Here is a 56,147-nt window from a genome sequence, read left to right as displayed (position 1 = left end):
CAGTTCCTGCCGTCCAGTCATTTCGGTAACGGCATCCTGACCTGGCATCTGCCCATGCTGTTCCGCACTCCGCCCGGCTATAACCTGTTGGTCCGCGGGCCCGCGAACTATCCGAAGGACGCCGTGTCCCCGTTGGAGGGCGTCGTCGAAACCGACTGGGCGAGTGCGAGTTTCAGCATGAGCTGGAAATTCACCCGCAAGCTGATGCCGGTGCGGTTCGAGGTCGACGAGCCGATCGGCATGATTGTTCCGCAGCGCCGCGCCGAGCTGGAGGAATTCGCCCCGGAGCTTCGGCGCATCGAGTCCGACGAGGAGCTGCGGCGCAAGCACGAGCTCTTCCTTCGCTCCCGCGACGACTTGGGGCGAACCCAGGCGGAGGCGGACGTCGCCGCGGGCGAGCGACTGAATTGGGAAGGCGACTACACGAAGGGCCGGCACCGCGACGGCGAGGCCGGCGCACCGGATCACCAGACCCGGCGTCATTTGCGTCCCTTCGTTCAGCCGTAATGTTCAGCCGTAAGGTGAGGGACATGCCGCTTTCAGGTGAATACGCACCCAGCCCATGGGATTGGTCCCGCGAACAAGCCGACAAGTACGCCGAATCCGGCGGACAGGACGCGGCGGACATGAAGGGCAAGCCCATCATTCTGCTGACCACTGTGGGAGCCAAGACCGGCAAGCTCCGCAAGACCCCGTTGATGCGGGTCGAGCACAACGGCGAGTACGCCGTCGTCGCGTCGCTCGGCGGGGCCCCGAAGAACCCGGTCTGGTACCACAACATCGTCAAGAACCCGCGCGTCGAGCTGCAGGACGGCGCCGTCACCCGCGACTACGACGCCCGCGAGGTGTTCGGCGAGGAAAAAGCCACCTGGTGGGAGCGTGCCGTCGAGGCCTGGCCCGACTATGCCGAGTACCAGAAAAAGACGGAACGCCAGATTCCGGTGTTCGTGCTGACGCCGGTGAACTGAGCCGCTTTCGCAGGTTGAGGGCGCGACATGGCACGATTGACCGGTGTCCGCTGAACTGAGTCAGAGCCCGAGCGAGTCGCCGCTGTCCGCGGCCGACATCGACGCCGCGGCCAAGCGGATCTCGCCGGTGGTCACGCCCACCCCGTTGCAGCGCAGTGATCGGCTGTCGGCGATCACCGGCGCGCAGGTCTACCTGAAGCGCGAAGACCTGCAAACCGTGCGCTCCTACAAGCTGCGCGGCGCCTACAACCTGCTGGTGCAGCTGTCCGCCGAGGAGACGGCGGCCGGCGTGGTGTGCTCGTCGGCGGGTAACCACGCGCAGGGCTTCGCATACGCGTGCCGGGCGCTAGGTGTGCGCGGCCGCGTCTACGTCCCGGCGAAGACGCCCCGGCAAAAGCTGGACCGGATCCGCTACCACGGCGGGGAGTTCATCGAGCTGATCATCGGGGGCCGGACCTACGACCTGGCCGCCGAGGCGGCACTGGCCGACGTGGAGAGCACCGGCGCCACGCTGGTGCCGCCGTACGACGATCTGCGCACTATCGCCGGCCAGGGCACCATCGCCGTCGAGCTGCTTTCGCAACTCGACACATTTGGTGTTGGGGAGCCCGACCTGGTGGTGGTCCCGGTCGGCGGCGGCGGTTGCATCGCGGGCATCACCACATACCTGGCCGAGCGGACGGCGAACACCGCGGTGTTGGGCATCGAGCCCGCCGGCGCCGCCGCGATGATGGCCGCGCTGGCCGCCGGCGAGCCGGTGACGCTGGACCACGTCGACCAGTTCGTCGACGGCGCCGCGGTCAAGCGGGCGGGAACGCTCACCTACGCCGCGCTGGCCGCCGCCGGCGACATGGTGTCGATCACGACGGTCGACGAGGGTGCGGTGTGCACCGCGATGCTCGACCTCTATCAGAACGAGGGCATCATCGCCGAGCCGGCCGGCGCGCTGTCGGTGGCGGGCCTGCTGGAAGCCGACGTCGAGCCGGGCTCCACGGTGGTGTGCCTGATCTCGGGCGGCAACAACGACGTCTCGCGCTACGGCGAGGTGCTCGAGCGCTCGCTGGTGCACCTCGGCCTCAAGCACTACTTCCTGGTCGACTTCCCGCAGGAGCCCGGGGCGCTGCGCCGGTTCCTCGACGAGGTGCTCGGGCCCAACGACGACATCACCTTGTTCGAGTACGTCAAGCGCAACAACCGCGAGACCGGTGAGGCGCTGGTCGGCATCCAGCTGGGCTCGTCCGCGGACCTCGACGGCCTGCTGGCCCGGATTCGGGCGACCGACATCCACGTCGAAACCCTCCAGCCCGATTCGCCCGCATACCGATACCTGCTGTAGACCGGCGGCTAGCGCGAGTAGGCCGCCAGGTACGGCGGCACCGGGGTAGCGGGATCAAGGTCGTCGTCCGGAACCGGCTTTCCGGCCGACAGGCTCAGCGGCAGCACTCCGGCCCAGTGCGGCAGCGGCAAATCCTCCGGCTCGTCGGCGGGCCCGCCGCTGCGCACCTTTGCGGACACCTCGACGAGGTCGAGCGCGAGCACCGACGTCGCCGCGAGCTCGCGCCCGGTCGGCGGCCTGCAGTCGGCGGCGCGCCCAGGCGCGATGTGATCGAGCAGCGCTTCCAGCGCCCGCCGCTTCTCGGCCGGATCGTCGACCACCCGCGCGTCGCCCATCACGACGACCGAGCGATACATCAGCGAATGGTGTAGCGCCGAGCGGGCCAGCACCAGCCCGTCGACGAGCGTGGCGGTGACGCAGACGGGCAGACCCGAGGGCCCCGCCTTGGCGGCCAGCATGGGGCCGCTGCCGGTCGAACCGTGCAGGTACAGGGTTTCGCCGTGGCGGGCATGCGTCGTGGGCAAGACCACCGGCCGCCCGGCGCTGAGGTAGCCGAGGTGACAGATCAGGGACTCGTCCAGGATCCGGTGCACGGTGTCGCGGTCGTAGCGGGCCCGTTCCCGGTAGCGGTTGGGTGTGGTGCGTGGGGTGGGGCGGTAGTCCAACGGATTGCCTCGCTGTTGTCATTCGATACTTGTCATTCGATATTGTAATAGTACATAATATCGACTGTGCCAGTGCAATACAGCATAGCGGGGACGGGCGCGGAATCCATAGCCGCCGACGTGGAAGAGGCGATCTCGACGGGCAGGCTGGCGCCCGGCGACGCGCTGCCGCCGATCCGGGACCTGGCCGCCCGGCTCGGTGTGAACCCGAATACCGCCGCCGCTGCCTACCGCCTACTGCGCGATCGCGGCGCCGTCGAGACCGCGGGCCGGCGCGGCACGCGGGTGCGCCACCGCCCCGCGACCACCCCACGCTCCCTGCTCGGGCTCGACGTTCCCGCCGGGGTCCGCGATCTGTCGACCGGCAACCCGAACCCCGCCCTGCTGCCCATCGCGGCGGCGCCCGCTCCCGTTGTCCGGCCGGTGCTCTATGGCGAGCCGGCGATGTCGCCCGATCTGGTCGAGCACGCCCGCGCGGCGTTGGGCGCCGACGGCGTTCCGGCCGTACATCTCGCCGTGACCAGCGGTGCGCTGGACGGCATCGAGCGCGCGCTGACCGCGCACCTGCGCCCGGGCGACCGGGTGGGCGTCGAGGATCCCGGCTGGGCCAACCTGTTGGATCTGCTTGCGGCGCTGGGGCTTTCGGCTGAGCCGGTTCGGGTCGACGACGACGGGCCGCTGGTCGCCGACGTCGCCCGGGCACTGGATCGCGGAGTGCGCGCGCTGGTGCTCACCAATCGTGCGCAGAACCCGACAGGCGCGGCGCTATCGGCGGATCGCGCGGACGCGCTGCGCGGCGTGCTGGCCGACCGATCTGACACCCTGCTGGTGGAGGACGATCACTGCGCCGGCATCTCCGGCGCCCCGCTGCACGCCCTGGCCGGGTCGACCAGCCAGTGGGCCTTCGTGCGCTCGGCCTCCAAGGCGTACGGCCCTGACCTGCGGGTAGCCGTCCTGGCCGGCGACCACCGCACCGTCGAGCGGGTACACGGCCGGCTGCGGCTCGGGCCCGGCTGGGTAAGCCACATTCTGCAAGGGATGGCGGTCGGCCTGTGGTCGGACGAGGCCGCGACCCGGCTCATCGGCGAGGCCGAACGGCGATACGCGTCCACGCGCACGAAGTTGCGCGCCGCGCTCGCCGATCGCGGGGTCCCCGCTTGCGGCCGGTCCGGGCTGAACGTGTGGATCCCCGTCCCGGATGAGACCGTCGCGATCACCCGGCTGCTGGGCGCGGGCTGGGCGGCGGCGCCGGGCACGCGGTTTCGAATTCGCACCGGGCCCGGCATGCGCATCACGATCGCGGACCTCGCCGCCGAGGAGATCGATCCGCTTGCCGATGCCGTCGCCGCGGCGGTGCGTGGAACCGGCCGGTCCAGCGTGTAATCCCTTGTGCCACTTTCGCTTCAGTGGTCACAAAGCGAGGAATCTTGTCGGTGGGGCTTCGTAGTGTTTGGGGCATGGGTTCGAGTAGTCGCGAGGAGATCGTCGAGGTCTTCGACGCGCTCAAGACCGACCTCGAGCGTCTGGGCAAGTTGTCTTTTGACGTGTTGACCACCCCGGAACGACTGCGGGCCCTGGAAAGCCTCGAATCGGCCGCACGCCGGCTGCGTGCCCCGCAGCACATTTTGATCAATCAGCTTGGCGCCCAAGCCGGTCCGGAAGAATTGGGTGGCCCGCTGCGCTCGGCGCTGGCCGACCGGCTGCGCATCACGAAGGCCGACGCGGCGCGGCGCATCGCCGAAGCCGCAGACCTCGGGCCGCGGCGGGCGCTGACCGGGGAGCCGTTGGCGCCGCACTTGAGCGCGACCGCGACCGCTCAGCGCCAGGGGCGCATCGGTGACGGGCATGTGAAGGTGATCCGCGACTTCTTCGCCCATCTGCCCGCCGAGGTGGATCTCTGCACCCGCGAGGCCGCTGAGGCCGATTTGGCCGAGCAGGCCAGCCACTATCGCCCCGATGAGTTAGCGAAATACGCACAGCGGATCATGGATTGGCTGCACCCCGACGGCGAATTCAGCGACGCCGAACGCGCCCGCAAGCGCGGCATCACCCTGGGCAGGCAGGAATTCGACGGCATGTCACGCCTGAGCGGCCTGATCACCCCGGAGTTGCGGGCGGCGATCGAGGCCATGTTGGCCAAGCTGGCCGCCCCCGGCGCCTGCAACCCCGAGGACGAAATCCCGGTGGTCGACCAGGAACCCGATGAGGATGCGGTGCGCCGCGATACCCGATCCCAAGCCCAGCGCAACCATGACGCAGTGCTGGCCGGCCTGCGCGCCCTGTTCGCCTCGGGCGAGTTGGGTCAGCACAACGGGCTGCCGGTGTCGATCGTGGTGACGACCACGCTGCAGGAACTGGAGGCCGCCGCGGGCAAGGCGCTCACCGGTGGGGGAACGTTGGTGCCGATGTCGGACGTGATCCGCATGGCCAGCCACGCCCATCACTATCTGGCGATTTTCGACCGGGCCAAGCCGCTGGCGTTGCATCACACCAAACGGTTGGCCTCCCCGGCGCAGCGAATCATGCTCTACGCCAGGGATCGTGGGTGCACGAGGCCGGGCTGCGACGCACCGGCCTACCACAGCCAGGTGCATCACGTCCGCGGCTGGGCCAGAACGCGCCGCACCGACATCGATGACCTCACCTTGGCCTGCGGCCCCGATAACCGGCTCGTCGAAAAGGGCTGGACCACCCGCACCAACGCACGAGGCCACACCGAGTGGATACCGCCGCCGCACTTAGATCGCGGCCAGCCCAGAACCAACGCGTTTCATCACCCCGAACGATTCCTGCGGGGCCGAGACGACGACGAACCCGTTTGACGGCTACCCGGCGACCCGCAGAATGGCAAACGAATGCGCCGGCAGCTCTGTGGTTTCCCCACCGACCGTCGGCTCACCCCACGCCAGCACGACGTCACCGGTGAGCGGTACTGTCACCGGCTCGGCGCCCAGGTTGCATGCGATGCGTAACCGGCCGCGGCGCAACACAATCCAGGCCTGCTCCTCGTCGTAGTCGACGGCGAGGTGATCCAGCCAGGGATCGGCCAGGTCGGGCTCGGTGCGGCGCAGGGCGATCAGGTCGCGATAGAGGCGCAGCAAGCGGGCATGCTCGCCGGAGCCGGCCTCGTCCCAATTCACCTTCGAGCGCAGAAACGTCTGCGGGTCCTGGGGGTCGGGTATCTCCCCTTTCGTCGAGGCGTCCCAGCCGTGCTCCGCGAACTCGGCTTTACGGCCCTCCGCGGTGGCCCGGGCCAGCTCCGGTTCGGGGTGTGAACTGAAAAACTGGAACGGCGTCGACGCGCCCCATTCCTCGCCCATGAAAAGCATTGCGGTGTAGGGAGACCCGAGCACCAGGGCCGCCTTGATGGCCAGCTGGCCGCCGGTGAGTCGCTGTGACGGGCGATCGCCGAGCGCGCGGTTGCCCACCTGATCGTGGGTGCAGGTATAGGCGAGCAGCCTGGTCGCGGGGATGCCGGACGCCTCAGAGGTGTCCAGCGGCCGCCCGTGGCGGCGCCGGCGGAACGACGAGTAGGTGCCGGCGTGGAAGTACCCGTGGCGCAGGGTTTTCGCCAGCGTGGCCAGCGAGCCGAAGTCGGCGTAGTAGCCCTGCCGCTCACCGGATACCGCGGTGTGGATCGCATGGTGGATATCGTCATCCCATTGCGCGGTGATGCCGTATCCGTTGCGGTCGCGGGGCGTGATCAGGCGCGGGTCGTTGAGATCGCTTTCGGCGACGAGCGACAGGGGGCGGCCCAGCTGCCTTGCCAGCCAGTCGGTTTCGGTGGCGAGTTCCTCGAGGATATGGACGGCCGTGGTGTCCACCAGCGCGTGCACCGCGTCGAGCCGCAGGCCGTCGGCATGGAAGTCGCGCATCCAGCGCAGCGCGCATCCGATGATGTAGCGGCGCACCTCGTCGGAGTCGGCGTCGGCGATGTTGATGCCTTCTCCCCACGGGTTGCTCGCGGACGAGAGGTAGGGGCCGAAGCGGGGCAGGTAGTTGCCCGACGGGCCGAAGTGGTTGAACACCGCGTCGATCAACACCCCCAGACCGCGGGCATGGCAGGCGTCGACGAAGCGCACCAGGCCGTCGGGCCCGCCGTAGGGTTCGTGCACGCTGTACCACAACACGCCGTCGTAGCCCCAGCCGTGCGTGCCGGCAAAGGAATTAACGGGCATCAGCTCGACGAAGTCGACACCGAGATCGGCGAGGTAGTCCAGCCTTTCGACGGCGGAGTCGAAGGTGCCGTCGCGGGTGAAGGTGCCGAGGTGCAGCTCGTAGATCACCGCGCCTTCAACGGAACGGCCGGGCCAGGCGTCGTCGGTCCAGGCCGCGGCCGAAGCGTCCCACAGCTGAGAGCGTGCGTGCACCCCGTCCGGTTGGCGAGGGGATCGCGGGTCGGGCAGGACGGTTGGGTCGTCGTCGAGCACGAATCCGTACCTGGCGTCCGGCGCGGTATCGACCGACGTGTGCCACCAGCCGTCACCCGAGCGCGTCATCGCATGCGCCTCGCCGTCTGGGCCGTTTAGGTCGAGGCGCACCTCCTTCGGTGTGGGCGCCCAGACGCGGAATTCAGTCATGATGGCGCTCCAGCAGGACGACGGGCAGGTCCGCGAACAATTCGGCGGCCGACGTCGGGCCGTCTGTAACGGCGCCGGTAAGCCTGTCGGTCCATGTCCCATCGGGCAGCGGCAGCACGGTGTTGCCCCAACCTTTTTCGGCCAGCCGCACGGTCCAGCGGGTCACTGCGACCAGAATGTCCTCGCCCCGGCGGAAGGCCAGCACGTGCTCGTTGGCATCCCCGTCGGCCAGGACTGGAATGTATCGGCCGCCGACAAAGCTGTCGGGACGGGAACGCCGCAGCCGAAGCGCCGTGGTGACGACGCGCATCTTCGGGTGCCGCAACTCTCTCAGCGCGTCCCTGCGGGCTGCGTAGTCGACCGCGCGGCGGTTGTCCGGATCCACCAGGCTGTCGTCCCACAGCTCGGTGCCCTGGTAGATGTCGGGGACGCCGGACGCCGTCAGGGCGAGCAGCTTCTGACCCAGTGCGTCACTCGCGGCGTGCGGATTGAGTTGGGCGACAAGCTCGGTCAGCGCGGGCGCCACGGGCCCGTCGAGCACGGTGTCCAGCCAGCGGTGCACCGCCTCCTCGAAGGCGGGGTCCGGCTCGTTCCACGAGGTGTGCAGGCCGGCCTCCCGGATCGCCTTCTCGGCGTACCCGTGCAGCCGACCGCGCAGCTCGTCGGTGACCTCGCCGCTCACCGGCCAGACGCCGAAGATGTTCTGCCACAGGAATCGTCCGGTCGTGGGATCCGGGGAGGGGGCCTCGATTTCCCAGCGGGCAAGGAACTCGGTCCACAGCGACGGCACCTGCGAGAGCACGCCGATGCGGGCCCGCACGTCCTCGCCGCGCTTGGTGTCGTGAGTGGTCAGCGTGGTCATCGCGCACGGCCACATCCTGGCGCGGGTGGCGGCGCGGTGGTGGAATTCGGCGGTGCTCACGCCGAACCGGCGCGGCTCGCCGCCCACCTCGTTCAGCGACACCAGCCGGGCGTCGCGGTAGAACAGGCAGTCCTCGCTGGCCTTGGCGGTCACCGCGCCGCACAGCTGCTGCAGGCGGGTGGCGGGTTCGCCGCCAGCGGCCAGCGCGGCGGCGATCACCTGCAGCGCTGGCCCCAATTGCGGTGCCGCCGCCTGGGTTTCGGCCAGCGCGGTGGGCAGGACCGCGGCCAGGCCGGGGTAATCGCAGCGGTACACCCCGATGTGGCTGAGCAGGCTAGCCACCGCCTCGGGCAGCAGCGGATGATCGGTTCCGGCCGCGGCCGCGATGGACCGCCGCAGCCTATCCAGTTCGCTGGCCAGGGTGTCGGTGGCCGCATGGATCTTGAGGTCGCGCAACAGTTCCGGCATCGCGCGATAGTCGGTGCCGGCCGATTCGACCAGCGCGGTCAGAGCAGGCACTCCGGCCGGGTCGATGAAGACCCCGCCCACCTCACGCAGGGCGTCGTAGCCGGTGGTGCCGGCCACCGGCAGCGTGGGCTCCAGCGCCTCGTCGACGGCGAGAATCTTTTCGATCACGATCCAGGCGTCCGGCCCGACGAGGTCGCGCAGCCACGCCAAATATCCACACGGATCGGACAATCCGTCGGGATGGTCGATGCGCACGCCGTCGACCAGACCCTCGCCGAACCAGCGGGCGACTTCGGCGTGGCTGGCGTCGAATACCGCGCGGTCTTCCTGCCGCAGCCCGGCCAGCGACGTGATCGAAAAGAAGCGGCGATACCCGCAGACCCCGTTTCGCCAGCCCACCAACCGGTAGTTCTGACGATCGTGCACCTCCGGTCCGGTGCCCTCCCCGGTGCCGGGAGCGATGGGCAAGGCTAGCTCGCCAAGCCGCAGCAGCTCCCCGTCGACGGTCAGGTCGCCGGCGTCCTCGTCGGAACCCAACAGCGGCAAGACGATTCGCCCGTCACCTACGTCCCAGTCGATGTCGAAGAATGCCGCGTACGGCGAGGACCGGCCGTGCCGCAGCACGTCCCACCACCACGGGTTCTGCTCGGGTCTGTCGATACCGACGTGGTTGGGCACGATGTCGACGACCAGGCCCATGCCGCGCGTGCGGGCCGCCGCCGACAGCCGCGCCAGGCCCTCGGGGCCGCCCAGTTCCGGCGACACGGTCGTCGGGTCGGTGACGTCGTATCCATGGCTGGACCCGCGGGCCGCGGTCAAGATGGGCGATAGGTACAGATGCGAGACGCCGAGGTCGTCGAGGTAATCCAGCAGGTTCTCGGCGTCGGCGAAGGTGAACCCGAATCCGCTGGACTCACCACGCAGCTGTAACCGGTAGGTCGCCCGGACCGGAAAAGCCATGCGTCAGGCGGTCTTACGCAGGATCAGCAACGAGCGGGCCGGCACTTCGAACTTCTCTTCGGCCGCCACAACCGAATCGGCGTCGCCGGCGGGGTGGTTGGTGTCCAGTTCGACGGTCCACTCGCGCGCATAGTCGTCGTGCGGGGCGACGAACTCCACGTAGTCGTCGTGGGCGTTGAAGCACAACAGAAACGAATCATCGACCACGTGCTCGCCGCGGGCATCGGGCGCGGCGATGGCGTCGCCGTTGAGAAACACCGCCACACAGCGATGGTGGAAGCTCTTGTCCCAATCCTCGTGGGTCATCTCCCGCCCGCCCGGTGTCAGCCAGGCGATATCGCGAACCTCGTCGCCGGTTCGGATCAGCTCGCCCTCGAAGAACCGGCGCCGGCGGAACACCGGATGGTCCTTGCGCAGCCCGGTGGCCTTGCGCGCGAACGCCAGCAGGTCGGCGTTCTTGTCGACCAAAGACCAATCCATCCAAGACAATTCGGAGTCCTGGCAGTAGACGTTGTTGTTGCCGTTCTGCGACCGCCCGATCTCATCGCCGTGGGCTATCATCGGCGTGCCCTGGCTGACCATCAGGGTGGCCCAGAAATTGCGCATCTGGCGGCAACGCAGCTCGACGATCTCCGGGTCGTCGGTGGGGCCCTCGACGCCGCAGTTCCACGATCGGTTGTGGCTTTCCCCGTCGCGATTGTCTTCGCCGTTGGCCTCGTTGTGCTTCTCGTTGTAGGACACCAGGTCGTTGAGCGTGAATCCGTCGTGGGCGGTGACGAAATTGATGCTCGCGCTGGGGCGCCGGCCGGTGACTTCGTAGAGGTCCGACGACCCGGTCAGCCGCGAGGCGAACTCGCCGAGGGTCGCGGGCTCGCCCCGCCAGTAGTCACGCACAGTATCCCGGTACTTCCCGTTCCACTCGGTCCACAAACCCGGGAAGTTGCCGACCTGATAGCCGCCCTCGCCGACGTCCCACGGCTCGGCGATCAGCTTGACCTGGCTGACGATCGGATCCTGTTGCACCAGATCGAAAAACGCGCTCAGCCGGTCCACATCGTGCAGCTCGCGGGCCAGCGTGGAGGCCAGGTCGAACCGGAACCCGTCGACGTGCATCTCGGTCACCCAGTAGCGCAGCGAGTCCATGATCAGCTGAAGCACATGCGGATGACGGGCGTTGAGGCTGTTGCCGGTGCCGGTGAAGTCCTTGTACAACCGCAGGTCCTCGTCGACCAGCCGGTAGTAGGCCGCGTTGTCGATGCCGCGGAAGTTGATGGTCGGCCCCAGGTGGTTGCCTTCGGCGGTGTGGTTGTAGACCACGTCGAGAATGACCTCGATGCCGGCTTCGTGCAGGCTGCGCACCATCGTTTTGAACTCGGCGACGCTGGCGTCGCGGTTTGACGCGTACTGGTTGTGCGGGGCGAAGAACCCGAACGTGTTGTAGCCCCAGTAGTTTCGCAGCCCGAGGTCCAGCAGCCGCGAGTCGTGCATGAATTGGTGAACCGGCATCAGTTCCAGCGCCGTCACATTCAGCGATTTGAGGTGGTCGATGACCACCGGGTGGGCCAGCCCGGCATACGTGCCCCGAAGCCCCTCGGGGACACCGGGATGGGTCTGCGTCATGCCCTTGACATGGGCCTCGTAGATGACCGTTTCGTGATACGGGGTGAGCGGCGCCCGGTCGGAACCCCAGTCGAAGAAGGGATTGCTCACCACGCTGGTCATGGTGTGGCCGAGCGAGTCGACCATGGGCGGCGTGCCGGTGTCGACCCCGTTGGTGTCCGGGTCGACCGCGCTCATGTCATACGAGTACAGCGCCTGGCCGAACCTGAAATCACCGTGGAAAGCCTTCCCGTACGGGTCGAGCAGCAACTTGCTCGGGTCGCACCGGTGGCCGGCGGCCGGATCGAATGGCCCGTACACGCGAAAGCCGTAGCGCTGGCCCGGGGTGATGTTCGGCAGATACGCGTGCCAGACGTATCCGTCGACCTCGTCGAGGGCGATGCGCGACTCGCCGCCGTTGGCGTCGATCAGACACAGCTCGACCTTGTCGGCGATTTCGGAAAACAGCGAAAAGTTAGTTCCCGCGCCGTCATAGGCGGCCCCGAGCGGGTAGGCATTGCCCGGCCACACGGTGGGCAAGGTGGGTGCGGACTCTTCCGTATCGGGTTCCGCGACGCCCGAAGTCGCGGGTGGTTTGTTCGACGGCATCCCTCGACCTTATCCGCGCCGGCTGGGTGCGGCTGCCTCACCACCAACCGGTGTTCGCCGCGATCTGCCGGCCCAGTTCGTGGGCCATCGTCCGCATGTAGGTGGGGGTGATGTGGTGAGCGCCGTGGTAAATCAGCACGTTTCCTTCCACCGGGCGGCAGACATCGGCGCGGCATATCGCGTCCGACATGTCGAGCACCTTGAGCAGCGGGAACTGCTCGACGAAATCGAGGGTCTGGTTGTGCTCGGCCAGCGCATCGGAACGTTTGACCGCGCATGACTGCCCGTTGCCGCCCTTTTTGGCCAGGCAATCCGCCGGATCGAACGGTTGGCCGTTCTTGACGAGCCAGGGGGTGTCACGGATACCGAGGATCGGAATGTTGTTGTCGGACAACGTTTGCCAGATTCCGATGTAGGTGGCGGGCATCACATCGCCGGTTTTGATGTTCCACGGCCGCGTCGTCGTGGTGAACACGTAGTCGGGACGGTCGGTGATCAGCTTGCTCATCGTGCGTTGGACCCATTCGCGGCACTGCGGGTAGGGCGCGTTGTTGCCCATGATCAAGGGGACTTCTTCGGTGGACAACGGGCAGCCCATCTTCAGATAGGTCACGACCTTGAAGTGGTGCGCGTGGCCGAGCACATCCAGCGCCGGCAGCCAATGTTCGGCATGGGACCCGCCGGCCAGGGCGATGGTTCGGGTGGCCGCGACGTCGCCGTAAGTGCAGTTGACCACCGCGGGGTTGACGAAGTCACTGATGCACCCGTCCCTGGTGGAGACCGGGAGGTCTTGCTTGACCTCCAAGACCGTAGGCCGCATCGGCAGCGCCGCCACCCGCACGTGTTCGGTGAGGGCGCGGGCGCCGGGGTAGTCCTGCGGGTTGAGCACGCTCAGTTCCTTGCCCGCGGCGCGCAGCACGGTGACGTGCTGACGCCACGTGAACGACGTCGCCGTGAGCGTGACGGCCAACAGCACCACCGCGGACCCCAGCGCGATCGTCGGCCGGCCGAACCGCGCCGGCCAGGGGAGCGCCGGGGCCGTGCTGGCTTGCCTGCCGTTCGTCGTCCGATACCGCAGCGGATCCTCCACGAGCCGCGTGGTCAGGTGTGCCAGCACCCCGGACACCAGCAATATGGCCGCGCCTTCCACGAAGCCCGCGTGCTTGTGGCCGGTATAGGACAGCCAGAAGATGAGCAGCGGCCAGTGCCACAGGTACAGCGAGTACGCCATCGCACCCAGGGCAACCAGCGGCCCCGCCGCCAGCAGCCGATTCGGCAGCGGCATCCGGCCCTCGGGCCGGCCGTGCAGGTTGGCCCCGGCGAGGATCATCAGCATGGTGGCCCCGACCGGGACCAGCGCCCACGGGCCGGGAAATTCTCTGACGCCGTCGATCAGGGCCCCGCACGACACGACGGCCGCCAGCGCGACGGCGGCGACGGCGGTGCGCAGCCACATCGGCCAGCGGACGTAGGGCACCAGCGCCCCGAGGAGCGCGCCCAGCAGCAGCTCCCACGCCCGCGCGAAGCTGTCGTAGTAGGCGATCGATTGGTTGTCCAGATGCGCGACGATCGCGTACCCGAACGAGGCCACCGTCAGCACGGTCAGCAGCACGATGAACAAGGTCCGTAAGTGCGCGCCCAGCCGGCGCCTGAACAGGTAGGCGCACCCGGCCACCAGCAACAGGAAGGCGATGTAGAACTGGCCCTGAACCGACATCGACCAGATGTGCTGCAACGGGCTGACGGCTTCACCGGCTCGCAGGTAATCCGACGCGGTGTTGGCCAGCTCCCAGTTCTGGTAGTAGCCGAGGCTGGCCAGGCTCTGGTCGGCGAAGGTCTCCCAGCGGGTTTGCGGTTGCACCAGGATGGTCAGCAGCGCGCACCCGGCCAGGACGACGACCAACGCGGGAACCAGCCGGCGGACCAGCCGGGTCACTTCCGCTATCGGTGACAGCGAAACGGCCGGATCGAGCGCGGCGCGGAGAATCTTGCCGCCGAAGAAGAAACCGGACAGGGCCAGGAACACGTCCACGCCGCCGGAGACCCGCCCGAACCAGATGTGAAACATCGCGACGAGCGCGATCGCAATGCCGCGCAGCCCGTCGAGGTCGTAGCGATAAAAGCCCGACCCTGCCACAGCCCCGGGCGCCCTGGCAGCGACCGGATTCGCGGTGGCGATCGGCGGCGGAGGCGGTGGCAGGGTCGGCATGGTCGATCGCTAATTTACCGAAAACGCCACCCGCTCCTCAGTGCGAGGAAGCGGGTGGCGGCTGGTCGGGCGGCTGAGGGGTTATCGCACGGTACCGACCTGGGGTTGCCACGGTGCCTGCTGCACCGGCGCTTGCTGAACCGGCACCTGCTGCGTCGGAACCTGCTGCAAGGGGGCCTGCTGCGTCGGAACCTGCTGCAACGGGGCCTGGCCGGGCAGCTGCTGCGTCGGCGACTGCTGCAACGGGGCCTGCCCGGGCGCCTGCTGTGTCGGAACCTGCTGCGCGGGCAGCTGCTGCGTCGGAACCTGCTGGCCCGGGGTTTGCTGGGCCGGAACCTGCTGCGCCGGCACCTGCTGGGGCGTCTGCTGGACCGGCGCTTGCTGCAGCGGCGCCTGCGGGCCCGCCTGGGTTCCGAGGACACGCACCAGGTACGGGGTCATGCCGTTGCTGCGCACGGGCGAAACCTGGACGACGTCACCCACCTCGAGCATCTGGTTGTTCCCCAGGTACATCGCGACGCTCTGCGTGCCCTCCGGGCCGTAGAAGATCATGTCGCCCTTGCGTGCCTGCGACGGCAGGACCTTCTGGCCGACCCGGTAGATCGCGCCGGAGGAACGCGGCAGCTTGATCCCGGCACCCGCGTAGGCGTACTGCATCAGGCCCGAGGCGTCGAATCCGACGGTGTTGATGCCGGTGCCGGTGCCGCGGCTCGGGCCGTTGACGCCGCCGCCCGCCCACGAGTACGGCACGCCGCGCTGCGACAGACCACGCTGGACCACGATGTCGGTGACCTGCTGGTAGTCCATCTGCCGGGCGCCGGGGTCGGCGGCTGCCGGGCCGGCGGTGGCCAGCGCGGCGGTGGCCATCGGGGCCAGCAGCACGGCCAGGCCGATGGCGAAGGAGTAGATGCGTTTCATCGGAGTGCAACCTCTCTGGGCTCGCTCGGGTCGATGGCGACGACCACCACGCCGGGGTCGACCGCCGCCTGATGACTCGGAACGTGAATCAGTCGGTCGCCCGTTGAATCACACCAGTCACTACAGACACTTTTACAACAGAAGTTGCATGCGGAAAATAGCTGGTGAGCCCCACGCGGGATTATTTGTCGGACCGTGACCGGACGGTGACTGGCGCGTCGAATCCCGCGAGCGCCGTTGTGATTTCGGTCTCATATAGGTGCGCGGCCGCAAGGTTCGCCAAACGCAACCGCCGCCTCGCGCTCAGTGCCAATAACGCTGGCTGAAGATCGTGATCATCGAGGCGGCCGTCGAGCTGACTATGAGAATGCCGAGGGCCAAAACCGGCCAGAAGGACATGTACCAGCCCTTCAAGAGGGAAACGACGGGGCCGATCACGGCCGCGGCCACCGCCGCGCCGATCCCGCCCCACACCAGCGGATAGATGTACATGTCGATGCCATAGGGAACCAGCCCACACGTCTCATCAGTGCACACCTCTGCCAGGAACCCGTAGAGCTTCGATGGCCAAGTTGTCGCCGCGGCCATGACGACGAGCAGCGTCAGTAGCACCACCGTGCAGATCAGGTCCCAGACGGCTACCCGCAGCCGAATGACCCGCGGCTTCTCCTCGGGCGCGAGGTCCGAGACGTAGGGCACCGGCCGGAAGTCGTCTGAATCGGCCGCAACCGGCGGGGAGTCGTCCGCGCCGGAGCGCATCGACGAGGAATCGCCGCGGTGCGGGTCGTTGAACGGGTAGGGCAGCGCCATGCCGATAGATGCTTCCCCATGGTCGGGGTTTGCGCGAACCGACTGCTTTACGCTCGGTCTCTATGCCTGCGGCGAGGGCCGGGTTGACGCCCGAGCAAATCAGTGCGATCGACGCCGCGCACCTGTGGCACCCCTACAGCACCATCGGCAGCGAGGCGGTCGCGCCCGTGGTGGCCGTCGGCGCCCGCGGCGCCTGGCTGAAGCTGGTCAGGGCCGGCACCCCGATCGACGTGCTGGACGCGATGAGCTCGTGGTGGACGGCGATTCACGGGCACGGCCATCCGGTGCTGGATGCGGCGCTGGCCGCGCAGCTGGGGACCATGAACCACGTCATGTTCGGCGGGCTGACCCACGAGCCCGCGGCCCGGCTGGCGCAGCTGCTGGTGCAGATCACCCCGGCGGGACTGGAGACGGTTTTCTTCAGTGACTCGGGGTCGGTGTCGGTGGAGGTCGCGGTCAAGATGGCGCTGCAGTACTGGCGCAGCCGCGGCCGGCCAGGAAAGCACCGGCTGATGACCTGGCGCGGCGGGTACCACGGCGACACGTTCACGCCGATGAGCGTCTGCGACCCGGACGGTGGCATGCACTCGCTGTGGACCGACGTCCTGGCCCGGCAGGTGTTCGCCCCGCAGGTGCCACGCGAGCACGACCCCGCCTACAGCGCGGCGTTCGAGGAACAGCTGGCCTCCCACGCCGCCGAACTCGCGGCCGTCATCGTCGAACCCGTCGTGCAGGGTGCCGGTGGGATGCGCTTCCACGACCCCCGCTACCTGCGCGACCTGCGCGACATCTGCGACCGCCACGACGTCCTGCTCATTTTCGACGAGATCGCGACCGGCTTCGGGCGCACCGGCGAGCTCTTCGCCGCCGACCATGCCGGGGTGAGCCCGGACATCATGTGCGTCGGCAAGGCGCTCACCGGCGGCTACGTCAGCCTGGCCGCCACCCTGTGCACCACCGACATCGCCCATACCATCAGCTCAGGCGAGGCCGGCGCGCTGATGCATGGGCCCACCTTCATGGCCAACCCGCTGGCCTGCGCGGTGTCGGTGGCCAGCGTCGAGGTGCTGCTCGGCCAGGACTGGCGGCCGCGGATCGCCGAAATCGCCGGCGGGCTGGCCGACGGCCTCGAACCCGCCCGCGCGCTGCCCGGCGTGACCGACGTCCGGGTGTGCGGCGCCATCGGGGTCATCGAGTGCCAGCGAACCGTCGACCTGTCCGTCGCCACCCCCGCGGCGCTCGACCACGGCGTCTGGTTGCGCCCGTTCCGCAACCTGGTTTATGCCATGCCGCCCTACATCTGTTCAGCCGACGAGATCGCGCGAATCACCTCGGCGATGGTCGAGGTCGCGCGCCTGGTGGGCTGAAACCCCGCGTCAGGCCTGCCGCAGTTGGATGTTGTCGGTGACCTGAAACCCCGCCGGATCGCCGCATTCCGGCGCGTCGGCGGTCGTCTGGACGGTGCCGGCCAGGGTGCTCGGGTTCCACGTGTAGTGCGCTGAGAGAGCGTTGGGGACCTGGCTGCCGTCCGGGCACATTGCGGTCTCGCCTGCGACGTCAAGCGTCCATTGGCCGCCGACCAACTTCGCCTGCCCAAAGGCCTTGGCGCCTTTGCGAGCCACCGAGGCGCAACCGTCACCGCAGGAAGAGAAGTACCAGTTGTCGGTCGTGCTTCGGTCGTTCGCGGCGGTTTCGGTTTCGATGTAGTGGCCGCTCAGTTCGGGAGCGGCGAAAGCCGGAGCCGCTGCCCCGACAGCGACGGCGGCGACGGCCGCAGCTACGGCCAAACTGCGTGTGACAGTCATCATCTCTGACCCCTCCTTAGCAACATCCCGGAGCCACATCCCGGAGCAACATCCCGGCACCCTAAGCTCCCCAGCCCCCAAAAAAGTTAACAAAACATGACTAAAGGGATCACCTGAGCGACGGCCGTGGTCGCTCGCCTCGTCGGCTCTCGTAGGCTCTAGGTCTATGAACGCCGCCCAGCAGGCATCGATCGAGGTTTCCCCGCTGGCCTGGCTGGAGACGGTGGAGACCCAGCGCCGCGAGGCCGGGCTGCGCCGTTCGCTGCGGCCGCGGCCGGCCGTCGCGACCGAGCTGGACCTCGCATCGAACGACTACCTGGGGCTCTCGCAGCATCCCGACGTCATCGAGGGCGGCGTGCAGGCGCTGCGCATGTGGGGCGCCGGCGCCACGGGCTCGCGCCTGGTCACCGGCGACACCGAACTGCACCAGCAATTCGAGGCCGAGCTCGCTGAGTATGTCGGCGCCGCAACGGGTTTGCTGTTCTCATCGGGATACACCGCCAATCTCGGGGCCGTGGTCGGCCTGTCCGGCCCCGGTTCGCTGCTGGTTTCCGACGCGTACTCGCACGCGTCCCTGGTCGATGCGTGCCGGCTGTCGCGCGCCCGGGTGGTGGTCACCCCGCACCGCGACCTCGGCGCGGTGGACGCGGCGCTGGGTTCACGGGGCGAGGAACGCGCCGTCGTCATCACCGACTCGGTGTTCAGCGCCGACGGTGCGCTCGCGCCCCTGCGGGAGCTGCACGACGTGTGCCGGCGACACCGCGCGTTGCTCATCGTCGACGAAGCGCACGGCCTGGGTGTGCGTGGCGGTGGGCGCGGGCTGCTGCACGAGCTCGGGCTCGCGGGCGCGCCCGACGTCGTGATGACCACCACGCTGTCCAAGGCGCTCGGCAGCCAGGGCGGGGCAGTCCTGGGCCCGGTGCAGGTGCGGGCCCATCTGATCGATGCCGCCCGACCATTCATCTTCGACACCGGCCTGGCCCCCGCGGCGGTGGGTGCCGCGCGGGCGGCGCTGCAAATCCTGCGGTCCGAGCCGTGGCGGCCGCAGGCGGTGCTGCGGCACGCCGGCACGTTGGCCGGGATCTGCGCGGTACCCGACGTGCCGCAGTCGGCGGTGGTGTCGGTGATCCTGGGCGATCCGGAGGTGGCGCTGGCCGCCGCGACGGCCTGCCTGGATGCCGGCGTGAAGGTGGGCTGCTTCCGGCCCCCGACGGTGCCCGCCGGGACGTCGCGGCTGCGGCTGACCGCGCGCGCGTCGCTTGATGACGCCGAACTCGAGATCGCGCGCCGGGTGCTGACGGATGTGCTTGCCGTGGCGCGCCGTTGACCGTTCTGGTCGTTACCGGCACCGGCACGGGGGTCGGTAAGACGGTCGTCACCGCGGCGCTGGCGTCTCATGCGCGTCAGGCCGGCATCGACGTGGCCGTGTGTAAGCCCGTCCAGACCGGCACCGAGTGCGGCGACGACGACCTCGCGGACGTGGCCCGGCTGTCCGGGGTGAGCGAACTCGCCGGGCTGGCGCGCTACCCACGGCCCCTGGCGCCGGCCGCGGCGGCCGAGCAGGCGGGGATGGCCCTACCCACCCGCGAGGAGGTGCTGCGGGTTATCGGCGATCTGGATCGCCCGGGGCGGCTGACCCTGGTCGAGGGTGCGGGCGGGCTGCTGGTCGAACTCGCCGACGGCGGCGTCACCCTGCGCGATCTCGCCGTCGACCTGGGCGCCGCGGCGCTGGTCGCGGTGACCGCGGAGCTGGGCACCCTCAACCACACCGCGCTCACCGTGGAAGCGCTTGCCGCGCATGGTGTTTCGTGCTCCGGTTTGGTGATCGGCAGCTGGCCGGCGCGGCCCGGGCCCGCGGAGACGTCGAACCGGCCCGCGCTGACCAGCCTCGCCCCGGTACGGGCGGCGCTGCCCGCGGGCGCAGGCTCGATGCACGCCGCGGAATTCGCGGCGCTGAGCAAGGCGGCGTTCGACCGCGACTGGGTAGCCACACTGGTCGGCTGATGGTCCACTCGATCGAGCTGGTCTTCGACGACGACACCGAGGCGGTGGTCCGCCGCATCTGGGCCGACCTGGCGGGCGCCGGCATCCCCAGCCAGGCGCCGGCCAGTCGCCCGCATGTGACGCTGGCCGTCGCCGAGCGCGTTGCCGTCGACGTCGACGAGCTGCTGCGGCCGCTGACCGAGCGGCTCCCGCTGGTCGCGGCGATCGGCGCGCCGGTGCTGTTCGGCCGGGCGGACGTCGTGTTCGCGCGCCTGGTGGTGCCGACGACCGAGCTGTTGACGCTGCACGCCGAGGTGCATCGGCTCTGCGGTCCGCATCTGGTGCCCGCGCCGATGCCCAACAGCCTGCCCGGCCAGTGGACCGCGCACGTCACGCTGGCCCGCCGGGTCGGCGGGGGCCAGCTCGGGCGGGCGCTCCGCATCGCGGGCCGGCCGTCGCAGATCGACGGGCGATTCGCGGGCCTACGGCGTTGGGACGGGACCAAGCGCGCCGAGCACCTGATCGGCTGACGCGGCTATCCGCCGAACAGCAGGTACAGGCCGGTGAAGGTGTAGCTGACCATGACCAGCATCATGGTCAGCTGCCCGGTGAGCTGATGGCCGGCGGGCAGCAGCCGAAGCGCCTTGTCGTGCGCGGCGATCACCGCCACGATGTGGCCCGTCACCACGCACGCCACCTTGACGCCGGCCAGCACCGACGGATGCGTCGACAACACATAGGCGACGTGAGAGTGCGCCAGCCCCAACGGATTCCATCCGCGACCGAACGGATCGGCGAGGGCGATGACGGCTTGCTGTCCTCTCTCCACGAGGTAGGACAGATAGTGCGCGAAGATGTAGCCCACCACGATCGGGATCAGCGAATGCGCCATCCGGCCGGGCAGCGCGCGGCGCTGCTCGCGGTCGACCCCACCGGTGGCCCGGGCCGCGAGCGAAAAGGTAAGTGCGACAACCGAAACGAACACCAGCAGGCCGATCGTCCGCAAGATCGACGACGACAGGGTCGGCGGCACGCCGTGGGCGAGGCCGGCAACCCGGTCGGCGAAGCCGCGCCATGTCGGCGACGACGAGTAACTGTCGAACGCCGTCGACCCCAGCAGCACCGCCAGCATCGCGACGACACCTGGGCGCACGGGCAGGGACGGCAGATGGTCGAACGGGTTGCCGACGACGATCTTTCCGGTCGCCGGCGAGCGGCGAAACGGTGAAAGCCGCGACACCGCCATGCTGTACACGCCGAACGGGTCGACGCGGGCCAGAAAGCGCTGGCCGCACAGCCACGCCCCGCCCAGCAACACCACGACATAGACCAGCAGCCACGCCTTCACCCACGGCAGCGAGGCCGAGTTCGGGCTCGCCAATTCCAGCCAGACGAAGGCGAACAGGCCGGCCGCCGCGGGGCGGTAGCCCCAGCTTTCGGGATAGGTCAGCCGCGGCCGACCCAGTCGCTGCGGCGCGCCGCGTCGTAGCAGCAGGTACACCGTGCGCACCGGCGAGATCACCCGCCACACCGGGCCGAACGCCAGGGACAGCGCGACCAGTCCCACCCACAGCAGCACGTAAAACGCCCCCAGCAGGCCGTTGGCCTGCGTCTGCGTACCGCACACACCCGCCAGCACCGCCCAGACCGCGAAGGCCAGCGCCACGGCCGCAGCCGTCCAGCGCGTCGCGCGGGCGTCGACCAACGTGGTCAGCGCGGCCGGCAGGGCGCGGCCGGGCGCGTCGGGGTCAAACCTCGGTTTCCGCCACGCGAACGCGACCACGGCGAAGGTGAACGTCAAGGCCCATGCCGCACCGACCATCGCGTAGGCGTAGGGGACCGGGAGATCGCTCGACCCACCCAGGCCGTGTGCCAGCAGCACCGTCACGGTTGAACTTGAATGGTCGCGATCGTGCGGTCCAGGTGGTGTAGCTCGACTTCGACTTTGCCAGGGACGTCGACGCTCAATTGAAATGTCTGATTCGGTGCGGCCGCGACCTGGAACTTGTGGTCGGGCTCCGAGTGCACATGCAGCTCGTCGGCGACATCGCTGGTGACGTGAAAGGTGATCTGCTGCTTGACCTTTGCCTGCAGCGTGGCGTTGGTCGGAGTGACTTGGCCGTTCGCGATCGTGACGTTGATGTCCAAGCCGGCGGCCGGCGGCGGGCTCGGCGACTTACCGCCGCAGGCAACCAGGCCGCATAGCAACGCCGACACCCCCGCCACCGCCCACGCCGAAATGAGGGCGTTACGAAACGTCATCGCGTCACGCCGCTCGCGGAGCGCCGGGCACGGACTGCTTCTCCTCGACCGGCTCCGGCTCACCCGTCGCGTAGCCGAGGCGACCGGCGCCCCACGTCAGGGCGGTGATAACCATCAGCGTGAAGAAGAGCACCACGATCCCGCCGGCGGTGAACAGCCACGTCGGGGCACCCTGGTCGCGTTCGCGCTGCAGGATGGTGACCTCCAGGACGAACGGCCGCGTGCTCGACGCCAGGGCGGGGACCTCGGGCGCCGGGATGGCATCGTCGGCCGGCTCGTAGATCGGCACCGCCGTCAGCGTGTAGCCGTCCTGCACCCGCAGCAGCGTCTTCCAGGATCCCCACGCCGGAACCGGCTGGGTGGACCGGTAGTGACCGGGTCCGACCTTGGCGAGCCGGTCGATCATCAGGCCGCGGTTATTCTCCATCCGCCCCTGCCAGGACAGGATCGACAGCCAGTCCGGGTTGTCGCTGACGAACGGGGGCGTGAGCTGCACGTCGGCAGTCACCATGCGCTGCCCCGGGGGGCTGGGCTGGTCCGTCAGCGCGACGGTGGCGGTGTTTTGGCGCGGCACATTGATGTGCAGCCCGTTGGCCACCGCACCGCCGATCACCACCACCGTCAACGCGACGACGGTGATGCCGATCCGCCGGCTTGGGAGGCGCTGGCCGGTGAGCACCATTCCGAACAGCGCCCCGCAGATTCCGGTCAGCACCGCCACGGGCACCGACATCGCCAGCGCCTCGCCCCATATCTTCGTCGGCCAGGGGTAGGGGTAGACCGCTCCGATCCACAGGGACTCCAGCCACAGCCCGATGGTCGCCACGGCCAGGCCGGAGACGGCACCAAAAGCGATGGGGCGCTTGAACAGTGGCGTCAGCGCGAGGAGCTCGACCACCACCGCGGGGCCGAGATAGAGCGGGAACCAGTTGATCGGCGCGCCCAGGATGGGCCCAACCAGCAGGGCCACCCCGCCCCGCAGTGCGATCGCGAACAATGCCGCCACGACCGCGGCTCCCCGTCCCATCGTGACGCGCGCGGCAACCGCCGCAAGCGCGGCGGCCGCGGCGATCAGCATCGGCTGAAACACCAGGCGGAACTGCGGGACCCCGAAGTCGAACTCGATTTGGTAGACCGACAGGCCGATGAACAATCCTCCGAAGGACAGGTAGCGCAGCAACGTGATGAAGGGGCCGTGGTAGACCTCCCCGGCCTCTTGGGCCTCGCCCTCGCGCTCCAGCATCAGCACCGCGAAGAGCGAAAAGCAGGCGCCGCCGATCATCATCAAATGAGTTGGGCCCCAAAGGGTTACATCCTGACCAAAGATCCGGTGCCAGATATCGTCGAGCGGGAATCCGATCATCGCGTACAACCCGCAGCCGGCCATCAGCACGCCGCCCACCGGCGCGTACCAGTTCTCCGTGATGCGCACCGCCGCCGGGCCGGGCTTACTGAACGGCAGCACCACCGCAAGCATGCCGCCCACGAAGATTCCGAACAGGCCGATGATGATGAAGTAGTGCGCCGGGTTGGCCAGCGGGCCGGGGTCGCGGCCATTGCCGATGTGCCAGCTGACGTCCCAGATGAACCCGAACAGGGCGCAGATGATCGATGTGGTGAACACCAGGACCGGCAGGGCCACCCAGTTGGGCCGGTGGAACTTCTCGCCCATCCGGTCGGCCGCCCGGGTCAGCCATTCGATGCGATGGGTGCGATGCGCATGCCCTATCCACAGCATGGCCACCGCTATCACCACCGCGGCGATCGACAGCCCGATCACCTGGTTCAGCCCCGCACCGCGCGCCGGTGCCTCGGCAACAATCGTCAATTCCGTCGCGTTCATCGTCATGCCCTCCCAACCACGCCGGGCCGTCCCGGGAGAAATTGATCCGACGACCGCTTCTTACTTGAAGGTAAGTTCGCGATCGTGTTGGTAATGCCCAGATTGAGGGGCCGTCAATCACGCTTTTTGTCGGCGGGGTCAGATCGCGGAGCGGAATCGCCAGGAGTGCGACGTCCGGCGCGGCGATCGCGCAGCGCGACGTAGAGGACCACCCCCACGACGATCACCGCCGGCAGAAACGCCGGGACGGCGAGCAAAAGCATATGGTGCGCCATGTAGACGACGTGCGTGGCAGTCATGGTGGTCGTATACCCCGGGGGTTCGCATGTACGGCGGCCGTTACCCTACTTTGAACACCTTTCATTCGGGCTGCCGCCGCGAGGCTGGCAGACGTGTCCTGACGTGCGGACACGGGAAAGAGGCAGGAGAGTACGGGTGACTCAAGCGGCAACTCGGCTGAGCGCCGAAGCCGGCGACGACAAGGACATCTTGGCGGTGGCCCGGGATCAGGTCCTGGAGCGCGGCGAGGGGCTGAGCTCCGACCAGGTACTGCGGGTGCTGCGGCTCCCCGACGACCGGCTCGACGAGCTGCTGGCGCTGGCCCACGAGGTGCGGATGCGCTGGTGTGGCCCGGAGGTCGAGGTCGAGGGCATCATCAGCTTGAAGACCGGCGGGTGCCCCGAGGATTGCCACTTCTGCTCCCAGTCGGGCCTCTTCACCTCGCCGGTGCGCAGTGCCCGGCTGGACATCCCGAGCCTGGTGGAGGCCGCGAAGCAGACCGCCAAATCGGGCGCAACCGAGTTCTGCATCGTCGCCGCCGTGCGCGGACCCGACGAGCGGCTGATGGCCCAGGTCGCGGCCGGCATCGAGGCGATCCGCGACGAGGTCGAGATCAACATCGCCTGCTCGCTGGGCATGTTGACCGCCGAGCAGGTGGAGCAGCTCTCGGCGATGGGCGTGCACCGCTACAACCACAACCTCGAGACCGCGCGCTCGTACTTCACCAACGTCGTCACCACCCACACGTGGGAGGAGCGCTGGCAGACCCTGTCGATGGTGCGCGACGCCGGCATGGAGGTCTGCTGCGGCGGCATCCTCGGCATGGGAGAGACCCTGGAACAACGCGCGGAATTCGCCGGTGAGCTCGCCGAGCTCGGTCCCGACGAGGTGCCGTTGAACTTCCTCAACCCGCGGCCGGGCACGCCGTTCGGCGACCTGGACGTGCTGCCGGTCAGCGAGGCGCTGAAGTCGGTGGCCGCGTTCCGGCTGGCGCTGCCGCGCACCATGTTGCGCTTCGCCGGCGGCCGCGAGATCACCCTGGGCGACCTCGGGGCCAAGAAGGGCATCCTGGGCGGCATCAACGCCGTCATCGTCGGCAACTACCTGACCACACTGGGCCGCCCGGCCGAGGCGGATCTGGAACTGCTCGACGATCTGCAGATGCCCATCAAGGCGCTCAATGCCAGCTTGTAAGCCAGCTTGTAGCGGCTAGGTTTGACACTTGTGGTGCGGGATCTAGGCGCGCCGGTCGGCGCCGGTATCTACAACGTCTACACCGGGGAATTGGGGGGCACGGTGTCACCGACGGCGGCCCAGCTGGGCCTCGAGCCTCCGCGGTTCTGCGCCGAATGCGGACGCCGAATGGTCGTACAGGTTCGCCCCGACGGCTGGCGGGCGCGGTGCTCGCGGCACGGAGCGGTGGACTCGGCAGACTTGGAGGCGCAGCGGTGACCGAAACTTCCCCGCCGGAGCCGACCAGCGTCGCGCGCACCTTCCGGGCGCGCCCGATTGCCGTTGCGGCACTGGGATTTTCGTTGATAGGCGTGTTGATCGGCGGCCTGTGGGCGTGGATTGCGCCGCCGATTCATGTGGCGGTGGCGATCACCCGCGCGGGCGAGCGTGTGCACGAGTACCTGGGCACCGAATCCGGGCACTTCTTCAACGCGCCTTGCCTGATGTTGGGCCTGCTCACCGTGGTGTCGGTGATAGCGCCGGTGCTGGCGTGGCAGCGGCGCGAGCGTCGAGGCCCGGCCATGGTCATCGGCCTGTCGGTCGGCATGGTGGTGGTCGCGGCGGCCGCCAGCGTGGTGGGTGCGCTGTCGGTTCTGCTGCGCTACGGCGCGGTGAACTTCGACGCCGTGCCGCTGATCGGAAAGCCGGCGGTCGCGTACGTCGTGCAGGCCCCGCCGGTGTTCTTCGGCCCGGGTCCGCTGCACGCGGTCCTCACCCTGTTGTGGCCGGCAGGCGTCGCCGCGCTGGTGTACGCGGTACTCGCCGCCGGGAACGCCCGCGACGATTTGGGGAACGTCCACGCCGCCGATCAGCCGTCGGGCGCGCTGCCGATGGAGCCGGAGGCCTCGGTCTCCTAGCCGGCCCCCAACGGGCCCGCAACGGGCTCACAGCGGTCGGTGGCGAATCTTTCGGCCGGTGACGACCTTGGCCCCGATCATGAGCAGTCGCGCCATTCCCGCGTAGGTCATCGGGTTGAACGCCGTCGGCCACACGGTTCGGATGAGGTGGTCGCTCAGCGGTCGGCGGGCGAACCGGTCGGTGAGCCAGCGCAACGTCATCGGGGCGGACAACGGGTGCAGCAGCATGTGCTCGTTGAACGCGTCGCGGTGGTAGCTGACGTCGGCGCCGCCGGCCGAGTACGCGTCGGCCAGTTGATCGATGTCGTTGACGTCGATCAGGTAGTCGTGCACGGCCTGCACGATCAACACCGGCGGGGTCGGCACCACCGCGCCCAGCTTGATGGTCTGGAAGACGTGCGAGATCTCCGGCGTGGACAAAATGTCCTCGAGCGGCTCGTCGAGGTAGTCGCCCATGTTCTTGCCGGCCATCCGGATGACCGCCTCGGCGGTCGTCATCGTCTCCAGCGAGTCCAGCAGGGCGCGGCCCTCTTCGTTCGTGTGCTCCTTGATCACCCGGTCCAGGTCGGGGTAGACGTGCGCCAGCGCGGCCACTACCAGGGCGGGCAGTCCGGCGAAGAGTTTGCCGTTGAGACGGCGGAAGGTGTTGCCCAGGTCGCCGACGGGGGAGCCCAGTACCGCGCCGACGATGTCCAGCTCGGGTGCGTAGTCGCCATACATCTCGGCGGCCCAGGCGCTGGCCAGCCCGCCGCCGGAGTAGCCCCACAGCCCGATCGGTGCCGACGGGGACAATCCGATGCGCTCGGAGTTCAGCACGGCCCGGATCCCGTCGAGCACGCGGTAGCCCGGCTCGTACGGCGCGCCCCACGTGCCCCCGAGGCCTTCGTGGTCGGGCACCGAGACCGCCCACCCCTCGGCGACGGCCGCGGCGATCAGGAAGAGCTCCAGCTGGGCCAGCGAGCCGAGCGCCTTCGCCTTCCTGCGCAGCGCATACGACGGGAAACAGCGGGACGACACGGCGTCGATCGCGCACTGATACGACAGCAGCGGGCAGGTCTGCCCCTCGGCCAGCCCCGCCGGGACGATCACCGTGGTGACGGTCGCCTCGGGCCGGCCGTTGAGGTCCATCGTCCGATACAGCAGCTGGGTGGCTTTGATGGGCTGCGGAATCAGGCCCAAGAACGCCAGCTCGACGTCGCGCGAGCGAAACACCGTGCCGGGCTCGGCGTGCTCGAACCCCGCCGGCGGCTGGTAGAACGGGTCGTCCGAGGGCAGCAGCGGACGCACCTTGCGCTGCAGTTCCTCGTGCTGTGGCCGACCGATCCACTCGGCGCCACGCGTACCTGCCAGATTGCCGAGCTCAACCATTGAGGATCCCTTCTTGGCCAATCGGCATTCTTGCGCATGAACGCCGGGTAACTAAAGCGGAACCGCCGCATTGTGAGCCAGTTCTCCTCAGCCCGCGGCGCGTCGCTGGCGCCACTGCGACCGCCTAATTTACCGCCACGTCACTCGGTGGCCTGAGGGCGGCGAATTCGTCGGTGACCCGCAGTTGGGAGTCGGTGAAGTGATACAGCGCCGCCGGACGTCCGCCGCTGCGGCCGGACTGCGCGATGGTGCCGGTCTGGGTGATGACCCCGCGGCGGACCAGCACGCGCTGCAGATTCGTCGCGTCGACCTGGTAACCGAGGGCCGCCCCGTAAATGTCGCGCAGCGTTGACAGCGCGAATTCCCTTGGTGCCAAGGCGAATCCAATATTCGTATACGACAACTTGGCCACCAGCCTGGCGTGCGCGTGAGTCACCATCGGGCCGTGATCGAACGCCATCGGCGGCAGCGCGTTCACCGGATGCCAGCGGGTGTCCGGCGGCAGTTCGGGGATGGCGGGGGAGGGCACCAGGCCCAGGAAGGTGGACGCGATCATCCGGATTCCCGGCACCCGGTCGGGGTCGGAGAACACCGCGAGCTGTTCGAGGTGGGCCACCTCCCGCAGGTCGACCTTCTCGGCCAGCTGGCGCCGGACCGAGGTGGTCATGTCTTCGTCGTTGCGCAGCCGCCCGCCCGGCAGCGACCACGCGCCCTTTTGCGGATCGCGGGCACGTTGCCATAACAGCACGTTAAGCTGCGGTTTTTCTCTTCGCGGGCCCGCCTTAACCTGGCGAACCTGGAACACGACAGCAAGCACCTCGTGTGCGGTGCTACCATGGGCCATGTTTTCGATTGTAAGTCGAAAACCTCTTGAACGCGAAAGGGGCATCTCCGTGACGGTTTTGAATCGCATGGACACGCTCGCGGACGACCTGATTGCCGGCATCACCGACTCGCCCGGCGGCTACACGGGCGTGGACGGTGACGCGCAATGGGCGGCGGAGATTCGCCGGCTGGCAGACCTGCGGAACGCCACCGTCCTCGCGCACAACTACCAGCTGCCCGCCATCCAGGACGTCGCCGACCACGTCGGCGACTCGCTGGCCTTGTCGCGGATCGCCGCCGACGCCCCCGAGGACACCATCGTGTTCTGCGGCGTGCACTTCATGGCAGAGACCGCAAAAATCCTGAGCCCCGAGAAGACCGTGCTGATTCCGGATCAGCGGGCCGGCTGCTCGCTGGCCGATTCCATCACCCCCGACGAGCTGCGCGCCTGGAAGGACGAGCACCCCGGCGCCGTCGTCGTCTCGTACGTCAACACCACGGCGGCCGTGAAGGCGCTCACCGACATCTGCTGCACCTCGTCCAACGCCGTCGACGTCGTCGAGTCCATCGACCCCGACCGCGAGGTGCTGTTCTGCCCGGACCAGTTTCTCGGCGCCCACGTCCGTCGAGTGACCGGCCGCACCAACCTGCATGTGTGGGCCGGTGAATGCCACGTCCATGCCGGGATCAACGGCGAGGAACTCACCGACCAGGCCCGCGCCCACCCCGACGCCGAATTGTTCGTGCACCCCGAATGCGGTTGTGCGACTTCGGCTTTGTACCTCGCGGGCGAAGGTGCCGTCCCGGCAGATCGGGTGCGGATCTTGTCCACCGGCGGCATGCTCGACGCCGCGCATCAAACTCGTGCGCGCACGGTGCTGGTCGCCACCGAGGTCGGCATGTTGTATCAGTTGCGCCGAGCGGCACCAGAAGTCGATTTCCGCGCGGTCAACGACCGCGCGTCGTGCAAGTACATGAAGATGATCACCCCCGCGGCCCTGCTGCGCTGCCTGGTCGAGGGCGCCGACGAAGTTCACGTCGACCCCGACATCGCGGCGGCCGGACGGCGCAGCGTGCAGCGAATGATCGAAATCGGGCAGCCGGGCGGCGGCGAATGAGCGCAAGCCCCGTGTGGACGGACACCGCCGACGTCGTCGTGATCGGCACCGGCGTCGCGGGTTTGGCCGCCGGACTCGCCGCCCATCGCGCCGGCCGCCGGGTCGTGGTCCTGAGCAAGGCCGACCAGACCCGGGCGGTGACCGCCACGCACTACGCCCAGGGCGGCATCGCGGTGGTCTTACCGGGCAACGACGACTCGGTGGACGCGCATGTTGCCGACACCCTGGCCGCGGGCGCGGGGCTGTGCGATCCGGACGCGGTGTGCTCGATCGTCGCCGACGGCTACCGCGCGGTGTCCGAATTGGTCGGCGACGGCGCACGATTCGACGAATCGGCCCCCGGCCGCTGGGACGTGACTCGCGAGGGCGGGCACTCACGTCGACGCATCGTGCACGCCGGGGGCGACGCCACCGGCGCCGAGGTCCAGCGGGCGCTCGATCATGCCGCCGCCATACTCGACATCCGCACCAGCCACGTGGCGCTGCGGGTGCTGCATGACGGCTGTTTGGGCGACGAAGCGGTGACCGGCGTGGTCGTGGCCAACCCGGACGGCATGGGAATCATCAGCGCGCCGTCGGTGATCCTGGCCTCCGGCGGACTCGGGCACCTTTACGGTGCGACCACCAACCCCGAGGGATCCACCGGCGACGGAATCGCACTGGCGTTGTGGGCCGGCGTCGCGGTCAGCGACCTCGAGTTCATTCAGTTCCACCCGACCATGCTCTACAGCCCCACCGGGGGCGGCCGGCGCCCGCTGGTCACCGAGGCCATCCGCGGTGAGGGTGCGATATTGCTTGACAGCCAAGGCAATTCGGTAACGGCAGGCGTCCATCCGATGGGCGACCTGGCGCCGCGCGACGTCGTCGCGGGGGCCATCGATGCGCGGCTGAAGGCCACCGGCGACCCGTGCGTCTACCTCGACGCCCGGGGCATCGACGGCTTCGAAGCCCGATTCCCCACCGTCACCGCCGCGTGCCGGTCCGCGGGCATCGACCCGGTGCGCCAGCCCATTCCGGTCGTCCCGGGGGCGCATTACAGCTGTGGCGGGGTCGTCGCCGACGTGTCCGGTCAAACCGAACTGCCGGGCCTTTTCGCCGCAGGCGAGGTGGCCCGCACCGGCATGCACGGCGCAAACCGCTTGGCGTCCAACAGCTTGCTGGAGGGACTGGTGGTCGGCGGCCGCGCCGGCCGGGCGGCGGCCACGCACGCGGCGACGGCCGGACCGTCGCACGCGACCGCGCCAGAGCCGATGACGCACACCGCGGTGCCGCGGTGGGAACTGCAGCGCGCGATGAGCCGCGACGCGTCGGTGGTGCGCGACGCCGTTGGGCTGCAGAGCTTGTCGGACACGTTGGCGAAGGCAGGGGCCCGCACCATCGCGGGCCGTCGCGATTTCGAGGACGTGGCCTTGACGCTGACCGCGCAAGCGGTTGCCGCTGCGGCCTTGGCGCGCAACGAAAGCCGCGGCTGCCACCATCGCGTGGAGTTCCCGGACGTCGCGCCGGATCAGGCGCGCAGCATTGTGGTGCGGCTGGCCGAGCAAGACGTGCAGGCCGAGGCGTTGGCGGCCGTGTGCTGATGACGCTGTCAGACTGCGAACGCGACGCCGCGCTGGACACCGTTCGCCGGAGTCTCAGGGAGGATCTGCGCTACGGGCCCGATGTCACCACCCTGGCAACCGTGCCGGCCGACGCGGTCGCCACGGCGTCGATGGTGCCGCGTGAGCCGGGCGTGATCGCCGGGCTGGACATCGCCTTGTTGGTGCTCGACGAGGTGTTGGGCACCAACGGTTATCAGGTGCTGGACCGCGTCGAAGACGGCGCCCGGGTGCGGTTGGGCCAGCCGCTGTTGACGGTGCGGGCGCAGACCCAGGGTCTGTTGACCGCGGAGCGGACCATGCTCAACCTCATCTGCCACTTGTCCGGGATCGCCACGGCGACGGCGGCCTGGGTCGAGGCGGTGAGCGGCACCAATGCCAAGGTCCGTGACACCCGCAAAACGCTGCCCGGCCTGCGGGCGCTGCAGAAGTACGCGGTGCGGGTCGGCGGCGGCGTCAACCACCGATTGGGGCTGGGCGACGCCGCCCTGATCAAGGACAACCACGTGGTGGCCGCCGGATCGGTGGTCGCCGCGCTGCGCGCGGTGCGCGAGGCCGCCCCGGCGATGCCTTGCGAGGTCGAGGTCGACTCGCTCGAGCAGTTCGACGCGGTGCTGCCCGAAAAGCCCGAGCTGATCCTGCTGGACAACTTCCCGGTCTGGCAGACGCAGACGGCCGTTCAGCGTCGGAATTCGCGCGCACCCGCGGTGCTGCTGGAATCGTCGGGCGGGCTCAGCCTGGAGAACGCGGCGGCCTACGCATCGACCGGCGTGGACTACCTGGCCGTCGGTGCGCTGACCCACTCGGTGCGCGTGCTCGACATCGGCCTGGACATGTAGGTCCATCTTTGCGTCGAGTGTGAATCCTGGGCGACCTTTATCGGCGTCTCGCCGCCGTGTGCGCACACTCAAAGCCGTCAGCGCACACTCGACGCGGCCGTGGACTTGGGCTCTGCATTCGTCACCCGCCGCAACGCACGGCGCAACGCCTGGGGTGTATGGCCGACATGTGCACGTACCACGCGAGTCAAGTGCGCTTGGTCGGCGAACCCGAGTCCCGCGGCGATGTCGGCCACCGTCGACGTGTCCGCCTGCAGCCACTCGAGCGCCCGGCCGACCCTAACCCTGTTGCGATACCCGGTCAGTGTTACGCCCAGCTCCCGCGGAAACGCCCGGCTCAACCGGTAGGGTGACGCGCCCAAAAGCTCGGCAAGCGGGAACAATCCGCGTGCCGCCGGATGATCGTCGTGGATCGCCGCGCGCGCCCGCCGCACCAGCCGCGAGTCCGCAGGAACCGGTCGATCGGTCAGTGGCGTGCGCCGGTCGGTCACCCTGCGCAGCGCCGCGACGGTGAGCGCCAGGAGATTCTCGGCAAGTCGGTAGTCGATATCGATGGCGCCCAGGAGCCGTCGGTGGGCGAGTTCCAATCGAGCGTCGACGTAAAAGGTCGAGCGATGCATGCGACCGGGGTCGCCGACCAGCTGCCGCCACGACGTGGCGCTCAAGCGCACCGAGGTACACATGTCGCCGCCGTGCGGATGTGCGAACTGGTCTTCCTCTCCGGGCCCGGCGAGGTACCCGACGGTCGGGTCGAGATCGACCGGACCGTCCGCCGCGCGCCGTTGAAACCGGCCGGACCTGACCAACACCAGCCGCCCGTCCACCGGGTGCTCGACCGCGGACCAGCCCGAACAGTCGGGATGGCATGTCCACGACTGCAGACTGAACTGCGGCCGGGCGGCCAGGGTGGCCATCGAGAGCACGGCGCCAGGCTAGCGCCCTGGTATGACAGCACCCCGCAAGAATGTCCAAGACCGCGCGCCCGATCGTCGCGAAGCTGGGCCTATGGCATCAATACGTACCGAATTCGAAATCGACGTCGACGCCGACCGAGCGTGGCGAGTGGTCGGCGACTGGGTGGACGGCCCGGTCGGCATGGCCAACGGTTACGTGGCGTCGTCAAGCGTCGAGGGCGACGTCCGGGTGGTGACGTTCGCCAAGGGAAACGTTGCGCGGGAGCGGCTGATTGCCCGCGACGAGGGTGAGCGTCGGATCGTCTATTCGCTGATCGGCGACACGGTGTGCCCCGAACATGACAACACGGCGATGCAAATCGTGGCCATCGGTCCGGGTCGCTGCCGGTTCGTGTGGACCCGCGACGTTCTGCCCGATGAGCTGGCCGGGCGGCTGCTTGCCGCGATGGAGGACGCTTCCCAGGCCATCAAGCGCACTCTCGAAGACGGCCCGCTATCTGGCGAGTAGCGAGCGCGCGGCGGGCTTGGCCGCGTCGAGAGCGCCAGCGTCACCGGCGATCCGGGACAGGATCAGCGCCCCCTCGATCAGTGAGATCACCGCGAGCGCAACCCGTTTCGCGTCCGCCGCGGACCAGCCGTCGGAGCGCAACCGATCCTCGATTGCCGCGCACCAACCCCTGAAGGCACGGGCCGACGCCTCGCGCACCAGCGGGCTCGCGTTCACCGACTCGGTGGCGATCGGCTCGATGGGGCAGCCGTCGCGGTGGTCGCCGGCCAGCCCCGCCGCCAGCAGATCGAGCCACCGATCGACGATGTCGGCCACCGGTCGGCCCGTCGCCAGGAACCGGCGCAGCAATTGTTCGATGCTGGTCCCCTCGCTCTCGACGACCGCCGCCGCCAACTGTTGCTTGCCCTGCGGGAAGTGGTGATACAGCGAACCGGGCTTGACGCCGGCCTCCTCGAGGATCTGGTTGAGGCCGGTCGCCGCGTAGCCCTGGCGGCGAAACAGGGTGGCGGCGTTCCCGATCAATGCGGCGCGGCTGCGGTCGGGTCTCGGCACGCTATTGACAATACTTGAGTAATCACTCAAGAATGCTGAAATGAAGCAGCTGACTTTCGAAGAGGCCGGGCGCTACGCATGGCGCGAGGTGCCCGAGCCGGAACTCACCGCCCCGGGACAAGCGATGGTCAGGCCGCTCCTGGTGGCCTGCTGCGACCTGGATGTCGCGGTTGCTCATGGGCGGCTGCCGCTGCAGCCGCCCTATGCCGTCGGGCATGAGGGGCTGGCCGAGGTCGTCGCGGTGGGTGACGATGTGAGCGGTGTTCAGGTCGGCGACCGGGTGGTGGTGCCGTTTCAGATCAACTGCGGCACTTGCCGGGAATGCCGCCGCGGTGTGACGGGCTCGTGTGGCTCGATGCCGCTGATGGCGATGTACGGCATGGCCCCGATTGCCGGGTTGGATGGTGGCGGCTTTATGTCGGACCTGGTGCTGGTGCCCTACGCCGATGCGATGCTCATCCCGGTTCCCGGCGGCGTCGACCCCATTTCCATCGCGTCCCTGTCGGACAACATCCCCGACGGCTGGCGGGCTGTCGGGCCGTACGCGGCCGAACTGGCTCGGCTTGATTCGGCCGACCGTCGGGTCCTCGTCGTCGGGCGGCTATCGATCGGGCTGTACGCGGCGGCGTTCGGCGCCGCCCTGGGAGCCCACGTCGACTATGTCGACACCGACGACCAACGGCTGGCCGCGGCCGAGAAGCTCGGCGCGGTGGTCCACGACCGCGCGAAGCCGGACAAGTCGTGGGACCCGTATCCGGTCACCGTGCACACGAGCGGCGATTCGGCGCTGCTTGCGGCGACCCTGCGCGCGACCTGGGCGGACGGCGTGTGCACCGACACCGGGATTTACCCCGAATACAACGTCGAGCTGCCGTTGCTCCCGATGTACACCCGCGGCGTGCAATTCGTTACCGGACGTGTCAATGCGCGAACCGTCATCCCTGAGGTGATCGAACTGCTCGCCGGCGGGTGCGACCTCTTGCCGGCCGTCGACCGCGTCGTGGCGTGGGACGATGCGCCGTCGGCCTGGCCGGCCATGACCGGCAAAACCATCTTCACCAGGGTGTAGCGAGCATTGTGTGTGAATCGTCGGCTTTGCGCGTGAATCGTGGGTGGAGAAATCACGGAAATCCCACCCTAGGGTCACACCGAAAGCCGTAGGTTCACACTCGTTCGGCGGCGACGCGAGCCTAGCTTTTCAGCTCAGGCGATGTCGCCGACGAAAACCCCGACCCGGCGCAGCTGCATGCGCGCCATCCGCGGCAGGCCCTCGACCTCGGGGCCCTCCGAGCCGGCCGGCACGATCCGCGTATTGGTGAGGTGCACCGCCCGGTTGCGGCTGAACTGGACATCCGCTTCCCCGGCGGCGAGCACGTTCTTGACCCAGTTTGTCTTACCGTGTGCCAGCGCGATCGCGAGCACGTTTCCCTTGCGGTAGGGCGTGATCACGGTCTCGTACTGCTTGCCGGACGTGCGGCCGCGGTGCTTGATGGTCGCGGTCCCGGGCAGAAAGCGCGCGATCGGCTTGACCGCCGGGTTGAAGTACTTGATCTGGAAGCGCTCGAACCACGGCGGGAACACCATCGGGACGCCGGGAGCATTGTTGGGGTGATCCTTGGCGGACATGTCGGCAACACTACCGGTCGGATATCCACTTGAGCTGCTCTGGGAGAATGGGCCCTGTGACTGCCACGCCCCAACCCGTGCTGGCCCGCATCGACCTGCGGGGCGCGAAGTTGACGGCCGCCCACCTAAGGGCCGCGCTGCCGCGCGGCGGCGCCGACGTGGACACGGTGCTGGCCCAGGTGCGCCCGATCGTGCAGGCGGTCGCCGAGCGCGGGGCCGAGGCGGCCCTGGAATTCGGGGCGAAGTTCGACGGCGTACGGCCCGCGGCCGTGCGCGTGCCCGACGCCGCGCTGCGGGCAGCGGTGGACGGACTCGACGCCGCCGTCCGCGACGCGCTGCGGGTGATGATCGAGCGGACCCGCGCCGTGCACGCCGATCAGCGCCGCACCGACGTCACCACCACGCTCGGCCCGGGCGCCACGGTCACCGAGCGGTGGGTCCCCGTCGAGCGGGTGGGCCTGTATGTGCCGGGTGGCAACGCCGTGTACCCGTCCAGCGTGGTGATGAACGTGGTGCCCGCTCAGGCCGCCGGTGTCGACTCGCTGGTGGTGGCCAGCCCGCCGCAGGCCCGCGCGCAGGGCCGGTTCGAGGGGCTGCCGCACCCGACGATCCTGGCCGCGGCGCGCCTGCTGGGGGTCGACGAGGTCTGGGCCGTCGGCGGCGCGCAGGCGGTGGCCCTGCTGGCCTACGGCGGCACTGACACCGACGGCGCCGAGCTGGCGCCGGTCGACATGATCACCGGGCCGGGCAACATCTATGTCACCGCCGCCAAGCGGCTGTGCCGCTCGCGGGTGGGCATCGACGCCGAGGCCGGGCCGACCGAGATCGCCATCCTCGCCGACAACACCGCCGACCCGGCGCATCTGGCCGCAGACCTGATCAGCCAGGCCGAACACGACGAGATGGCCGGCAGTGTGCTGGTCACCCCGAGCGAGCATTTGGCCGAGGCCACCGACGCCGAGGTGGCGGCCCAGCTGCAGACCACGGTGCACCGCGAGCGCGTGATGGCCGCGCTGAGCGGACGCCAGTCCGGGATCATCTTGGTCGACGACCTGGACGCCGGGGTCAAGGTGGTCAACGCGTACGCCGCCGAGCACCTGGAGATCCAGACTGCCGACGCGCCGCGGGTCGCCAGCCAAATACGTTCGGCCGGCGCCATTTTCGTCGGGCCGTACTCGCCTGTGAGTCTCGGCGACTACTGCGCGGGATCGAATCACGTGCTGCCGACCGGGGGTAGCGCGCGGCATTCCAGCGGCCTGTCGGTGCAGACGTTCCTGCGCGGCATCCACATCGTCGACTACACCGAGGCGGCCCTCAAGGACGTCTCGGGTCATGTGGTGACGCTGGCGAAGGCCGAGGATCTGCCTGCGCACGGCGAGGCGGTACGGCGGAGGTTCGAGCGATGACGGAACCCGAGCCCACGCTGGACGACCTGCCGCTGCGCGACGACCTGCGCGGCAAATCGCCCTATGGCGCACCGCAATTGGTGGTTCCGGTGCGGCTGAACACCAACGAGAACCCGCACCCGCCCACGCAAGCCCTCGTCGACGACGTGGTGCGCTCGGTTGCCGAGGCGGCCGCCGGGCTGCATCGTTACCCCGATCGCGACGCGGTGGCCCTGCGCCAGGATCTGGCCGCCTACCTCAGTGCGCAGACCGGAGTCCCCTTGGCCACCGAAAACCTCTGGGCCGCCAATGGTTCCAACGAGATCCTGCAACAGCTGCTGCAGGCGTTCGGCGGACCGGGGCGCAGCGCCATCGGCTTCGTGCCGTCGTATTCGATGCACCCGATCATCTCCGACGGCACGCACACCGAATGGCTCGAAGCGGTCCGCGCCGACGACTTCAGCCTCGACGTCGATGCCGCCATCGCCGCCATCACCGACCGGCGGCCCGACGTGGTGTTCATCGCCAGCCCCAACAACCCGTCCGGACAGAGCGTTTCGCTGGCGGATCTGCGACGGCTGCTCGACGTGGTGCCGGGGATCCTGATCGTCGACGAGGCGTACGGGGAATTCTCGTCGCAGCCCAGCGCGGTGTCGCTGGTCGAGGAATACCCGACCCGGCTCGTCGTGACCCGCACCATGAGCAAGGCGTTCGCCTTCGCCGGCGGCAGGCTCGGCTATCTGATCGCCACGCCGGCGCTGATTGACGCGATGCTGCTGGTGCGGCTGCCCTATCACCTGTCGTCACTCACGCAGGCCGCGGCGCGGGCCGCGCTGCGCCACGCCGACGACACGCTGGGCAGCGTGGCCACCCTCGCCGCCGAACGCGACCGCGTGGCAACGGCGTTGACCGCCATGGGGTTTCGGGTGATCCCCAGCGACGCGAACTTCGTGCTGTTCGGACGGTTCGCCGACGCGCCGGCCACCTGGCAGCGGTACCTGGACGCGGGCATACTGATCCGCGACGTCGGGATTCCCGGGTACCTGCGCGCCACCACGGGACTCGCCGATGAGAACGATGCGTTCCTGCGAGTCAGCGCCCAGCTCGCCACCACCGAACTGGCTCCAGCCACCCCCAGCCCTGTAGGAGCGCCGTGACCCAGACAGACGCAGCGACCCGCCGTGCGCGTATCGAACGTCGCACCAAGGAAACCGACATCGTCGTCGAACTCGACCTCGACGGCACCGGGCAGGTCCACGTCGACACCGGTGTGCCGTTCTACGACCACATGCTGACGTCCCTGGGCACGCATGCCAGCTTCGACCTGAGCATTCGCACCACGGGCGACGTCGAGATCGAGGCGCACCACACCATCGAGGACACCGCGATCGCGCTGGGCCAGGCGCTCGGGCAGGCGCTCGGCGACAAGAAGGGCATCCGCCGGTTCGGCGACGCGTTCATCCCCATGGACGAGACGCTGGCCCACGCCGCCGTCGACGTGTCGGGGCGACCCTACTGCGTACACACCGGGGAGCCGGATCACCTGCAGCACACCACGATTACCGGCAGCTCGGTGCCCTACCACACCGTCGTCAACCGGCACGTGTTCGAGACGCTTGCCTCCAACGCCCGTATCGCGCTGCACGTACGAGTCCTCTACGGGCGCGACCCGCACCACGTCACCGAAGCGCAGTACAAGGCGGTTGCCCGCGCGTTGCGTGAGGCGGTCGAACCCGACCCCCGCGTCTCCGGCGTGCCGTCCACCAAAGGTGTTCTGTGACAACACGATCGGTCGTGGTACTGGACTATGGGTCGGGTAATCTGCGGTCGGCCCAACGCGCGCTGCAGCGGGTCGGCGCCTCGGTCGAGGTGACCGCCGACGCGCGCGCCGCGGCGACCGCCGACGGTCTGGTGGTGCCGGGCGTCGGCGCGTTCGAGGCGTGCATGACCGGACTGCGCAAGATCGCGGGCGAGCGGATCATCGCCGAACGGGTCGCCGCCGGGCGCCCGGTCCTGGGGGTCTGTGTCGGCATGCAGATCCTGTTCGCGCGCGGGGTCGAGTTCGGCGTGGAGACCACGGGCTGCGGGCAGTGGCCCGGGGCCGTCACCCGGCTGGACGCCCCGGTGATCCCGCACATGGGCTGGAACGTGGTGAAGCCCGGGCCGGGCAGCGTGCTGTTCGACGGCCTGGACGCGGGCGCGCGGTTCTACTTCGTGCACTCCTACGCGGCGCAGTCCTGGCAGGGCTCCCCGGATGCGGTGCTGACGTGGGCCACCCATCAGGTGCCGTTTTTGGCCGCCGTCGAGGAAGGGCCGTTGGCCGCCACCCAATTCCACCCGGAGAAGAGCGGGGATGCCGGTGCGGCCGTGCTGAGCAACTGGGTCGAGGGACTGTAAAGATGCCGTTGATTTTGTTACCCGCCGTCGACGTGGTCGAGGGACGCGCCGTGCGCCTGGTCCAGGGCAAGGCCGGCAGCGAAACCGCGTACGGCTCGGCGCTGGACGCCGCGCTGGGTTGGCAGCGTGACGGCGCCGACTGGATCCATCTGGTGGACCTGGACGCCGCGTTCGGCCGCGGCTCCAACCGCGAACTCCTCGCCGAGGTGGTCGGCAAGCTTGACGTCCAGGTGGAGCTGTCCGGCGGTATCCGCGACGACGATTCGCTGGCCGCGGCGCTGGCCACCGGCTGCGCTCGGGTCAATCTGGGCACCGCGGCGCTGGAAAACCCACAGTGGTGCGCGCGGGCGATCGCCGAGCACGGCGACAAGGTCGCCGTCGGGCTGGACGTGCAGATCACCGACGGCGGGCACCGGCTGCGCGGGCGCGGCTGGGAAACCGACGGCGGCGACCTGTGGGATGTGCTGGAACGCCTTGACGGCGAGGGATGTTCGCGGTTCGTCGTCACCGATGTCACCAAGGACGGGACGCTGGGCGGCCCCAATATCGATCTGCTGTCCGCGGTCACCGATCGCACCGACACGCCGGTGATCGCCTCGGGCGGCGTGTCCAGCCTCGACGACCTGCGCGCCATCGCTACCCTCACCGGCCGCGGGGTCGAGGGCGCCATCGTCGGAAAGGCCCTCTACGCCGGGCGGTTCACGCTGCCGCAGGCGCTGGCCGCGGTGCGGGAGTAGCGCGGTGGATGTGGACGCGCTCGTCGAAAAGGCATCGGCGATCCTGGACGCGGCGGTACCGCCGTTCTTGGAGGGTCACCGCGCCGATTCCGCCGTTGCCAAGAAGGGCGACGACTTCGCCACCGAAGTCGACCTCGCCATCGAACGCCAGGTCGTCGCCGCCCTGGAAGATGCCACCGGAATCGGGGTCCACGGCGAGGAATTCGGCGGCACGGCCGTCGACTCGCCGTGGGTGTGGGTCTTGGATCCGGTCGACGGCACGTTCAACTACGCCGCCGGATCGCCGATGGCCGCGATCCTGCTGGGCCTGCTGCACGACGGCGAGCCGGTCGCCGGCCTGACCTGGGTCCCGTTCACCAATGACCGCTACACCGCCGTAGCGGGAGGTCCGCTGGTGAAAAACGGTGTCCCGCAACCGCCGCTGGCCCACACCGACCTGGGCGACGCGCTCGTCGCCGTGGGCACGTTCAGCGTCGACTCGCGCGGCCGGTTCCCGGGACGCTATCGGCTGGCGGTGCTGGAGACGCTCAGCCGGGTGTCGTCACGGTTGCGCATGCACGGCTCGACCGGCATCGACCTCGTCTACGTTGCCGACGGAATACTCGGCGGCGCAATAACTTTCGGTGGCCACGTCTGGGATCATGCCGCGGGGGTCGCGCAGGTGCGCGCCGCGGGCGGGGTCGTCACCAACCTGGCCGGCGAACCGTGGACCCCAGCGGCGCGGTCGGTGCTGGCCGCGGCGCCCGGCGCGCATGCCGAGATTCTCGAGATCCTGCGCACCATAGGCGAACCGGAGGACTACTGACATGTACGCGGATACCGGGCTGGCCGTGCGTGTGATCCCGTGCCTGGACGTCGACGACGGGCGGGTGGTCAAGGGCGTCAATTTCGCCAACCTCCGCGACGCGGGTGACCCGGTGGAGCTCGCGGCGGCCTACGACGCCGAAGGCGCCGACGAGCTGACCTTCCTGGACGTGACCGCGTCGTCGTCGGGACGGGCGACCATGTTGGAGGTGGTGCGCCGCACCGCCGAGCAGGTGTTCATCCCGCTGACGGTCGGCGGCGGAGTTCGCACGGTGGCCGATGTCGACATGTTGCTGCGCGCCGGGGCCGACAAGGTCTCGGTCAACACCGCCGCCATCGCCCGCCCGGACCTGTTGGCGGAGATGGCGCGGCAGTTCGGATCCCAGTGCATCGTGTTGTCGGTCGACGCACGCACAGTCCCGGCGGGATCGTCGCCGACACCGTCGGGTTGGGAGGTCACCACGCACGGCGGTCGCCGCGGCACCGGGATCGACGCCATCGAATGGGCGGCCCGCGGCGCCGAACTCGGGGTGGGGGAGATCCTGCTGAACTCGATGGATGCCGATGGCACCAAAGCGGGCTTCGACCTGCCCATGCTGCGTGCCGTGCGCGCGGCCGTCACGGTGCCCGTGATCGCCAGCGGCGGCGCCGGTGCCGTCGAACACTTCGCGCCCGCGGTTGCGGCCGGCGCCGATGCGGTGTTGGCGGCCAGCGTGTTTCACTTCCGCGAGCTGACCATCGGACAGGTGAAGGCCGCCATGGTCGCAGAGGGGATCGCCGTGCGATGACGCTCGACCCGAAGATCGCGGCGCGGCTGAAGCGCAACGCCGAGGGGCTGTTCACCGCCGTCGTGCAGGAGCGCGGCAGCGGCGACGTGCTGATGGTCGCCTGGATGGACGACGAGGCGCTGGCCCGCACCCTGGAAACCCGTGAGGCCACGTATTTTTCGCGATCGCGCGGCGAACAGTGGATCAAGGGCGCGACCTCCGGCCACACCCAGCACGTCCACTCGGTGCGACTGGACTGCGACGGCGACACCGTGCTGCTGACCGTCGACCAGGTCGGCGGTGCCTGCCACACCGGCGATCACAGCTGTTTCGACGCCGCCGTCCTGCTGGCCCCCGAGGGCTAGCTGGGGGCTAGCTGGGTGCAACGTCCAATCCGTTGGCGGCCGCTATCGCCGCCCGGGCCCATTCGTGGCGGAAGACGGCCGGGGAGATCCGGTCGCGGCGGATGAGCTCGACGTCGATGGCCTTTCCGGCGAGCACCGCGTTGGGCACCCGGAACGAGAAGGCCGTTTCATCGGTGGCGATGGCGAGAATCGCATCGGCGTCGGTGAAACCGTTGGCGCGCATGGTGTCCTCGGCCCACCGCATTGGCTTGAGGCCGCCGAAATTCCTGACGTAGACCACCCACAGCCGGGTGCCGCGACCGTCGTAGAGCCTGGTGAGCGCCCGCTGCACGGCGTCGGACTCGAGCGGGCCGAGCACACCCGATTGGTCGGTGAGTTGGCTGGTGAGCTTGATGGCCGCGGTCGCGGGGGCGGTGCTGGTGGGCGGCGGCGCCACGGAACGCGAATGCGTATCGCTGGTGGGCTGGTGGGAGTGGTCGCGGACCAGACGGACGCCGACGAGTATCGCCAACCCGACCAGCGCGACGGCAACGATCGCCGCTATCGACGTCGCCGTTCGCCGGCGGGTGCGCGGTTTGGCCGCCGGGGGTGCTTCGCTTCGGGGCGCCGCGATCACTTCCGTCGGTGCGGCAATGACTTCCGTTCGGCCCGCCGCCTCGGCGCCGGTCTTTAGCTGGCTGCCGAGCGCCGCCGCGAAATCCGAGCACGTGGCGTAACGGTCGTCGGGTTTTTTGGCGAGCGCTTTGGCCAGGGCGCCGTCGAGGTCGGCCAATTCGGGCCGGCGCTCACTGACGTGCGGCGGCGGGGTGGACAAATGCTGGGTGATGACGACCGCGGGGTTGGAATGATGAAACGGGGCGGAGCCGGTCAGCAGGTTAAAGGCGGTGCAGCCCAGCGCGTACTGGTCGGCCCGGCCGTCCAGATCCGCACCCTGCAATTGCTCCGGCGCGCAGTAGGCGGTCGTCCCCACCAGCATGTTGGTCGCGGTCAGGCCGCTGATCTCGCCGAGTTCCCGGGCGATGCCGAAATCGGCCAGCAGGATCCGTCGGCGGGGCGCGGCCTCGGTCAGCAGGATGTTGGAGGGCTTGACGTCGCGATGCAGCAGCCCGCGCGAGTGGGCGTAGTCGAGCGCGTCGGCGACGGCCGAAATGATCTCGAGGACTTGACTTTTCGGCATTCCCGACGGGTGCTGGGTGCGCAGCAGCTCCGCGGCGTCGGTCCCCTCCACGTAGTCCATCGAGATCCACAGTTGGCCTTGGTATTCGCCGCGATCGTGGATGCCGACGATGTGCTCGTGATACAGGTTCGCGGCCAGGTCGGCCTCGCGGTTGAAGCGTTGGCGGAATTCGTCGTCCGCGGTCAGTTCGCGGGGCAGGATCTTCAACGCGTCGCGGCGGGGCAGCCGCGGGTGCTGCGCCAGATACACCTGGCCCATGCCGCCGGCCCCCAGCCGCCGAACGATCGTGTAGCCGGCGAACACCTCGCCCTCGGCTAAGCCATCGCTTTGCGGCATGTGAGCATGCTACTGAGGTTTCGAATGATCGACGGGGAAGGACTTGCCCGAGGTGGACCGGCCCGCGCTGTATCGACCGAAACCGCCCCTGGCCGAGTATGTCGAATTCTTCGGGCACTGGCGACACCGCGGGTCCACCTACCGAAGCCGAGCGCTGCCGCGCGGCGCGGCCACCATCATCTTCGACGTCGGGCGGCGCCAGCGGCTGGACTTCTACACCGCCGACGGCACCCGCCTGGCGGTTCCGCCCGCGATCGTCATCGGGCCGCACCGCGCGTCGTACATCACGGACATCGCGGCCGACGAACCGGTTATCGCGATCCACTTCCGTCCCGGCGGCGCGTTTCCGTTTTTCGGCATCCCGCAGGGCGACCTGGAGGATGCGCGCGTAGGCCTCGATGAAATGTGGGGGCGCGACGGGCGTGAGCTGCACGAGCGCTTGATCGAGGCCCCGTCGCCGGCCGACGGTTTCGGCGTCCTCGAGGATTTTCTACTGCAACGCGCGCGGTTCAACGTGCGCCGCCACCCGGGTGTGGCCGCCGCGATGGCGGCGATCGAAACCGATCCCTCCCGTCAGATGGCGGAGGTCCGGCGTTTGGCGGGGCTGTCGACCAAGCGGATGATCGGGATGTTTCGGGCCGAGGTCGGCCTGGCGCCCAAGGCGTATGCGCGGGTCCGTCGACTGCAGGCGGTGCTGCGCCGGCTCGACGCGGGCGCGGAGCGCGGCGCGCGCGTCGCGGCCGACACCGGCTACTTCGACCAGGCGCATTTCGTGCGCGAATTCCGGTCGTTCACCGCGATGACGCCGACGCAGTACCGAAGTCAGCCCATCGTGTTGCCCAGCCACGTCCCGACGGAGCGGCACAAATATCCAAGACGGCCGGCGCCGGCACGCCGATGATCGGAGCATGGACAACACCAAACACGCGGTAGCGGCCACCGGATTGCTCACGGCGGCGATGCGCGCCGAAGAAACCGCCCGCGACGATCGGCTTTTCACCGACCCGTTCGCCGAACGGCTGGCGGGCGACGACGGCCGGCAGTTGCTCGCCGACGCCGTCGCCGCCACCGGCCAGGCCTCGGCCGAGATCATCATCCGCACCCGGTTCTTCGACGAGGCGCTCGCCGCCGCGCAGCGCGATGGGCTGTCGCAGGTGGTGATCCTCGCCGCGGGGATGGACGCCCGCGCGTATCGCCTGCCGTGGCGCCCGGCCACCACCGTCTACGAAGTGGACCAGCCGCACGTCATCGCGATGAAGGAGGAGCGACTGGCCCGCGAATCGCCCCGCTGCCATCGGGTTGCGGTCGGCGTCGATCTGGCCAACGACTGGCCAAAAGCCTTGCGCTCGAAGGGCTTCGACCCGTCGGGGCGGACGGCCTGGCTCGTCGAGGGATTGCTGCAATACATCGACGCGTCGGCCGTCGACACCCTGTTCGCGCGCATCGACGCGTTGTCGGCCCCGGGCTCTGTGCTCCTGTACGACGTCGTGGGCCGGACGCTGTTGGAGGCGCCGTTTCTCGAGTCGACGCTGCAGTACATGCGGCAACTGGGCGCACCGTGGGTCTTCGGCACCGACACCCCGGGCGCCCTCGCCGAGGACCGCGGCTGGACGGCCGTCGTCACCGACGTGGCCGAACCCGGCAGCAGGTGGAATCGGTGGGAGCACCCCGTCGTGCCGCTGGACGTGCCCGGCGTGCCGCGCGGCTACTTTGTGACGGCGACCAAGCCCTGACGTCGCCGTCGAGTGGCCTGGGAAGGCGGCCGCCGCGGACTTCGATGACAATGGCGGGCGATGTTGAGACGCGTGTCGTGGACGGTGGTGGTACCGCTGCTCGCCCTCGGCACGATGGCGGTGATGTGGGGCCGGGAACTCGAGCCCGTCACGGTCGCGCTCGAGGCGGCGCTGCTGACCGGCGCGGTGCTGGCCGCCGTTCATCACGCGGAGGTGGTCGCCCATCGGGTCGGTGAGCCGTTCGGGTCGCTGGTGCTCGCCGCGGCCGTGACGATCATCGAGGTGGCGCTCATCGTCGAGCTGATGGCGTCCGGCGGCAACGAGGCGGCGACGCTGGCCCGCGACACGGCGTTCGCCGCGCTGATGATCACCACGAACGGGATCGCCGGCCTGTCACTGCTGCTGGGTTCCCGCCGCTACGGCGTGACGCTGTTCAACGCCGAAGGCAGCGGAGCGGCGCTGGCCACGCTCACGACCCTGGCGACGCTGAGCCTGGCGATTCCGGCGTTCACCACCAGCCACGAGGGCAAGGAATTCTCGCCCGGTCAGCTCGCCTTCGCCGCGGTCGCGTCATTGCTGCTGTACCTGCTGTTCGTGTTCACCCAGACCGTCCGGCACCGCGACTTTTTCCTGCCGATCGCGCAGAAGGGCCAAAAACGGCGGTTCGAGGACGAAAGCCACGCCGACCCGCCGAGCAGCAGGGAGTCGTGGACCAGCCTCGCCCTGTTGGTCGTGGCCCTGGCGGCGGTGGTGGGTCTGGCCGAACAGGAGTCGCCGATCATCGAGCGCGCGGTGACAGCGGTCGGATTTCCGCAGACGTTCGTCGGCGTGGTGATCGCCGCGCTGGTGCTGTTGCCCGAGACGCTTGCGGCGGTGCGCGCGGCGCGGCGGGGCCGCATCCAGATCAGCCTGAACCTGGCCTATGGCTCGGCGATGGCCAGCATCGGGCTCACCATCCCGGCCATCGCGCTGGCCTCCGTGTGGCTCAAAGGGCCGCTGGTGCTCGGCCTGGGCGCCACGCAGTTGGTGCTGCTGGCGCTGACGGTGGTGATCAGCATGTTGACCGTGGTGCCCGGCCGCGCCACCCGCCTGCAGGGCGAGGTGCATTTGGTGCTGCTCGCGGCTTACGTGTTCCTGGCGATCATCCCGTAAAAGCTAAGGGCCGCAGGCAATCTCGCCGAGCTATGCCGACGACCGGGCCCGCAGCGTGGCCAGCGCCTTGTCGGCGTGGGTTTCCATGCTCAATTCGCTGGAGATCACGTCGAGCACGGTGCGATCGGTGTCGATGACAAAGGTCGTTCGCTTGACCGGGATCAACTTGCCCAGCAGACCGCGCTTGACGCCGAATTGCTTGGCGACGGTGCCCTCGGTGTCCGAGAGCAGCGGGTAGTCGAAGTGCTGCGAGTCGGCGAACTTGGCCTGCTTCTGCACGGGATCGACGCTGATGCCGACGCGGTTCGCGCCCACCGCGGCGAATTCCGCGGCCAGGTCGCGGAAGTGACACGCCTCCTTGGTGCAGCCGGGCGTCATCGCCGCGGGGTAAAAGAACAGGACCACGGGTCCATCGGAGAGCAGCGCGCTGAGCTTGCGTGGCGTGCCCGTCTGATCGGGAAGTTCGAAGTCCGCCACGCTGTCACCAGTTTTCATGGCGTCAGGCTACGCGCGAGCCGCTGACCCCGTATCTGGGAGGATGGTTCAGTGCACGCCCACCTCGCCGACGCCATCTCCCGAGAGGACTTTCGCCAGCTCGCGGCCGAGCACCGTGTGGTTCCCGTGACCCGCAAGGTCCTGGCCGACACCGAGACGCCGCTGTCGGCCTATCGCAAACTCGCCGCCGATCGCCCCGGCACCTTCCTGCTGGAATCCGCCGAGAACGGTCGGTCCTGGTCGAGGTGGTCGTTCATCGGCGCCGGATCGCCATCGGCACTGACCGTGGCCGACGGCGAGGCCGTGTGGCTGGGCACGGTCCCGCAGGACGCACCCACCGGGGGCGACCCGCTGGACGCCCTGCAGGCCACGCTCGAGCTGCTGGCCACGGCCTCCCCCCACGAAATCAAGCCGGGGCTGCCGCCGCTGTCGGGCGGCATGGTCGGCTTTTTCGCCTATGACCTGGTGCGGCGCCTGGAACGGCTGCCCGAGCTGGCCGTCGACGACCTCAAACTCCCGGACATGCTCCTGTTGCTGGCCACCGACCTGGCGGCGGTCGACCACCACGAGGGCACCATCACGCTGATCGCCAACGCGGTGAACTGGAACGGCACCGACGAGCGCGTCGACGAGGCCTACGACGACGCTGTCGCGCGCCTGGATGTGATGACCGCGGCGCTGGGCCAGCCGTTGCCCTCGACGGTCGCCACCTTCAGCCGGCCGGAGCCGCGCCACCGGGCCCAGCGCACCGTCGAGGAATACGGCAAAATCGTCGACTACCTGGTCGAGCAGATCGCGGCCGGCGAAGCGTTTCAGGTGGTGCCCTCGCAGCGCTTCGAGATGGACACCGATGTCGATCCGATCGATGTCTACCGCATGCTGCGCGCAACCAACCCCAGCCCGTACATGTATCTGCTGCACGTGCCGAATAGCGAAGGGACGACTGACTTTTCGATCGTCGGGTCCAGTCCGGAGGCGCTGGTCACTGTCACCGAGGGCCGGGCGACAACGCACCCGATCGCCGGGACCCGGTGGCGCGGCCAGAACGACGAAGAGGACCAGCTGCTGGAAAAGGAACTGCTGGCCGACGACAAAGAACGCGCCGAGCATCTGATGCTGGTCGACCTCGGCCGCAACGACCTCGGCCGGGTCTGCACGCCGGGGACCGTTCGGGTCGAGGATTACAGCCACATCGAACGCTATAGCCACGTCATGCACCTGGTGTCGACCGTGACCGGGATGCTGGCCGACGACCACACCGCCCTGGACGCGGTGACGGCCTGCTTCCCGGCCGGCACGCTGTCGGGCGCGCCGAAGGTGCGGGCCATGGAGCTGATCGAAGAGGTGGAGAAGACGCGCCGCGGCCTCTACGGCGGCGTGGTCGGCTACCTCGACTTCGCCGGCAATGCCGACTTCGCGATCGCCATCCGCACCGCGTTGATGCGCGACGGCACGGCGTATGTCCAGGCGGGCGGTGGGGTAGTGGCCGACTCCAACGGGCCCTACGAATTCACCGAGGCGACCAACAAGGCGCGCGCGGTGCTCAATGCGATCGCCGCCGCCGAGACGCTGACCGCGCCGGACGTGGGCCGCAATGGCTGATGCCCGGCGGGCCCGGCTGACGATCCGGGTAGCCCAGTTGCTGCTGGTCATCGCCGCCGTGGCGCTGTGGGTGGCGTCGCGGCTGCCGTGGGTGGTGATCCGGTCGTTCGACGGGCTGGGCCAGCCGAAGGAGGTGAGCCTGCCCGGCGCGTCGTGGTCCACGGCACTGCTGCCGTTGGCGCTGCTCATGCTGGCGACGGCCGTCGCGGCGCTGGCGGTGCGCGGCTGGCCGCTACGGGTGCTGGCGGGGCTGCTGGCGGCCGCGAGCCTTGCCGTCGCGTATCTGGGCGTGAGCCTGTGGGTGATCCCGGATGTGGCGGTGCGCGGAGCCGATCTGGCGCACGTGTCGCTGATGTCGCTGGTGGGCAGCGAACGGCGCTACTGGGGCGCGGGAATCGCGCTGCTGGCCGCGGTGTGCACTCTGGTCGCCGCGGTTCTGCTGATGCGCTCGGCTTCGGTCTTGGGTTCGGACCGACTGGGCGCAACAAAATATGCCTCGCCGGCGACACGTCGCTCAAATGCGCTACGCGGAGACGCTGACTCGGCGATGCTGGAGGAGCCGGAGACGCCGGAGATGTCGGAGCGGATGCTCTGGGACGCGCTCGACGAGGGCCGCGACCCGACCGATCGGCCCCGCGAGTCCGACACCGAGGGTCGGTGACGGAGCGCAAGCCGACGGTCGCTACCCTTCATTGACGTCGTCGAAATCGGCTGTAGACCGTGCGTGACCGTGGGAAGGGAAACGACAGGTATGAGTCCGGCAACCGTGCTTGACTCCATCCTCGAAGGAGTCCGGGCCGACGTTGCCGCGCGCGAAGCGCTTATCAGCCTGTCCGAAATCAAAGCGGCCGCCGCGGCCGCGCCACCACCGCTCGATGTGATGGCCGCGCTGCGCGAGCCCGGCATCGGCGTCATCGCCGAGGTCAAGCGGGCCAGTCCGTCGGCGGGTTCACTGGCGACCATTGCCGATCCGGCAAAACTGGCCCGTGCCTACGAAGATGGCGGCGCCCGCATCATCAGCGTGCTGACCGAGGAACGTCGTTTCAACGGCTCCCTCGACGACCTCGACGCCGTACGGGCCGCGGTCTCGATCCCGATATTGCGCAAAGACTTTGTGGTGCAGCCATATCAGATCCATGAGGCGCGAGCGCACGGCGCCGACATGTTGTTGCTCATCGTCGCCGCGTTGGATCAGTCCGCGTTGGTGTCGATGTTGGACCGCACCGAATCGCTTGGCATGACAGCGCTTGTCGAAGTGCACACCGAACAAGAAGCCGACCGGGCATTGAAGGCCGGCGCCAACGTGATCGGTGTCAACGCGCGCGATCTCGCGACGCTGGAAGTGGACCGGGATTGCTTCGCACGGATCGCTCCGGGGTTACCCAGCAACGTGATCAGGATCGCCGAGTCGGGCGTGCGTGGTACCGGAGATCTTTTGGCGTATGCCGGTGCGGGCGCCGACGCCGTCTTGGTCGGTGAGGGTCTGGTCAAAAGCGGCGACCCGCGCGCCGCGGTCGCCGACTTGGTCACCGCGGGAACCCATCCGTCCTGTCCGAAACCGGCTCGCTAGGCGTTGACGAGCACGAAACGTTGAACCCGATGAGCCGCCCCCGCGTTGAGTATTGGTGATGGCAGATCTAACCCGCCCGGAGCTTCCGCTTCCGAGCGCGGCCATCGCAGAACCCACCCGCCACGACCCCGATTCGGGTGGTCATTTCGGCGTGTACGGCGGCCGGTATGTTGCCGAGGCGCTGATGGCGGTGATCGAAGAGGTCACCGCCGCCTACGAAAAGGAACGCGTCAACCCGGACTTCCTGGACACCCTCGACGAGCTGCAGGCGAACTACGCCGGGCGGCCGTCACCCCTGTATGAGGCCACTCGGTTCAGCGAGCACGCAGGTTCGGCGCGTGTCTTCCTCAAGCGAGAAGACCTGAACCACACCGGTTCTCACAAGATCAACAACGTGCTCGGTCAAGCCCTGCTGGCCAAGCGAATGGGCAAGACCCGGGTGATCGCCGAGACCGGCGCCGGTCAGCACGGCGTGGCCACCGCCACCGCGTGCGCCTTGCTCGGCCTCGATTGCGTGGTCTACATGGGCGCCATCGATACGGCGCGTCAGGCGCTCAACGTCGCGCGGATGCGAATGCTGGGGGCCGAGGTGGTCTCGGTCGAGACCGGTTCCCAAACCCTCAAGGACGCCATCAACGAGGCGTTCCGTGACTGGGTTACCAACGCCGAGAACACGTACTACTGCTTCGGCACCGCGGCAGGGCCGCATCCCTTCCCGACCATGGTTCGTGATTTTCAGCGAGTCATCGGGCTGGAGACGCGCGCGCAGATCCAGGCTCAGGCCGGCCGGTTGCCCGACGCGGTCGTGGCCTGCGTGGGTGGCGGATCGAACGCTATCGGCATCTTCCACGCGTTTCTCGATGACCCCGGTGTGCGCCTCGTCGGGTATGAGGCGGCGGGCGACGGCGTCGAGACCGGCAGGCACGCAGCGACATTCACCGGCGGGTCGCCGGGCGCGTTTCAGGGATCGTTTTCCTACCTGCTGCAAGACGAGGACGGCCAGACCATCGAATCCCATTCGATCTCAGCGGGTCTGGATTATCCGGGGGTGGGTCCCGAACACGCGTGGCTCAGGGAAACCGGACGCGCCGAATACCGGCCCATCACCGATTCCGAAGCGATGGACGCCTTTCGGCTGCTGTGCCATACCGAGGGCATCATCCCGGCCATCGAATCCGCGCATGCGGTCGCGGGCGCCCTCAAGCTGGGCAAGGAGCTGGGACGGGGCGCGATCATTGTGGTGAACCTGTCGGGTCGCGGCGACAAGGACGTCGAGGTGGCTGCCAAGTGGTTCGGCCTGCTGGGCGATGCGGGCGCGCAATGACCGTGGAACAAAGCGAAGCAAGCAGGCTTGGGCCGCTGTTTGAGTCTTGCCGAAAGGATAACCGGGCGGCGCTGATCGGGTACCTGCCCACCGGGTACCCGGATGTGCCGACTTCCCTGAAGGCGATGACCGCGCTCGTCGAATCCGGTTGTGATCTCGTCGAAGTGGGGGTGCCGTATTCGGATCCCGGGATGGACGGTCCCACCATCGCCAGGGCCACCGAGGCCGCATTGCACGGGGGAGTGCGGGTGCGCGATACGCTCGCCGCGGTTGAGGCGATTGCCTCGGCCGGTGGACGCGCCGTGGTGATGACCTACTGGAACCCGGTGCTGCGCTACGGGATTGATGCGTTCGCGCGGGACCTGACGTCGGCGGGTGGGCACGGGCTGATCACCCCCGACCTCATTCCCGACGAGGCCCAGCAGTGGATCGCGGCGTCCGAAGAGCATCGGTTGGATCGCATCTTCCTGGTGGCGCCCTCGTCGACGCCGCAGCGGTTGGTGACCACGATCGAGGCCTCGCGCGGATTCGTTTACGCGGCATCGACAATGGGCGTGACCGGGGCCCGCGACGCGGTGTCGCAGGCCGCGCCCGAATTGGTGAGCAGGGTTCGGGCGGTGTCGGACATACCCGTCGGCGTGGGCCTGGGGGTGCGATCGCGCGAGCAGGCCGCGCAGATCGGAAGTTACGCCGACGGTGTGATTGTCGGTTCCGCGTTGGTGTCGGCGCTGGGCGACGGATTGCCGAGGCTGCGCGTCCTGACCGAGGAACTCGCCGAGGGTGTGCGACAGGGGGAGTCCGCGTCATGACGATGTTGCCCACCTATTTCCCGAGCCCGTCGCAGGGCGTCTGGCACTTGGGCCCGTTGCCAATTCGCGCCTACGCGCTGTTCATCATCGCCGGCATCGTGGTTGCGCTGGTGATCGGCGATCGGCGTTGGGTGGCTCGTGGTGGCCAGCGCGGGGTGATCTACGACATCGCCCTGTGGGCGGTGCCTTTCGGATTGATCGGCGGCAGGCTCTATCACCTGGCCACCGATTGGCGGACTTATTTCGGGCCGGGCGGAGCCGGGCCCGCTGCGGCCCTGCGAATCTGGGATGGGGGCTTGGGCATCTGGGGCGCGGTGGCCCTCGGCGCCGTCGGCGCGTGGATCGCATGCCGGCGCCGCGGAATTCCACTGCCGGCCTTCGCCGACGCCGTTGCTCCCGGAATCATCTTGGCGCAGGCCATTGGTCGGCTCGGGAATTACTTCAACCAGGAGCTCTACGGGCGGGAAACCACTCTGCCGTGGGGTCTGGAGATCTTCTACCGTCGCGATCCCGCGGGATACATCGATCCGCATTCGCTCGACGGTGTGTCGACCGGCCAGCTGGCGCTGGTCGTACAGCCGACGTTTCTGTACGAATTGATTTGGAACGTACTGGTATTCGTCGCATTGATCTATCTGGACCGCCGATTCAGCTTGGGCCACGGGCGGTTGTTTGCGGTCTACGTGGCGGGCTACTGCGTCGGGCGATTCTGTGTCGAGCTGCTGCGCGACGACACGGCCACCCACATCGCGGGGATCCGAATCAATTCGTTCACATCGACGTTCGTGTTCATCGGGGCGGTGGTTTACCTCGTTCTGGCGCCGAAGGGCCGCGAGGATCCCGAGAGCCTGCGCGGCACCGAGTACGTCGACGAGGAGTTGCCCGAAGCCGAAGCCGAGCCCGCGGATGAGCTCGCCGCTGTCGCGTCGGCGTCCGGGGCGGTTACCGGTGCGGCCGCGGATGCGGAAACGACTGATCTCGAGAAAGCCTCCGATTCCGAAGCCGCCGAAGAGGAGAGTGTCGAACCTGAAGCCGCCGAGCCGGAAACGGTACAGACTCAGGCCGCTGCCGAAGGCGACGAGGCCGGGGACGAGGAAGCTGAAGCCGAGGAAGCTGAAGCCGAGGAAGCTGAAGCCGAGGAACCTGAAGCCGAGGAAGCTGAGGACGAAGAACCTGAGGCGGAGGCCGAGGCTGAGGCCGTCGAACCTGAAGTCGCGGACTCGGAAACGGTAAAGACTCCGGTTGCTACTGAGGGCGAGGAAGCTGAAGCCGAGGAAGCTGAGGTCGAAGAACCCGAGGCGGAGGCCGAGGAGGCTGAGGACCAAGAGGCTGAAGGCGAGGAGGCTGAGGACCAAGAGGCTGAAGACGAAGAGCCTGAGGCTGAAGTCGCAAAGGCCGAGACCGAAGAGCCTGAAGCCGGGGAGGTCGAGGCTGAGGCTGAGCCGGAATCCGCGGATGCCGAAGCGCCGGAGGCCGTAACCGACGAATCCGAAAGCACCGAACCTGAAGTCGCGGAGGCCGAGGCAGCCGTTGCGGAGGCGGAAGCGGAAACTGCGGAGCCCGACGACGCGGAGGCGGAAGCGGTCGTGACCGAGGCCGCGGCAGCCGAAGCCGAGGAGCCTGAAGCCGAAGAGCCCGAAGCCGAAGAGCCCGAAGCCGAAGAGCCCGAAGCCGAGGAGCCCGAAGCCGACGACACCGAGGCCGACGAAGACCCCAAATCCGAAGAGCCGCAGGCAGAGTCGGAATCTGAGGAGCCGCAAGCAGAGGACCGAGAAGACGCGGAGGAACCCGCGGCGGAGGAACCGGCAGACGCCGATGTTGCGGCGGAAGCCGAGTCCGGCTCCACTCGGCGGCGCCTGCGCTTTCGGCTTCGCAACCGAAGGGGCCGTTGAGGTCAATCCTCGTCCAACGTCGAGTCGTTGCGCGAGATGTGTGGATTTCCGCCCAACGAGTCGACGTTGGCGCACCAGTGGGGCATGCTGAGGACGTGACTGATCAGCCGTGGCACGACGCTGGGTCCGACCCGGCGGCGCAACCGCCGCCTCCGCCCGCGCCGGGATATCCACCGCCCAATCCGCAATATCCCGCGCCCGGCCCGTACTACGACCCGACCGCGCCCTTCGGCCGCCATCCGGTAACCGGACAACCGTTCTCGGACAAGTCGAAGACCACCGCGGGCCTCCTGCAGCTGCTCAGTTTGGTCGGCGTCGGCGGGATCGGCCGCTTCTACATCGGTGACGTCGGCGTGGGCGTCGCCCAGCTGCTGGTGGGCTGGCTCACCTGCGGGGTCGGGCTGATTTGGAGCATCATCGACGCGATTTTGATATTGACCGACAAGGTCCCCGACCCGCAGGGTCGCCCGCTGCGCGATGGAACCTAATCCCGCTTCCCCGACCCTGAGCCGCCGTCATCGCATGTATGCCGCCGCCGGGGGTGGCGCGCTGCTTGCCGGCGCACTCGGCTACGTGGGCTTCGTCGACCCGCACAACACACACTCGTTGTATCCGCAGTGCCCGTTCAAGTGGCTCACCGGCTGGAATTGCCCCTTCTGCGGCGGGCTGCGGATGACGCACGACCTGCTGCACGGCGACCTCGTCGCCACCGTCAACGACAACCTTTTCCTGCTGATCGGTATCCCGGCGCTGGCCGGATGGATCGTGCTGCGCCGGCGTCAGGGGCGGCCCTGGCTCTCGGTGCCCGCGGTGGTGACCGTCGTCGTCGCGGCGGCGGTGTGGACGGTGACCCGCAACCTGCCTGGATTTCCACTGATCCCGACGATTCTCAGCGGGTAACAGTGGCGCCACCGTCGGGTCATCCCGATAACAAAGAGCACGACTATGCTGGGTCGCCGTGAGTAGACGCGGAAAGATCGTCTGCACCCTTGGTCCTGCAACCGAATCGGACGAGTTGATCCTGGCGCTGGTCGAGGCCGGAATGGACGTCGCCCGAATGAACTTCAGCCACGGCGACTACGCCGACCACAAAGCCGCCTACGACCGGGTACGGGCCGCCTCGGACGCGACCGGCCGCGCGGTCGGCGTGCTGGCCGACTTGCAGGGCCCCAAGATCCGGCTCGGGCGCTTCGCCACCGGGCCGACCTACTGGGCCGACGGTGAAACAGTCCGGATCACCGTCGCCGACTGCGAAGGCAGCCACGACCGGGTGTCGACCGCCTACAAGAAATTGGCCAAGGACGCCGTCGTCGGTGACCGGATTCTGATCGACGACGGCAAGGTCGGGCTGGTGGTCGAGGACATCGACGGCGACGACGTGGTCTGCACCGTCGTCGAAGGCGGCCCGGTGAGCAACAACAAGGGCATGTCGCTCCCCGGCATGAACGTGTCCGCCCCCGCCCTGTCGGAGAAGGACATCGAGGATCTCACCTTCGCGCTGAACCTCGGCGTCGACCTCGTCGCGCTGTCTTTCGTGCGCTCGCCGTCGGATGTCGAGCTGGTCCATGAGGTGATGGATCGGATCGGGCGCCGGGTGCCGGTGATCGCCAAGCTCGAAAAGCCCGAAGCCGTCGACAATCTCGAGGCCATCGTGCTGGCCTTCGACGCCATCATGGTGGCCCGTGGCGACCTGGGCGTCGAGCTCCCCCTGGAAGAGGTTCCGCTGGTGCAGAAGCGGGCCATCCAGATCGCAAGAGAGAACGCCAAACCCGTCATCGTGGCGACTCAGATGCTCGACTCCATGATCGAGAACTCGCGACCCACGCGCGCCGAGGCCTCTGACGTCGCCAACGCGGTGCTCGACGGCGCCGACGCGCTGATGCTGTCCGGCGAGACCGCGGTGGGCAAGTACCCGTTGGCGGCCGTGCGTACGATGTCGCGGGCGGCGTAGGAAATCACGCCGCGCTTGGTGCGCGGCACATGCGTCAACGGCGGAGCGGCCGTGGAA

The 56,147-nt window shown here is 68.7% G+C and carries 55 protein-coding genes and 2 pseudogenes (1 of these 57 running past the window's edge); 37 read left to right on the top strand and 20 right to left on the bottom strand.

Annotated elements, in window-relative coordinates; genetic code table 11:
• The 3 genes in view from A5744_RS14030 to ilvA are tightly spaced (at most 43 nt apart) and all read left to right on the top strand, a layout consistent with a single transcriptional unit that may run on beyond the window.
• Positions 1-507, top strand: partial view of a DUF6065 family protein gene (locus tag A5744_RS14030; RefSeq protein WP_240563040.1) — the 3' portion only. 291 nt of this gene lie to the left of the window's left edge; the window shows 507 of its 798 coding nt (coding positions 292-798); the start codon falls outside the window, past its left edge; the stop codon is at positions 505-507.
• A 23-nt stretch (positions 508-530) separates the two neighbouring features.
• Entirely contained in the window at positions 531-968 is a 438-nt protein-coding gene (locus tag A5744_RS14025) for a nitroreductase family deazaflavin-dependent oxidoreductase (RefSeq protein ID WP_076061976.1), read from the top strand.
• A 43-nt stretch (positions 969-1,011) separates the two neighbouring features.
• Positions 1,012-2,304: a threonine ammonia-lyase gene (gene ilvA, locus A5744_RS14020; protein WP_076061940.1), complete on the top strand. Its 1,293-nt coding sequence runs from the start codon at positions 1,012-1,014 to the stop codon at positions 2,302-2,304.
• An 8-nt stretch (positions 2,305-2,312) separates the two neighbouring features.
• Here the strand turns inward: ilvA and A5744_RS14015 are convergent, their stop codons facing one another.
• Positions 2,313-2,969: a pyridoxamine 5'-phosphate oxidase family protein gene (locus A5744_RS14015; protein ID WP_076061939.1), complete on the bottom strand. Its 657-nt coding sequence runs from the start codon at positions 2,967-2,969 to the stop codon at positions 2,313-2,315.
• 66 nt (positions 2,970-3,035) lie between these two features.
• On the opposite strand from A5744_RS14015, the gene A5744_RS14010 reads away from it, so the two are divergent.
• On the top strand, positions 3,036-4,352 hold the full coding sequence (locus A5744_RS14010; protein WP_076061937.1) for an aminotransferase class I/II-fold pyridoxal phosphate-dependent enzyme: 1,317 nt from the start codon (positions 3,036-3,038) through the stop codon (positions 4,350-4,352).
• A gap of 74 nt (positions 4,353-4,426) precedes the next feature.
• Positions 4,427-5,791 carry an HNH endonuclease signature motif containing protein gene (locus A5744_RS14005; protein WP_083679295.1) on the top strand — a complete coding sequence of 455 codons (1,365 nt, stop codon included), beginning with the start codon at positions 4,427-4,429 and terminating at the stop codon, positions 5,789-5,791.
• Positions 5,792-5,794: 3 nt separating this feature from the next.
• Here the strand turns inward: A5744_RS14005 and treZ are convergent, their stop codons facing one another.
• The 6 genes from treZ to A5744_RS13975 form a co-directional block, all read right to left on the bottom strand.
• A complete protein-coding gene (treZ, locus tag A5744_RS14000; RefSeq protein ID WP_076061933.1) occupies positions 5,795-7,549 on the bottom strand; it encodes a malto-oligosyltrehalose trehalohydrolase in 1,755 nt (584 codons plus the stop codon).
• On the bottom strand, positions 7,542-9,839 hold the full coding sequence (treY, locus tag A5744_RS13995) for a malto-oligosyltrehalose synthase (protein WP_076061932.1): 2,298 nt from the start codon (positions 9,837-9,839) through the stop codon (positions 7,542-7,544). The genes treZ and treY overlap by 8 nt, the downstream gene beginning before the upstream one ends.
• 3 nt (positions 9,840-9,842) lie before the next feature.
• On the bottom strand, positions 9,843-12,047 hold the full coding sequence (gene glgX / locus A5744_RS13990; RefSeq protein ID WP_076061930.1) for a glycogen debranching protein GlgX: 2,205 nt from the start codon (positions 12,045-12,047) through the stop codon (positions 9,843-9,845).
• Between the two features lie 37 nt (positions 12,048-12,084).
• Positions 12,085-14,256: an acyltransferase family protein gene (locus tag A5744_RS13985; protein WP_076061929.1), complete on the bottom strand. Its 2,172-nt coding sequence runs from the start codon at positions 14,254-14,256 to the stop codon at positions 12,085-12,087.
• An 81-nt stretch (positions 14,257-14,337) separates the two neighbouring features.
• Entirely contained in the window at positions 14,338-15,174 is an 837-nt protein-coding gene (gene ripD / locus A5744_RS13980; protein WP_076061927.1) for an NlpC/P60 family peptidoglycan-binding protein RipD, read from the bottom strand.
• A gap of 303 nt (positions 15,175-15,477) precedes the next feature.
• On the bottom strand, positions 15,478-15,984 hold the full coding sequence (locus A5744_RS13975) for a hypothetical protein (RefSeq protein ID WP_240563039.1): 507 nt from the start codon (positions 15,982-15,984) through the stop codon (positions 15,478-15,480).
• Between the two features lie 62 nt (positions 15,985-16,046).
• On the opposite strand from A5744_RS13975, the gene A5744_RS13970 reads away from it, so the two are divergent.
• A complete protein-coding gene (locus A5744_RS13970) occupies positions 16,047-17,351 on the top strand; it encodes an adenosylmethionine--8-amino-7-oxononanoate transaminase (RefSeq protein WP_076061925.1) in 1,305 nt (434 codons plus the stop codon).
• A gap of 9 nt (positions 17,352-17,360) precedes the next feature.
• On the opposite strand, the gene A5744_RS13965 is transcribed toward A5744_RS13970, so the two are convergent.
• On the bottom strand, positions 17,361-17,789 hold the full coding sequence (locus A5744_RS13965; protein ID WP_139331346.1) for a hypothetical protein: 429 nt from the start codon (positions 17,787-17,789) through the stop codon (positions 17,361-17,363).
• Between the two features lie 166 nt (positions 17,790-17,955).
• Between A5744_RS13965 and A5744_RS13960 the strand changes: the two genes are divergently transcribed.
• Genes A5744_RS13960 through A5744_RS13950 form a run of 3 tightly spaced genes read left to right on the top strand, consistent with a single transcriptional unit; the run spans position 17,956 to position 20,302 of the window.
• The gene (locus A5744_RS13960) at positions 17,956-19,116 is read left to right on the top strand and encodes an 8-amino-7-oxononanoate synthase (RefSeq protein ID WP_076061922.1); all 1,161 of its coding nucleotides are present in this window, start codon (positions 17,956-17,958) and stop codon (positions 19,114-19,116) included.
• Positions 19,113-19,793 (top strand): dethiobiotin synthase, encoded by a 681-nt coding sequence (gene bioD, locus A5744_RS13955; protein ID WP_076061920.1) that lies wholly within the window; start codon positions 19,113-19,115, stop codon positions 19,791-19,793. Before A5744_RS13960 ends, bioD begins: the two co-directional genes overlap by 4 nt.
• Positions 19,793-20,302, top strand: coding sequence for a 2'-5' RNA ligase family protein (locus A5744_RS13950; RefSeq protein ID WP_076061918.1), 510 nt, complete (start codon positions 19,793-19,795; stop codon positions 20,300-20,302). Before bioD ends, A5744_RS13950 begins: the two co-directional genes overlap by 1 nt.
• Positions 20,303-20,307: 5 nt before the next feature.
• Here the strand turns inward: A5744_RS13950 and A5744_RS13945 are convergent, their stop codons facing one another.
• The 4 genes from A5744_RS13945 to A5744_RS13930 all read right to left on the bottom strand — a co-directional run bounded on the left by A5744_RS13945 (position 20,308) and on the right by A5744_RS13930 (position 24,176).
• Positions 20,308-21,660 carry a hypothetical protein gene (locus tag A5744_RS13945; RefSeq protein ID WP_076061917.1) on the bottom strand — a complete coding sequence of 451 codons (1,353 nt, stop codon included), beginning with the start codon at positions 21,658-21,660 and terminating at the stop codon, positions 20,308-20,310.
• Positions 21,657-22,034, bottom strand: a complete 378-nt coding sequence (locus tag A5744_RS13940) for a hypothetical protein (protein ID WP_076061915.1) — start codon at positions 22,032-22,034, stop codon at positions 21,657-21,659. The genes A5744_RS13945 and A5744_RS13940 overlap by 4 nt, the downstream gene beginning before the upstream one ends.
• A 4-nt stretch (positions 22,035-22,038) precedes the next feature.
• A complete protein-coding gene (locus tag A5744_RS13935; RefSeq protein WP_240563038.1) occupies positions 22,039-23,883 on the bottom strand; it encodes a hypothetical protein in 1,845 nt (614 codons plus the stop codon).
• Positions 23,884-23,990: 107 nt separating this feature from the next.
• Positions 23,991-24,176 (bottom strand): hypothetical protein, encoded by a 186-nt coding sequence (locus A5744_RS13930; protein WP_076061913.1) that lies wholly within the window; start codon positions 24,174-24,176, stop codon positions 23,991-23,993.
• 136 nt (positions 24,177-24,312) lie between these two features.
• Here A5744_RS13930 and bioB point away from each other — a divergent pair, with 136 nt between their 5' ends.
• Genes bioB through A5744_RS13915 form a run of 3 tightly spaced genes read left to right on the top strand, consistent with a single transcriptional unit; the run spans position 24,313 to position 26,246 of the window.
• On the top strand, positions 24,313-25,350 hold the full coding sequence (gene bioB, locus A5744_RS13925) for a biotin synthase BioB (RefSeq protein ID WP_076061911.1): 1,038 nt from the start codon (positions 24,313-24,315) through the stop codon (positions 25,348-25,350).
• Positions 25,351-25,380: 30 nt separating this feature from the next.
• Entirely contained in the window at positions 25,381-25,608 is a 228-nt protein-coding gene (locus A5744_RS13920) for a hypothetical protein (RefSeq protein ID WP_076061909.1), read from the top strand.
• 56 nt (positions 25,609-25,664) lie between these two features.
• Positions 25,665-26,246, top strand: coding sequence for a DUF2567 domain-containing protein (locus A5744_RS13915; protein WP_240563043.1), 582 nt, complete (start codon positions 25,665-25,667; stop codon positions 26,244-26,246).
• Positions 26,247-26,273: 27 nt separating this feature from the next.
• On the opposite strand, the gene A5744_RS13910 is transcribed toward A5744_RS13915, so the two are convergent.
• Both A5744_RS13910 and A5744_RS13905 read right to left on the bottom strand, forming a co-directional pair.
• Positions 26,274-27,614 carry a lipase family protein gene (locus A5744_RS13910; protein WP_076061906.1) on the bottom strand — a complete coding sequence of 447 codons (1,341 nt, stop codon included), beginning with the start codon at positions 27,612-27,614 and terminating at the stop codon, positions 26,274-26,276.
• A gap of 124 nt (positions 27,615-27,738) precedes the next feature.
• Complete coding sequence (locus tag A5744_RS13905; protein ID WP_076061904.1) at positions 27,739-28,458, bottom strand: NUDIX domain-containing protein; 720 nt, start codon at positions 28,456-28,458, stop codon at positions 27,739-27,741.
• A gap of 49 nt (positions 28,459-28,507) precedes the next feature.
• On the opposite strand from A5744_RS13905, the gene nadA reads away from it, so the two are divergent.
• From nadA to nadC, 3 genes are read left to right on the top strand one after another with little or no spacing between them, the layout of a single operon-like run.
• Positions 28,508-29,557 carry a quinolinate synthase NadA gene (gene nadA / locus A5744_RS13900; protein ID WP_076061902.1) on the top strand — a complete coding sequence of 350 codons (1,050 nt, stop codon included), beginning with the start codon at positions 28,508-28,510 and terminating at the stop codon, positions 29,555-29,557.
• The gene (locus A5744_RS13895; protein WP_076061900.1) at positions 29,554-31,137 is read left to right on the top strand and encodes an L-aspartate oxidase; all 1,584 of its coding nucleotides are present in this window, start codon (positions 29,554-29,556) and stop codon (positions 31,135-31,137) included. The genes nadA and A5744_RS13895 overlap by 4 nt, the downstream gene beginning before the upstream one ends.
• Entirely contained in the window at positions 31,137-31,994 is an 858-nt protein-coding gene (nadC, locus tag A5744_RS13890) for a carboxylating nicotinate-nucleotide diphosphorylase (protein WP_076061970.1), read from the top strand. The genes A5744_RS13895 and nadC overlap by 1 nt, the downstream gene beginning before the upstream one ends.
• 77 nt (positions 31,995-32,071) lie before the next feature.
• Here nadC and A5744_RS13885 read toward each other — a convergent pair whose 3' ends face one another.
• Entirely contained in the window at positions 32,072-32,908 is an 837-nt protein-coding gene (locus A5744_RS13885) for an AraC family transcriptional regulator (RefSeq protein ID WP_076061968.1), read from the bottom strand.
• A 91-nt stretch (positions 32,909-32,999) separates the two neighbouring features.
• Here A5744_RS13885 and A5744_RS13880 point away from each other — a divergent pair, with 91 nt between their 5' ends.
• Positions 33,000-33,416, top strand: coding sequence for an SRPBCC family protein (locus tag A5744_RS13880; RefSeq protein ID WP_076061898.1), 417 nt, complete (start codon positions 33,000-33,002; stop codon positions 33,414-33,416).
• On the opposite strand, the gene A5744_RS13875 is transcribed toward A5744_RS13880, so the two are convergent.
• The gene (locus A5744_RS13875) at positions 33,402-33,968 is read right to left on the bottom strand and encodes a TetR/AcrR family transcriptional regulator (RefSeq protein WP_076061896.1); all 567 of its coding nucleotides are present in this window, start codon (positions 33,966-33,968) and stop codon (positions 33,402-33,404) included. The genes A5744_RS13880 and A5744_RS13875 overlap by 15 nt on opposite strands.
• 40 nt (positions 33,969-34,008) lie before the next feature.
• Between A5744_RS13875 and A5744_RS13870 the strand changes: the two genes are divergently transcribed.
• Entirely contained in the window at positions 34,009-35,037 is a 1,029-nt protein-coding gene (locus A5744_RS13870; RefSeq protein ID WP_076061894.1) for an alcohol dehydrogenase catalytic domain-containing protein, read from the top strand.
• Between the two features lie 134 nt (positions 35,038-35,171).
• Here A5744_RS13870 and A5744_RS13865 read toward each other — a convergent pair whose 3' ends face one another.
• Positions 35,172-35,594, bottom strand: a complete 423-nt coding sequence (locus A5744_RS13865) for a nitroreductase family deazaflavin-dependent oxidoreductase (RefSeq protein ID WP_076061892.1) — start codon at positions 35,592-35,594, stop codon at positions 35,172-35,174.
• 77 nt (positions 35,595-35,671) lie between these two features.
• On the opposite strand from A5744_RS13865, the gene hisD reads away from it, so the two are divergent.
• Genes hisD through hisI form a run of 8 tightly spaced genes read left to right on the top strand, consistent with a single transcriptional unit; the run spans position 35,672 to position 42,049 of the window.
• Positions 35,672-37,000, top strand: coding sequence for a histidinol dehydrogenase (hisD, locus tag A5744_RS13860; protein WP_139331347.1), 1,329 nt, complete (start codon positions 35,672-35,674; stop codon positions 36,998-37,000).
• Positions 36,997-38,136 (top strand): histidinol-phosphate transaminase, encoded by a 1,140-nt coding sequence (locus A5744_RS13855; protein WP_076061888.1) that lies wholly within the window; start codon positions 36,997-36,999, stop codon positions 38,134-38,136. The genes hisD and A5744_RS13855 overlap by 4 nt, the downstream gene beginning before the upstream one ends.
• The gene (gene hisB / locus A5744_RS13850) at positions 38,133-38,759 is read left to right on the top strand and encodes an imidazoleglycerol-phosphate dehydratase HisB (protein WP_076061886.1); all 627 of its coding nucleotides are present in this window, start codon (positions 38,133-38,135) and stop codon (positions 38,757-38,759) included. The genes A5744_RS13855 and hisB overlap by 4 nt, the downstream gene beginning before the upstream one ends.
• Positions 38,756-39,376: an imidazole glycerol phosphate synthase subunit HisH gene (gene hisH / locus A5744_RS13845; protein ID WP_076061884.1), complete on the top strand. Its 621-nt coding sequence runs from the start codon at positions 38,756-38,758 to the stop codon at positions 39,374-39,376. Before hisB ends, hisH begins: the two co-directional genes overlap by 4 nt.
• A gap of 2 nt (positions 39,377-39,378) precedes the next feature.
• Complete coding sequence (gene priA / locus A5744_RS13840; protein ID WP_076061882.1) at positions 39,379-40,113, top strand: bifunctional 1-(5-phosphoribosyl)-5-((5-phosphoribosylamino)methylideneamino)imidazole-4-carboxamide isomerase/phosphoribosylanthranilate isomerase PriA; 735 nt, start codon at positions 39,379-39,381, stop codon at positions 40,111-40,113.
• Positions 40,114-40,117: 4 nt separating this feature from the next.
• Complete coding sequence (locus tag A5744_RS13835) at positions 40,118-40,918, top strand: inositol monophosphatase (RefSeq protein ID WP_076061881.1); 801 nt, start codon at positions 40,118-40,120, stop codon at positions 40,916-40,918.
• 1 nt (position 40,919) lies between these two features.
• The gene (gene hisF, locus A5744_RS13830; RefSeq protein ID WP_076061879.1) at positions 40,920-41,705 is read left to right on the top strand and encodes an imidazole glycerol phosphate synthase subunit HisF; all 786 of its coding nucleotides are present in this window, start codon (positions 40,920-40,922) and stop codon (positions 41,703-41,705) included.
• Positions 41,702-42,049, top strand: coding sequence for a phosphoribosyl-AMP cyclohydrolase (gene hisI / locus A5744_RS13825; RefSeq protein ID WP_076061877.1), 348 nt, complete (start codon positions 41,702-41,704; stop codon positions 42,047-42,049). Before hisF ends, hisI begins: the two co-directional genes overlap by 4 nt.
• Before the next feature lie 7 nt (positions 42,050-42,056).
• Here hisI and A5744_RS13820 read toward each other — a convergent pair whose 3' ends face one another.
• Positions 42,057-43,562, bottom strand: a complete 1,506-nt coding sequence (locus A5744_RS13820; RefSeq protein WP_076061875.1) for a serine/threonine-protein kinase — start codon at positions 43,560-43,562, stop codon at positions 42,057-42,059.
• Between the two features lie 52 nt (positions 43,563-43,614).
• Here A5744_RS13820 and A5744_RS13815 point away from each other — a divergent pair, with 52 nt between their 5' ends.
• From A5744_RS13815 to A5744_RS13805, 3 genes are read left to right on the top strand one after another with little or no spacing between them, the layout of a single operon-like run.
• Positions 43,615-44,463, top strand: a complete 849-nt coding sequence (locus tag A5744_RS13815; protein WP_076061873.1) for an AraC family transcriptional regulator — start codon at positions 43,615-43,617, stop codon at positions 44,461-44,463.
• A gap of 7 nt (positions 44,464-44,470) precedes the next feature.
• On the top strand, positions 44,471-45,295 hold the full coding sequence (locus tag A5744_RS13810; protein ID WP_076061871.1) for an SAM-dependent methyltransferase: 825 nt from the start codon (positions 44,471-44,473) through the stop codon (positions 45,293-45,295).
• Positions 45,296-45,355: 60 nt separating this feature from the next.
• Positions 45,356-46,447, top strand: a complete 1,092-nt coding sequence (locus tag A5744_RS13805) for a calcium:proton antiporter (RefSeq protein ID WP_076061869.1) — start codon at positions 45,356-45,358, stop codon at positions 46,445-46,447.
• Between the two features lie 30 nt (positions 46,448-46,477).
• Here the strand turns inward: A5744_RS13805 and A5744_RS13800 are convergent, their stop codons facing one another.
• A complete protein-coding gene (locus tag A5744_RS13800) occupies positions 46,478-46,942 on the bottom strand; it encodes a peroxiredoxin (RefSeq protein ID WP_076061867.1) in 465 nt (154 codons plus the stop codon).
• Positions 46,943-46,993: 51 nt separating this feature from the next.
• Here A5744_RS13800 and A5744_RS13795 point away from each other — a divergent pair, with 51 nt between their 5' ends.
• The 9 genes and pseudogenes from A5744_RS13795 to pyk form a co-directional block, all read left to right on the top strand.
• Entirely contained in the window at positions 46,994-48,544 is a 1,551-nt protein-coding gene (locus A5744_RS13795) for an anthranilate synthase component I (protein WP_076061865.1), read from the top strand.
• Complete coding sequence (locus tag A5744_RS13790) at positions 48,537-49,205, top strand: TIGR02234 family membrane protein (protein ID WP_076061863.1); 669 nt, start codon at positions 48,537-48,539, stop codon at positions 49,203-49,205. The genes A5744_RS13795 and A5744_RS13790 overlap by 8 nt, the downstream gene beginning before the upstream one ends.
• 90 nt (positions 49,206-49,295) lie before the next feature.
• Positions 49,296-50,114 carry an indole-3-glycerol phosphate synthase TrpC gene (gene trpC, locus A5744_RS13785; RefSeq protein WP_076061861.1) on the top strand — a complete coding sequence of 273 codons (819 nt, stop codon included), beginning with the start codon at positions 49,296-49,298 and terminating at the stop codon, positions 50,112-50,114.
• A gap of 58 nt (positions 50,115-50,172) precedes the next feature.
• On the top strand, positions 50,173-51,438 hold the full coding sequence (trpB, locus tag A5744_RS13780) for a tryptophan synthase subunit beta (RefSeq protein ID WP_076061859.1): 1,266 nt from the start codon (positions 50,173-50,175) through the stop codon (positions 51,436-51,438).
• Positions 51,435-52,247: a tryptophan synthase subunit alpha gene (gene trpA / locus A5744_RS13775; RefSeq protein WP_076061857.1), complete on the top strand. Its 813-nt coding sequence runs from the start codon at positions 51,435-51,437 to the stop codon at positions 52,245-52,247. The genes trpB and trpA overlap by 4 nt, the downstream gene beginning before the upstream one ends.
• Complete coding sequence (locus tag A5744_RS13770; RefSeq protein WP_076061855.1) at positions 52,244-54,139, top strand: prolipoprotein diacylglyceryl transferase; 1,896 nt, start codon at positions 52,244-52,246, stop codon at positions 54,137-54,139. Before trpA ends, A5744_RS13770 begins: the two co-directional genes overlap by 4 nt.
• Positions 54,140-54,234: 95 nt before the next feature.
• Positions 54,235-54,627, top strand: a complete 393-nt coding sequence (locus A5744_RS13765; RefSeq protein WP_076061966.1) for a TM2 domain-containing protein — start codon at positions 54,235-54,237, stop codon at positions 54,625-54,627.
• A gap of 34 nt (positions 54,628-54,661) precedes the next feature.
• Positions 54,662-55,039 carry a DUF2752 domain-containing protein gene (locus tag A5744_RS13760; protein ID WP_240563042.1) on the top strand — a complete coding sequence of 126 codons (378 nt, stop codon included), beginning with the start codon at positions 54,662-54,664 and terminating at the stop codon, positions 55,037-55,039.
• A gap of 58 nt (positions 55,040-55,097) precedes the next feature.
• Positions 55,098-56,087, top strand: a pseudogene (gene pyk / locus A5744_RS13755) (pyruvate kinase); the annotation flags it as partial.
• Here pyk and A5744_RS25045 read toward each other — a convergent pair.
• Positions 56,072-56,147: pseudogene (locus A5744_RS25045) on the bottom strand (hypothetical protein); the annotation flags it as partial. The pseudogenes pyk and A5744_RS25045 overlap by 16 nt on opposite strands.

This window comes from Mycobacterium sp. IS-1264, assembly GCF_001954195.1.
Classification (GTDB): Bacteria; Actinomycetota; Actinomycetes; order Mycobacteriales; family Mycobacteriaceae; genus Mycobacterium.
This window is presented reverse-complemented; position numbering and strand designations above follow the sequence as displayed.

What these genes read in the sequence shown, in the direction of transcription:
- A5744_RS14025 (WP_076061976.1), top strand. Translation starts at nt 531, where the DNA reads ATGCCGCTTTCAGGTGAATACGCACCCAGCCCATGGGATTGGTCCCGC.
- A5744_RS14005 (WP_083679295.1), top strand. Translation starts at nt 4,427, where the DNA reads ATGGGTTCGAGTAGTCGCGAGGAGATCGTCGAGGTCTTCGACGCGCTC.
- treZ (WP_076061933.1), bottom strand. Translation starts at nt 7,549, where the DNA reads ATGACTGAATTCCGCGTCTGGGCGCCCACACCGAAGGAGGTGCGCCTC.
- treY (WP_076061932.1), bottom strand. Translation starts at nt 9,839, where the DNA reads ATGGCTTTTCCGGTCCGGGCGACCTACCGGTTACAGCTGCGTGGTGAG.
- glgX (WP_076061930.1), bottom strand. Translation starts at nt 12,047, where the DNA reads ATGCCGTCGAACAAACCACCCGCGACTTCGGGCGTCGCGGAACCCGAT.
- A5744_RS13985 (WP_076061929.1), bottom strand. Translation starts at nt 14,256, where the DNA reads ATGCCGACCCTGCCACCGCCTCCGCCGCCGATCGCCACCGCGAATCCG.
- ripD (WP_076061927.1), bottom strand. Translation starts at nt 15,174, where the DNA reads ATGAAACGCATCTACTCCTTCGCCATCGGCCTGGCCGTGCTGCTGGCC.
- A5744_RS13975 (WP_240563039.1), bottom strand. Translation starts at nt 15,984, where the DNA reads ATGGCGCTGCCCTACCCGTTCAACGACCCGCACCGCGGCGATTCCTCG.
- A5744_RS13970 (WP_076061925.1), top strand. Translation starts at nt 16,047, where the DNA reads ATGCCTGCGGCGAGGGCCGGGTTGACGCCCGAGCAAATCAGTGCGATC.
- A5744_RS13965 (WP_139331346.1), bottom strand. Translation starts at nt 17,789, where the DNA reads ATGACTGTCACACGCAGTTTGGCCGTAGCTGCGGCCGTCGCCGCCGTC.
- A5744_RS13960 (WP_076061922.1), top strand. Translation starts at nt 17,956, where the DNA reads ATGAACGCCGCCCAGCAGGCATCGATCGAGGTTTCCCCGCTGGCCTGG.
- A5744_RS13950 (WP_076061918.1), top strand. Translation starts at nt 19,793, where the DNA reads ATGGTCCACTCGATCGAGCTGGTCTTCGACGACGACACCGAGGCGGTG.
- A5744_RS13940 (WP_076061915.1), bottom strand. Translation starts at nt 22,034, where the DNA reads ATGACGTTTCGTAACGCCCTCATTTCGGCGTGGGCGGTGGCGGGGGTG.
- A5744_RS13935 (WP_240563038.1), bottom strand. Translation starts at nt 23,883, where the DNA reads ATGACGATGAACGCGACGGAATTGACGATTGTTGCCGAGGCACCGGCG.
- A5744_RS13930 (WP_076061913.1), bottom strand. Translation starts at nt 24,176, where the DNA reads ATGACTGCCACGCACGTCGTCTACATGGCGCACCATATGCTTTTGCTC.
- A5744_RS13910 (WP_076061906.1), bottom strand. Translation starts at nt 27,614, where the DNA reads ATGGTTGAGCTCGGCAATCTGGCAGGTACGCGTGGCGCCGAGTGGATC.
- A5744_RS13905 (WP_076061904.1), bottom strand. Translation starts at nt 28,458, where the DNA reads ATGGCCCATGGTAGCACCGCACACGAGGTGCTTGCTGTCGTGTTCCAG.
- A5744_RS13895 (WP_076061900.1), top strand. Translation starts at nt 29,554, where the DNA reads ATGAGCGCAAGCCCCGTGTGGACGGACACCGCCGACGTCGTCGTGATC.
- nadC (WP_076061970.1), top strand. Translation starts at nt 31,137, where the DNA reads ATGACGCTGTCAGACTGCGAACGCGACGCCGCGCTGGACACCGTTCGC.
- A5744_RS13885 (WP_076061968.1), bottom strand. Translation starts at nt 32,908, where the DNA reads ATGGCCACCCTGGCCGCCCGGCCGCAGTTCAGTCTGCAGTCGTGGACA.
- A5744_RS13880 (WP_076061898.1), top strand. Translation starts at nt 33,000, where the DNA reads ATGGCATCAATACGTACCGAATTCGAAATCGACGTCGACGCCGACCGA.
- A5744_RS13870 (WP_076061894.1), top strand. Translation starts at nt 34,009, where the DNA reads ATGAAGCAGCTGACTTTCGAAGAGGCCGGGCGCTACGCATGGCGCGAG.
- A5744_RS13865 (WP_076061892.1), bottom strand. Translation starts at nt 35,594, where the DNA reads ATGTCCGCCAAGGATCACCCCAACAATGCTCCCGGCGTCCCGATGGTG.
- A5744_RS13855 (WP_076061888.1), top strand. Translation starts at nt 36,997, where the DNA reads ATGACGGAACCCGAGCCCACGCTGGACGACCTGCCGCTGCGCGACGAC.
- priA (WP_076061882.1), top strand. Translation starts at nt 39,379, where the DNA reads ATGCCGTTGATTTTGTTACCCGCCGTCGACGTGGTCGAGGGACGCGCC.
- hisF (WP_076061879.1), top strand. Translation starts at nt 40,920, where the DNA reads ATGTACGCGGATACCGGGCTGGCCGTGCGTGTGATCCCGTGCCTGGAC.
- hisI (WP_076061877.1), top strand. Translation starts at nt 41,702, where the DNA reads ATGACGCTCGACCCGAAGATCGCGGCGCGGCTGAAGCGCAACGCCGAG.
- A5744_RS13820 (WP_076061875.1), bottom strand. Translation starts at nt 43,562, where the DNA reads ATGCCGCAAAGCGATGGCTTAGCCGAGGGCGAGGTGTTCGCCGGCTAC.
- A5744_RS13810 (WP_076061871.1), top strand. Translation starts at nt 44,471, where the DNA reads ATGGACAACACCAAACACGCGGTAGCGGCCACCGGATTGCTCACGGCG.
- A5744_RS13805 (WP_076061869.1), top strand. Translation starts at nt 45,356, where the DNA reads ATGTTGAGACGCGTGTCGTGGACGGTGGTGGTACCGCTGCTCGCCCTC.
- A5744_RS13800 (WP_076061867.1), bottom strand. Translation starts at nt 46,942, where the DNA reads ATGAAAACTGGTGACAGCGTGGCGGACTTCGAACTTCCCGATCAGACG.
- A5744_RS13790 (WP_076061863.1), top strand. Translation starts at nt 48,537, where the DNA reads ATGGCTGATGCCCGGCGGGCCCGGCTGACGATCCGGGTAGCCCAGTTG.
- trpC (WP_076061861.1), top strand. Translation starts at nt 49,296, where the DNA reads ATGAGTCCGGCAACCGTGCTTGACTCCATCCTCGAAGGAGTCCGGGCC.
- trpB (WP_076061859.1), top strand. Translation starts at nt 50,173, where the DNA reads ATGGCAGATCTAACCCGCCCGGAGCTTCCGCTTCCGAGCGCGGCCATC.
- trpA (WP_076061857.1), top strand. Translation starts at nt 51,435, where the DNA reads ATGACCGTGGAACAAAGCGAAGCAAGCAGGCTTGGGCCGCTGTTTGAG.
- A5744_RS13770 (WP_076061855.1), top strand. Translation starts at nt 52,244, where the DNA reads ATGACGATGTTGCCCACCTATTTCCCGAGCCCGTCGCAGGGCGTCTGG.
- A5744_RS13760 (WP_240563042.1), top strand. Translation starts at nt 54,662, where the DNA reads ATGTATGCCGCCGCCGGGGGTGGCGCGCTGCTTGCCGGCGCACTCGGC.